Here is a 56887-nt window from a genome sequence, read left to right on the forward strand (position 1 = left end):
ATCTTCACCCTGACCCTTGAGAGGTCATCGGCGCCCCCGGCGGCGACATCCGGCCTGCTGTGCATGGCGATCGTGGGCGGCGCCGTGCTGCCGCTCCTGGCCGGGCGGATCGCCGATGGAGCGGGGGGCGTGCTCAACCCGGCGTTCTTCGTGCCTCTGTGCGCCTATCTCGGCATCACGGTGTTTGCCTTGCTGTGCGCCCGTCACAGCGGAAAAGAGGAAGCGATCGTCAACGCATCGCCGCACTGAGCAGACCGCGCGGCGCCTTGGCGCCTCGGCCCTCATAAGCATGCCCACAAGCCGACATTCATGGCGTCGGTCACGAGCCTGTCGCCGAGGCTTCGACCGGAACGGGCGCAAGGGGGCGGCTGAAGGGGGGGGCGGCCCCCCGCATAAGAAATCTGATTGTTCAGCCGCTTAATGGGGCGATGTGGCGGTGCTGTCAGTCTAACAACAACTTGTCTCCACTATTCCGCCCCCGGTGAGCTCGCCTCGTTTCGCGACGGAGGGGATACTGAGGAGCGTATCGCTCCTCAGGGGTCTTCCACTCGCGAAAGAACGCCAGCGGATCCTGTTCGCCCAAAAAGCTGCGCGCGAGCGCCAGCCGCTCGAGCAGCTCATGCCTGTCAGTCTCGGGGAGGTCCCTTGCCCGCTGCTCCACCCCGACCAGGAACCGCTCGACGCTCATGACATCGGCCCACTGCTTGATGACCCGGCCGAGTTCGGACCGGCTGTCCGCAACGGACTGCTCAACCCGTCGGCGGTCTTCCTCCTGCCGTCGGCGTTCCTCGTCGGCCAACCATTTCTGGTGACGAAGCTGGGCCTGGCGGTCAGCCTCTTCCAGTTTGGCCATGAGGTCGAACGCCGCCGACTCGATCGCCTGGACGATCGTCCTGGTCTGACCGGAGAGCGATGCGGATTTTGTTTCCTGCCACTGTACTGACCAACTCACCCGCCCATAGGTCGAATAGGCGATGATACGCAGTCGGCCGGACGGGAGGTCGCGGGTGGTCGTTCAGGTATGGTCAAGGGCATGGCGACCGCGGGGAGGGAGATAGTCGGTCTCGCGGACATATTTGCCAGCAAGGTATCGCAGCGTGACGGTCTCCGATGTTTCAACAATCGCAAGACCAATGGCTACGGTCCCGACATAGACCACTGTCGGTCCGTATGGGGACCAGAGGCCGCTACGCTCCCAGCAGTCGCGAGGCTTGGAAGCAACCTCGCGCTCGTCGAAATGCCCGCGGCCTAGCCGCGCCTCGGACGGTGCGAGAACGACCCGATGCCCGACAGATTCCAGGCCGTTGAAGAGGTCGTTAGCGAGGTTGAGCGCCTTGTCGAGACAAGCTTTCGAAGCGGTCACGCTTCTTATAGGGGTTGAGGTAGGCGCCGTCATCGACCGGCCGGCCGTTTTCGAAATGGGTACGGGCGCCACGGATCAGGCCGTGAAGCTGACTGCGGGCCACCGGGACGGCCACGCGCCTGCGTCGGGGCGGCGCTTTAGGTTTCGGGGGCGCGACATGGTCGCCGTCTTTGCTCCAGTGCAAGGGATCCCCGGGTTGCGCTGGAGGCAGGGGTGTTTGCGCCGGCGCTTTGCCAACCGCCAGTTTGGCCCAGTATCCTCGCTCGGGGCGCGGAACATTGAGAAGGGTGCAGATTCTGGTCAGATAGCTCCCGGATACGTCGAACTTTTCGGCGATCCGGGTCATCGGCTCCGACCAGACCAGCTGGTAGAGTTCATCGCGAGATACCATTCATCTAGCTCCCGGTTGAAGGGTTGCGGACACCCTCGCGTACCTCGGGGCGTAGCCAGGCGCGTAACATCAATTAAACGCGCCCGGTTCGGCTCCCTTCGTGGAGCGCACCTTATGCGCATTTCGCGAACGCAGGGCGGGGAGAACGCAGGTCGTCAACGACGGCTTCGCGCCAGGAGCGGACTCTGGCTTCGACCCGGAAAGGCGACATTGAGCCGCCCTGAGGCCGCCCGCGACAATGCAAGAGGCCGCAAGGGCCCCGGCGCTTTGCCGGGGCCCTACTCGTCCCTAGAACCTCCAGTTCAGCTGCGCAGCCAGAGCGTTGGCGTTGAGGCCGGAGCCGTACTGACCGGACCAATCGACGGTGAGGCTGAGGCGGTCCTTCAGGTCCAGGTCCAGGCCCAGTTCGGCGATCATGGCGTCCTCGGCCACGGGCAGGCCGCGGACGGTGAAGGCGCCGGCGGGGGTGGGGCTGCCCGCGAAGGCGTGGCGGCCGTCGCCGGCGGTGTCGCCCCAGGCGTGACGCCAGCCCAGGCGGCCGGACAGCACCGCGGTGCGGCCGTCGCCCTGGTCGAAGACGCGGTTCATGCCCAGCCCGATCGTGGCCAGGTTGGCGGCCTGGACCCGGCCCTGAACGGCCAGGGCCGCGTCGCCGCCGGCCTCAGTGAAGGCGTCGGTCTCCGTGCGCACCCGGGCGATGTTGGCGAAGGGCTCCAGCGTGGTCGCGGGGCCCATGTCCACCTGCCATGAGGCTTCCACGAAGGCGTGGGCGGTCTCGGCGTCATAGTCCGCCGTCAGCACCTCCAGGAAGCCGGGGAAGACGGCCAGGCGCTCGGTCTCAACCTCGTGCCAGGTTCCGGACACGGCGCCCTTCAGGCCCAGGGCGCCCCATTGGCCCGAACCGTAGGCCGCCAGGCTGTAGCTGTCGCCCTCGGCCTGACCCGCGCGAGCGCGGCTGTCGTGGTCGTGGGCCGAGGCCCCGCCCGCGACGCCCAAACGCACCGCGCCGAAGCCGGCGTCCGCCCCCATCATCAGACCCGTCGCGCCGTGGGTCACGGAGGCCGCGTTGCCGTCCGTGGCCAGCCGCGTGCGCGAGCCGGTCGCCTGGGCCCAGAAGGCCGCGCCGGTCTCGATGGACCGGGCGTCATCCATGCGCCCGCGCAGGGTTCCGGCCAGCGCCTGGGCCGCCTCGGACTGGGCCGATCGGATCGAGCCGTGCAGCTCGCCCGACAGCATGTCGAAGGCGAAGCGGGCGCCGTCGGCGGTCTGCCCGATCACGGCGTCATACAGCGGATCGCCGGACCGGGTCGCCTCCACCGCCGCGCCGGTCGAACGCTGGTTGAAGGTCTGGCCCACGCCGGGGAACGGAATCTCGTTACGCTCCAGCAGCATCAGGACCGCGTTGGCTTCGTAGTCCAGGGACGCGTCCAGGAAGGCGAAGTCGGTCTCGATGGACTCGAAGGTTCCCGTCACGCCGCCGGCCGCCGTCAGGATGGTGTAGGTGGACTCCGGCCCATAGGCGCCCGGATAACCCACGTGGCGCACCACGCCGCCGTTCAGGGTCGCCGCGCCCCCGACCACAATGCGGTCCGAAGAGTCCGACGTGGGATCCACCTCCACCTCAAAGACCGAACCGGCCTCGAAGGTGACGTCGCCGGTCACGGTGAGCGTGCCGATGGAGTTGCCCGGCGCGATCACAGCCCCGTCGCCCGCCGTCAGCTGCGTCAGGGCGCCAGAGCCGGCCAGTATGGCCCCCTCCATGATCCGCAGTTCGCCGCCCAGGATGCCGTTGAGCACCAGCAAGCCTTCCTGGATTTCGGTTATCCCCTCGAAGTCCCAGGAATTCCCGTTCATCGCCAGACCGCCCGCCCCGGTCTTGGTGAAGGCGCCCGCCCCGCTCAGGCTGCCGTTCCAGGCCGCGTTCTCGTCGGCGTTCAGGCTGAAGGTCGCCCCCGAGGCCACCGCCACATCGCCCGAGAACGCGCCCGCCTGGCCGATCAGTCCGCCGGTCTCGACGGTCCAGTCCATGGCCGCGCCGCCCGTCAGGCTCAGCACGCCCGCGCCGCGCTTGAACGCCTCGCCGTCGCCCGAGATGGCCCCGGCGAACTCGGCATCGGCGCCCTGGTCGAACACCAGCACCGCATCATTGACCACGTCCCCCGCGATGGAGTCCGCATCCCCGATCAGGGTTCCGTCCAGAACGAAAGTCCCGCCGTCATAGCTGTTGGTCCCGGTCAGGATCAGCGTGCCCAGATCGGTCTTCACCAGACCGCCCGAACCGGTCAGGGCCGAGGCGATGGTCGCGGTCATGTCCGCCCCCGCCGCCGTGCCGTCGCCCACGCGGATGACCGTCTCGTCCTCGGTCAGTTCGACGGCGTCGCCGATGAGTTCATAGCCGTCCACGGCGAACTGCATGCCGGTGACGCCGATACCCGTCCCGTCCACGGTCACGGTTCCGCCCGTCCCCATGAACACGGCGAAGGCCGGGTTGTCATAGGCGCCGTTGACCACCCCGTCGGCCCCCGTCCACTCGCGGCCAGTCAGGCTCCACGTCCCGGCTCCGCCCTGGATCGCGCCGTCATCGGCAGCGCCCGGTCCATCCCAGAAGCGCAGCTCCACATCGAAGGTGGAGACCAGGTTCACCTGATTGGCCACCGAGGTCTGGACCAGCAGGTCATCCGCGCTGACCCCCGTCGGGACGGCGCCGATGTCCAGTCCATTGTCGGTCAACACGCCGCCATAGTCGAACAGGCGATAGACCCCGGCGCCGAAGCCGCCCACGTCCGTCACCTCCAGCGACCCGTCCAGGGTCAGGTCCCCCGCCACGTCGAACAGGGCCGACGCGTCATCCGCCGCTCCCAGCGCGACCGAGACATTCGATCCGGCCGACAGCACCAGCGACCCCAGATCCAGCGTCTGGCCCTGCACGCCAACGAGAGACCCGTCACCGATGGCCACCTCGCCGAGAATCGATCCGGTTCCGCGAAGTTCACCACCTGACACCCGGACGTCGCCGCCGAGGACGCCGTCCACCTGCAGCCCGCCGCCAGCGAGCGTCGTCTGGCCCGAGTAGCTTGATGAATCTCCGGTGAGGGTGAGCTCGGCGCCGCCGGTGACAAAGGCGCCCCCGCCCGTCAGGGTCCCGCTCCATCCTCTGTCGGCCGTCAGGTCGAAGCGGAAGGTCGCTCCGTCGCCGATCGACACATCACCTTCGAAGGCCGCCGTCCCCGCGGTCAGGACGCCGCCAGCGACAGACCAGTCTTGAACGTTGGCTCCGGACAGGGTCAAGACACCCGACCCATCCTTGATGAGGAAGCCGGAGCCGGAGACAGCCCCTGTGAAGGTTCCGTCGAAGTCCTGATCGAACGCCAGGACTGCGTCATTCACCACGTCGCCGACGATCGAGCGGGTATCGCCGATGAGGGTTCCCTCCCGCACCTCAAGACCGCCCGTATAGCTGCCCGAGCCCGTCAGGGTGAGTGCGCCGGCGCCTCGCTTGACCAGCAGGCCGGTCCCCGAGATCGCACCGGCGAAGGTTCCGTCGATCGTCTGATCGAAGATCGTCAGGGCGTCGTTGAAGAGGTCGCCACGAATCGAGTCCGCGTCGCCGACAAGGGTCCCGCCGCGAACGAAGGTTCCACCCGTGTAGCTGTTGACGCCGGTCAGGATCAGGGCGCCCAGGTCGGCTTTCACCAGACCGCCCGCTCCGGTCAGGCTGGAGGCGATGGTCGCGGTCACGTCCGCCCCCGCCGCCGTACCGTCACCCACGCGAATGATGGTCTCGGGCTGGCCGAGCTCAATGCCATCACCGGTGAGCTCATAGCCGTCTGCCGCGAACTGCATGCCGGTGACGCCGATGCCCGTCCCGTCCACGGTCACGGTTCCGCCCGCGCCCATAAACACGGCGAAGGCCGGGTTGTCGTAGGCGCCGTTGACCGCCCCGTCGGCCCCCGTCCACTCGCGGCCGGTCAGACTCCAGATTCCGTCGCCGCCGTCGATGGCGTCGTTATCTGTCGGGCCCGATCCATCCCAGAACCGCAGCTCCACATCGAAGGTGGAGACCAGGTTCACCTGGTTGGCCACCGAGGTCTGGAGGAACAGGTCATCCAGATCGACCCCCACCGGTGTCGAGGCGATGTCCAGCCCATTGTCTGTGAGGACCCCGCCGTAGTCGAACAGGCGATAGACCCCGGCGCCGAAGCCGCCGGCGTCGCTCACCTCAAGCTGTCCGTCCAGGGTCAGATTTCCCACCACGTCGAACAGGGCCGCCGAGTCGTCCGCAGCCCCCAGCGCCGCCGTAACCGTCGCCCCTTCGGACAGCACCAGTTCACCCAGGTTGAGGGTGCGCCCCTGAACGCCGGACAACGTCCCGCCGTCTGCAATGGTGGCCGTTCCCAGCACCGAGCCGGAGCCGCCCAGCGAGCCGCCGGTCACCGAGACGTCGCCGCCCAGCACGCCGTCCACCAGCAGGGTCCCGCCGCTCAGCGCCGACATCCCGTTGAAGGTGCTGGAATCGCCGCCAAGTCGCGTCACGCCCGCCAGGTGACGAATTGCGCCGGCGCCGGTGAGGGTCGCCGTGAAGCCATAGTCCGCTTCCTTATGATTGAAGACCAGTTCACCCGCCCCGTCGCCGAACCGCACCTGCCCGGCTTGCAGCACGCCGGCGGCAGCCGCGTCCGACCCGGCGAGGGCGCCGATGGTCAGAGCGCCCCGGGCGCCCGCCGACTCTGCAAGCACCAGTTCGCCGGCGCCGTCGCCCACTGTCAGCCGGCCCCCGTCGGTGAGAATGACGTCGCCACTGGCGTTATCTGCTGCGCCGATGATCAGATAATCACCGAATTCGAGGATCGACCCCTCGCCCGAAACCACCGCTAGGCCCTCGGCGCCCTCATACGTTCCGACCGCCCCGTACAGGGCGCCCACCCGCCCGCCGTTCTCGACGGTCAGGACGCCATCTCCGTAGCCGCCGACGAAAAGGCCGGACGTCACGGTCCAGAGCGAACCCTCGCCGGTCACCATGGCCGCACCCGCGCCGCCGATTTCACTGGCGATCACGGCCGTGCCGGCGTCAACCAGACCGCCGTTTTCGATCGTCAGGCGACCCTCGCCCCCCGCGCCGACAAACAGGGTTCCATCCACGGTCCATGCGGAGTCGGCCCCGCTGACCGTCCCGGCGCCCTCGGCCCCGGCGATCTGTCCAAGCACGGCGCCGGTGCTGTTCAGGCGGGCGGCGTCGGTGACCAGAAGTCGGCCCTCGTCCCCGGTCTGAACACCGACGTGGAGCTCACCGGATTGGGTCAGCCCCTGCGCCAAGGTCAGCCCGCCATGGCGTACCCGCAGGCCGTCCAGCAGATTGTCGCCGGTCAGGATCAGGGACCCCAGATCGGTCTTCGTCAGGTCGCCGAAAGCGGTCAGGTCCAGATCGATACGCGCCGAGATGTCTGCGCCCGCGGCCGTGCCGTCCCCCACGCGGATGACAGGGTCCTCCCCGTCCGCGTCCGTCAGCAGAAGACCGTCACCGTTCAGGACGTAACCATCCGATGCGAACTGCAGGCCGGTGGCGGAGATGTCGCCGTCGCTGCCGTCCACGGTCACAACGCCCGCCGAGCCCATGAACACCGCAAGGCTGGGCACGGGCCGGTTGGCGCCGTTCTGGATGCCGTCCACGTCGGTCCAGTTGTAGCCGGAGAGGCTCCAGACGCCGCCGCCCCCGTCGATGGCGCCGTTGCCGGCATTCTCCGAACCACCGTCCCAGAAGCGCAGATCGTTCAGGCTGACCGCCAGATTCACCTGACCGGCCAGGGCCGTCTGAATGGCCAGGTCGCCGGTCGTATAGCCCGTCGGCGCCATGTCGATGGTCATACCGTTGTTCGTCAGAACGCCGCCATAGTTGAACAACCGGTAGACGCCGACGCCGAAATCATCGCCCTCGGTGACGTTCAGCACGCCGTCGAGGGTCAGATCCCCGATGACGTCGAAAATGGGCTGCGCGGGATCTCGGAACTCCCCCGCACCCCGCAGTGTCACGTCCGTGCGCGCGGACGAACCCAGGAACAGCGATCCCATGGTGAGCGTGCCGCCTGTCGCGCCCGCCAGAACGCCGGTGGTCACGGTGACATCGCCGAGGATGTCGCCTGAACCGCGAAGACGCCCGCCGGAAACCAGCACATCGCCCCCGAGATTGGTCAGGACGGCCAGCTCCCCGCCCTCGACCGTGGTCAGTCCGGCGAAACCGGTATTGTCGCCCACGAGCCAGGTCTGGCCCGCCAGATGCCGGACCTCGCCGACGCCCGAAAGCCCGGTTCCGAAGATGTAGGAAGTGTTGGTGTGATTGAAGATCAGCGACCCGGCTCCGGCGCCGAACACAACGCCTTCTGCCGAAAGATAGCCCGCCTGGGCCGCCTCTTCGCCTTCGAGGGCGCCGATGGCCAGCACGCCGGTGGATCCGGCCTCCAGGCCCACATAAACCGAACCTGATCCATCCATCACGGTCAGGGCGCCGCCTTCGGTCAGCAGTAGGGAGCCGGCGCCCCCATACCCTATGGCCGCCTCCATGGCGGCGAGGCGCGACTCCACCCCGCGAACCACCACCTCCCCGGTCGTTCCAGCGCCGAAGCCGACGCCCAGACCGCCCGCCTGGACCACGCCGCCGTCCTCGACGGTGAGCACGCCACGGCCGCCGTTCTCGACCCCGACTCCGAGATCGAAGATGCTGACCAGCTGCGATCCGGCGCCCGACACGGTCACCTCGGCCACGGACTCCTCACCCCCGGCCATGAAAAGCTGCCTGGTGATCACATTGCCGCCGTCCAGAATGCTCAGGGAGCCGCGCCCTTCGCGCGCCAGCACAAGGCTGTTGTCCACGTTCAGCATCGACCCGGCGCCGGAGACCGTCACCTCGGTGCTGGCCGCCCAGGTCTGGGCGCCTTCGACGAAAGCCGCATCGACCCGGCCGCCGCCGGTGATCTCGATGCTGGATTGGCCGTAAAGCCCTGCGCTCAGCACGCCGAACTCTGCGGACGCGCCGTCGCGAACCGACAGGGTTCCCTCACCAAAGTAGCCCAGCCAAGCGTCCCCCGCCGTCAGTCGGGCGCCGTCAGTCAGCTCGATACGGCCGGCGCCCATGGTTCCGGCGTAGGCTTCATCGACCTCGGCGCCGGACAGGGCGCCGGCGATCTGGATCCGGCCCGAGCCTTCGCCCACGCCGTCGGCGGACAGCACGCGACCCGTGAAGCTCCCGCCGTTGCGGATCACGATCTCGGGCGCGTTCTCTCCCTCGGCGCTGAGGATCGAGCCGCTGCCGGGGGTCATGGGATCGGCGGCCTGACCGTTGGCCCCCTCCAGGATCAGCCGCCCGCCCTGGACGTAGTAGTCGCCCGAGAAGCCGCTGTTGTCGGCGCTGAGAATGGTTTCTCCTGCATAGTGGTTGAGCGTGCCCCGCCCCGTCATCCGGGGGGCGAAGACATAGCCTTCATCGGTATGGTTGAAGTTCAGTGTGCCGACGCCGGCGCCGAAGCTCAGTTCGGCCGCTTCCAGTACGCCCGCCGCCGCGGGCGCGTCCCCGGGCGCGGCGCCGATGTTCAGCACGCCCGTGGCGTTGGCCGAGACGGCCAGCCGGGCCATGCCTGTCCCGTCGCCCACCCGGGCGACGCCGCCATCGGCCAGCGTCAGAACGCCCTCACGCAGATTGCCGATGACCATCTGATCTATGCTGTAAAGGAGCGAACCATCGCCGGTCACCGTCGCGGAGCCTGCTCCGGTGGTGGCGTTGATGTAGATGTCCCGGGCGAGCACCTGTCCGCCGTCGGCGATCATGACGACGCCCTCGCCGAGGCTGCTGCCCACATACAGCTGATCCTGCAGCAGAAGCCGGGAGTTCTCGCCCGTCACGGTGGCTGTGCCCAGAGACCCTGTGCCGCCGATGTAGGCCGCGACGGCTTGAACCTCCCCGCCGTCGGCGACGGTCAGGCTTCCGGCGCCGTCCAGGCCCAGCAGCAACTGGCTGGTGTTGATCCAGCGTGACCCCGGGCCGGTCACCGTCACAGATGCGCCGGTCGTGGCGGCGTGTCCCACAAAGGCGTTGTTGTTCGTCAGAACGCCGCCACCACGCACGATCAGGTTCGCGTCTTCCACATAGAGCTGATCGCTGGATGTCAGATCACCCCCGTCGAATGTGAGGGTTCCCTCACGCACGGTGGTGGCGCCGGACCACAGACTGTCCGCTGTCAGGACCAGTTCTCCTCCGCCCACCTTGACGAAGGGCCGCGCGCCGCCCGCTTCGGAAATCACACCCGACTGGGTCGCGGAACCCGTCAGGACCTGAAACTGCGTGGTGTTGGAGTCGATGACGACCGGGTTGGCGATGTCGACTCCGTCGGCATAGTCCACAACCGACCCGGTCGTCCGAAGCGTCGAGCCGCCCAGCGCCGTATTCGACGCCAGGGTCAGCGTGCCGCCCTCCAGAAGGGTGGAGCCGGTGTAGGTGTTGTCGCCGGACAGAATGGTGCGGCCGGCCAGCAGGCGGATGGTCCCGGCGCCGGTGATGGTCTCGTCCAGCTCGTAGCCGTCATCGGTGTGATTGAGTACGATGGAGCCGCCGCCTGCGCCGAAGCGGATGGCGGATGCGCCGATCGTCCCGGCCGCCGCTGCAGCCTCGCCCTGCGCCCCGCCGATGTTGAGAGCGCCCGTCGAGCCGGCGAGGTCCGCGATCAGGATCTCGTTCGCTTCCAGACGAGCTCCGCCGCTGACGGTCACGGCGCCCGCGCCCTGACGGCCGACGCGGATGTCGCCGGCGCTTTGCCACAGTGATCCGGCGCCGGTCACGGTGACAAATCCCTGCCCCCCGGACAGGTCTCCCAGGTTGGCGTTCAGGTTGCTTACCAGCCCGCCTTCGCTGATAACGACGCTCCCACGACCTCGGTATCCCACGATCAGGTTTTGCGTGTTGGTCCAGTCGGCGCCCGATATGGTGGCGTCGCCGAGGCTGCCCGCCTGAACGCCGAGAGCGCCCGAGAACGACGCCAGAGAGGCGCCGTCCAGCGCCAGCAACTCTCCTTGTCCCAGATTGCCGATCAGCATGCCGTTCGCGATGGTCAGTTCAGAAGCCTCGCCCCGGACAGTCAGGCTTCCGGCGGCGCCACCCACCGCCATGGTCAAGGTCCCTGTCGACACCCTCGCGCCGGATTCCAGGATGACGACGCCATCACCGTCGCTTGTCCCGACATCGAGGAAGCCGCTGGAAAGCACAGCGCCGTTTCTCGCCTGGAGGGCGGCGCCCTGCGGCCCCGAACCGCCCACGATGATGGCCTCGGTGAGGGCCAGGCTGCCGCCATCGAAGGTCAGGGTGCCGCCCAGAGCCCAGGCAAATCCGGTCCAGGTATTGTCGGCTGTAAGAACAAGCTCTCCATCACCAATCTTGTTGAATACCCGCCCGCCGCCTTGGGAAATCACGCCCGAATGGGTGGCCGATCCCGACAGCACCCTGAAGTTGGTGTAGTTCGAATCGAGCGCGACGGCGTTTCCTATGTTCACGCCGTCTGCGTAATCGACCACCGCGGTCCTTGTGCGGAGGGTGGATGCCCCCAGCGCAGAGTCCGACGCCAGGGTCAGCGTGCCGCCTTCCAGCAGGGTCGAGCCGGTATAGGTGTTGTCGCCCGACAGGATCGTACGACCGGCGAGCACGCGGATGGTCCCTGCGCCGCTGATGGTCCGCCCCAGCTCGTAGTCGCTCTCGGTGTGATTCAGAACAATTTCGCCGCCGCCGGTGCCGAATTCGATGGACGACGTGTTGATCGAGCCGGCCGCCACCGCGACGCCTCCGGCGGCCCTTCCGATGTTGAGTGTCCCGCGACCGGAGGCGTACTGCCCCAAGGTGAGGACTTGGGCCTGGGCGACCGCACCCTCGGATATTGTGAGCGTGCCGGACCCATAAATGCCCATCAGCAAGCGATCTGTGGCGACATATCGACTGTCAGCGCCGCTCAAACGGACCGTGCCCTGCGCCCCTGCCGCGCTGCCGGCGCCCAGAGAGCTCGCGGTCACCACGCCGCCGTTGCTGATGTCGAGCGTGCCGACGCCCCGCACGCCGGCCCCGATGGGGAAGAAGCTGTCCCAACGGCTCCCCGGTCCGGTGACGATCACCGCACCGAAACTGCCGACTTCACTGGCGACTCCCCCACCGCCCGTAATGAGCTGCCCGCCGTTGCGGATGGTCAGCGAACCGGTCCCGCTGGCGCCGACAAAAAGGTTGCCATCGATCGTCCAGCGGCTGTCTTCGCCGTCTATCGTCACGTCCCCGAAACTGCCGGCGCGCCTCCCGATCAGCGCAGAGGGGCTGGTCACGACGCCGCCGTTCAGGATCTGAAGCTCTCCGACGCCGTCGCTGCCGATATACATGGGCGCCGCATAGGTCTGCGTGGTCCCGTCCACCACGACCGTGTCGTTGTCGATCACCTGGGCGACCGTCGGGCCGGCGCTCAGAACGCCGGCCGCAGCCAGAGCAAGGACTGAACTTGCCGCGAGCCGAGCGGAACGCGAGTTGCGGATGGCGGCCATGGCAAAGCCTCTGGAAAGACGGTCAATTCCAGCTGCGGTAACACCCGGTGGCGAAAAGGTGTCAGACGCTCCGTCCGGCGAATTGACCCTGCGTCCAGATCGGCGATAGTTAACCGAAAGGGCGTTCAGTGGCGTTGGAGTGTCGATGGACCGGCTGCCTTACATTCGGTTCTCGACCGATGATTTCGAGCCAGGCGATCGGCTGGATGCGTGGCGCGAGGCCATGGCGCCCATGTTCGAAACCCGGCGCCCAGACGAAGCGCCCGGCTTCCGCGGCGCCGCCTTCACCTATTTGATGGGGCCACTGGCCCTCGGCGGCACCGAGGTGGACGCCCTGGCCTATGAGCGCACGGCCGCGCGCATCCGGTCCGACTATATTGACCACTATCTGGTGCGGCTGGACTATCAGCCCGACCGACCCCAGGGCGTTCTGCGCGTCATTGACCTGGGCCAGGCGGTCAGCCTGCCGCCCGCCCCCATGTATTGCCTGTGTGTTTTCGTGCCGCGCGATGTGATGGACGCGGCCCTTCCAGGGGCGGAGTCCCTGCACGGGCTCGAGATTGACGGCCCGCGTGGCCGCATGCTCGCCGACTACATGCGCTCGCTGACGCGCAACGCGCCCGGTCTGGCGATCACGGACGGGCCGGCCATGGCGGACTCCACCCTGGCCATGATGGCCGCCTGCCTCGGACCCTCCCGCGACGCGGACGCCCGCGCCCGCAGCGTTCTGGACGCCACCCTGATCGGGCAGGCCCGCCGCCATGTGGACAGCCGCCTCACGGATCCGGCGCTGGACGCCGACAGCCTGTGCCGCGCCCTGTCGATTTCCCGCACCAAGCTTTACGCCCTGTTCCAGCCGTTGGGCGGTGTGGCCCGCTATATCCAGCAGCGTCGCCTGAAGCGCATCTACGCCCTGTTGACCGGTCCGACTGAACGTCGCCGCATCGGCGACATCGCCTTCGAGCACGGCTTCTCCGACGAGGCCGTGTTTGCCCGGGCCTTCAAGCGCGAATTCGGAAAGACGGCCAGAGAAGTCCGCGCGGCAGGCGGCGTGTCGGCGCCGGACCCAGGTGACGCGCCTGACACCAACCTCTCGCCACCCCAGCGCATGATGCTCTGGGGCGCCTGGATGTCGGATCTGGGCTAGTCCGTCTATCCAAGCAGTCTCGAGAGCAGACGCTACGAACTTCGGCTATGAGCCCAGGGTGCTGTCAGTCTAACGCTAACATGTCTCCACTCGACGGGCCGCCCGGCCTGAGCAGGGCAGGGGACAGATGCGGCCACTCTCTTTCAAACGGCACCGGTTTCCGGCGGATGTCATCCGGCATGCGGTGTGGCTGTATTTCCGGTTCACGCTCAGCTTCCGGGATGTCGAGGAGATGCTGGCCCAGCGTGGCATCGACGTCAGCTATGAGACCATCCGCTGCTGGACGATCAAGTTCGGACCGCAGATCGCCCGGAACCTGAAGCGCAATCGACCGGCGCCGTCGCCGCGGTGGCACCTCGACGAGGTGGTCTGCAACATCGGCGGCAAGCGGATGTATCTCTGGCGCGCCGTCGACGATGAGGGCGAGGTGCTCGACGTCGTGGTGCAGCAGCGCCGGGATCACGACGCCGCGCTGACACTGATGAAGCGTCTGCTGCGCAACCAGCCGGTCGAGCCCGAGACCATCGTCACCGATGGCCTGGCGTCCTACGGGTCCGCGCTGCGGGAGCTGAAGCTGGCTCACCTGCACCGACCTGGCCGGCTGCGAGAGAACAACAGGGCGGAGAACTCGCACCTGCCGATCCGAAGACGGGAGCGGAAGATGCAGCTCTTCAAGAGCCAGGCCTCAGCCCAGCGTTTCCTCACCACTCATGCCGGCGTCTACAACACCTTCTACACCCAACAACACCTGATCAGCCGACCGACGCTTCGCCGCTTTCGCGCCAATGCGGATGCCGCATGGGTGGCAGCCACTGCCTGAGGCGGGGGCCGTAGCAGGGCAAGTTGCGTGCGGTGTCGGTTAAGCTGACAGAGCGCTCGGGGCCTATAGAGGGGCTGATTTGGCTATGTTCAGGGAAGGACAGACGGCCGCATTGTCTCCGAGGACGTGCAAGGCCCGGAAATGACGGAGGGATTTCGCGAGGATCAGCGAAGCGTCAAATAGCGTAGGAATGAATGGCGGAGAGGGGGGGATTCGAACCCCCGGTACCCGTAAAGGCACGCCGCATTTCGAGTGCGGTACATTCAACCACTCTGCCACCTCTCCGCAAAAGAAGTCGCCTGCCCCGTCAGGGGGTGGTCGTGCGAGGCGGGATACCTAATCGGCCCGGGCGTTTCCCGCAAGCGTTCCTTTGCGATTATCGCTGGCCCGGCAGGGACAGGCCGGTGACGCCGCCGCCAGAGGCTTCCGCGCCCCGATAGCGATACAGTTCCGCCGGCCGGCCGCCGGTTCCGCTGGTCAGCCGACCGGTGGGCTCGACCAGGCCGGTGCGCTCCACCCCGCGTCGGAAATTCTGCTTGTGCAGGGACAGGCCCGACACCGCCTCGGCGGCGGCCTGAAGCTGGGACAGGGTGAACATGTCGGGCGTCAGGTCGAACAGCACCGGCCGGTATTTCATCTTGCTGCGCAGCCGGGCCAGGGCGGTGGCCAGGATGCGGCGATGGTCCGACACCATGGCTCGGCCGGGCAGGGCGGCGGGCGGGTGGTCGTGGTCTCGCGCGGCCTCCGGGGCCAACCCCGCCTCGTAGAGCAGCTCATAGCGCTCCAGAACCTGCTGCTCGTTCCAGCGGGCGCCGGGTTTGAGGGCGAACAGGCGGGCGATGCGGGCCTCGCGCGCGGCGGTATCCTCACGCGCCGCCCATTGCGCCAGCGCAGGGGCCAGCACCCGATCGATCACGGCGGGCCGGCCGCCGCGCCAGTCCTCCCATGGAAAGAAATCCAGCACCGGCGTCCAGGCGGCGCCCGGTCCCGCCACCGCGCTGGCGTCATGGGTCAGGGCCAGATACCCCACCGACACCACCCGCCGCGCGCCCACGCCCATCTCCGCGCGCGGTGATTCCCGGCCGGCGTCCCCGAAGGTGTAGAGCTGCTCCACATAGCCCAGCGGAAAGGTGGTCTGTTCGGCGACGAAATCACGCAGGGCCAGTTCGAAGGTGCGGTGACGTTCCGGCTCGAACGGGCCGAACGGCAGGCCCGCCCCGTCGCCGTCGCCGGTGGTCAGGACCACCGCCTCGCCGTCGCGCAGGGCGAACACCACCACCGACAGTCCGATCAGCACGCCCTGGTCCTGAACGGCTCCGGTCATGGTCACTCCGTATGCCAGGCGTCGGCGGCGGGCAGGACCCCCATGGCCCCGGCCAGCAGTCGATAGCGCTCCAGATACCGCGCCTGGGCCTGACCTGCGGGCAGGGGATGGATCACCAGATCGTAGTCGGCAGGCGGGGCGCCGAACAGCCGCAGGGACTCCTTGCGATCGAACCCGGCCAGCTGCGTGGCCTCGAAAAAGGCGCAGGCCGTGTCCGCCTTCTTGATCAGCTTCTTGATCGCGACCGGCGACTTGGGCGGCAGGCCGAAGCGCAGGTGAATGGCGCTTTCCAGCCGCGCCTCGAATTCCTTGTAGTTGAAGCCCAGGGCCGATTTGAACGGCGAGATCATGTCGCCGATGACGTATTCCGAGGCGTCATGCAGCAGGGCCGCCAGCCGCCATTTCGGGGCGATGTCCGGCTGGATGTGGGCGACGATCTCTTCCACCACCACGCTGTGCTGGGCCACCGAGAAGGCGTGCTCGCCGATGGTCTGGCCGTTCCAGCGCGCCACCCGCGCCAGGCCGTGGGCGATGTCCTCGATCTCGATGTCGAAGGGCGACGGGTCCAGCAGGTCCAGCCGCCGTCCTGACAGCATCCGCTGCCAGGCGCGAGGCGCTTTTTCCGTCTTGCTGTTTCGCGCCTGGGCCAAGGTCGATCCGTCCAATGAAGGCCCCGGACGTGGCGCATTCGGCCGCCGCGATCAAGAGCAGCGGCCCGCTATTCCCCGACGTTCAGGGAGACCAGCGATTTGGCGGCGTCGAAGATCTCGTCCTCATGACGGTCCTTGCTGCGCACCACGGCGACCACCACCGGGCCGCCTTCGGGTCCGCGCGCCTCATAGCCCACCAGCCGCCAGCCCAGATCCGAGCCGCGCTCGTCCACCAGGATGTAGGTGGCCCGAACCCCCTCCGAGGTGTCGCGGGTGCGGATTTCCGCCGCCTCTTCGTGGGCGCGGATGCGCACGGCTTCGGAGTCCGTGCGGATATCCACGTGATCGCCGGTTTCGTCGCTGCGGATGTTGAAGCCGCCGATGCGCACGCTGGACTGGCCGCCGTCGGTGTCGATGCTGATGCCGGGGATGCGCACGGTGGCGTTCTCGCCCTCGGCCTCGATGGTCACGCCGGGGACCTGAACCGCCACGCTGTCGCCGCTCTCGGCCGAGGCTGAAGCTGACGCAGACGCGTTCGCGCCCGCATCGGCCGCGGCTGTGGCGTTTGCGCCGCCCACCCGCTCCATGGCCGACGGCAGGATCGCCTGCACCTCGGCTTCCAGCGCGTCCAGAGCCGCCAGACCTTCGCCGTTCAGCGTCACCAGCCTCAGCGTCACCTGCGACCCGCGCGGCCCGGTGTATTCGCACGATTGTCCATCGGCGGCAGGGCCGCCCCGACGGGTCAGCACCTCATGGGTCTGGGGGCACTGCAGGGTGTCCACCACCCGCAGCGGTCCGCCCGTGCTCGAGGATTCCGACCCGGATTCCCGCGAGATGCGGATCGGCGGCTCGGAATCGCAGGCGGCGACCAGGGCCGCCAGACAGATCGTCATGAGTACAGCGCGCATGTATCGCTCCTCTTCAGAACCCATTGTGCGCGTGGGACCGGCGGACGCCAGTGAAATCGCGGTAATCGGCCCTGACGCGGCCCGATTCCGGAGACATTTCCGGCGGTTGTCAGCCGCCGGGCCGCCCCGCCTCGCGCCGCTGGAGGAACGCCAGCCGTTCGAACAGATGCACGTCCTGCTCGTTCTTCAGCAAGGCGCCGTGCAGCGGTGGGATCAGCCGCTTGGGATCCCGTTCCGCCAGCGTCTCCGGCGTCACGTCGTCCGCCATCAGCAGCTTCAGCCAGTCCAGCAGTTCCGACGTTGACGGCTTCTTCTTCAGGCCCGGCGTCTCGCGGATCTGGTAGAAGGTCTTCAGCGCCTCCGAGACCAGACGCGGCTTCAGGCCCGGATAGTGCACCTCGACGATGGCCTTCATGGTCTCTTCGTCAGGGAAGCGAATGTAGTGGAAGAAACACCGGCGCAGGAAGGCGTCCGGCAGCTCCTTCTCGTTGTTCGAGGTGATGATCACCACCGGCCGCACCTCGGCCCGGACGGTCTCGTCCGTCTCGTGGACGTAGAACTCCATGCGGTCCAGCTCCTGCAACAGGTCGTTGGGGAACTCGATGTCCGCCTTGTCGATCTCGTCGATCAGCAGCACGGGCCGCTGCGGCGCCGTGAACGCCTCCCACAGCTTGCCGCGCTTCAGATAGTTGCGCACGTCATGGACGCGCTCCTCGCCCAGCTGGCTGTCACGCAGGCGGGACACGGCGTCGTATTCGTACAGACCCTGGTGGGCCTTGGTGGTGGATTTGATGTGCCAGGTGATCAGGGGCGCGCCCAGCGCCTCGGCCAGCTCATAGGCCAGCACCGTCTTGCCGGTGCCGGGTTCGCCCTTGATCAGCAACGGCCGCTCCAGGGTCACGGCCGCGTTGACCGCCACCTTCAGGTCGTCGGTCGCAATATAGCTTTCGGTGCCCTGGAACCGATCCATTCATCCACTCCGTCCACGAGAGACCCGAGTGGGTAGCGGATCAGGACGCACCTGAACAGGGTTCACACGTCTCCTCCCCGCCTGCGGGGAGGGGGACCGCGCGGGCGACTCGGCCCGCGTGGTGGAGGGGGCGGCTCGGTGTTCGCAGACTGACTCCCCGATCGTTTCCGCCGGCGATGCCCCCTCCGTCACGGCGCGTATTCGCGCCGCGCCACCTCCCCATCTCAAGGGATGGGGAGGAGAATTCAGGTCAGGGTTCAGGTGATGCGCTTGGGCGTCGCCGGGTCGCTGGCGGGGAAGGTCTCCTCGACCGCTTCGTCCACCAGTTCTTCCTGATGGTCCTTGGCCTTGCCGCTGTCCTTCACCTGATCGGGCTTGCCTTCGTCCGGCGTGATCTTGCGGGAATAGGGGGCGTTGACGTCGTCGTCGCGGGTCTTGTCGTTCATCGGGCTTGTTCCTGCGTTTCTTCGTCCGGGCCGTAACCCAGAGAGTCGATATCATCATCGTCCAGGCGGCGCGCTTCCCAGTGGGCGGCGGAGCCCTGGGCGCCCTTGACGTTGCGCATCAGGCCCGAGGGCACCTGTTCGATCTCGTCGGCGCCGTATTCGCCGTCGCTTTCGGCGTCCAGTTCGTTGACCGGCTGCTCGCCGCCGTCCGTGCGGGCGTCGGCGCGCGGATCGACCCCGTCCAGCGCCTGCGCGTCCTCCAGGTCCATGTCATCCTCTTCGGCGTCCCCCTCTTCCTGGGTGACGTCCAGAACGTCCATCTCCTCGAGGGTGACGTCGCCATCGCCCTCGTCGTCCAGATGGGTTTCGTCGAAGGTTTCGGACTGGTCCTGTTCGTCGGGCTCTTCCGGGCGATCCGCCATGGTTTCAACTCCCTTTGTCTGGGGGTGAAACGTGCGCCGATCAGGCGGCGTTCCGGTGTTCCGAAGATATTCGCGCCAGTTCGGCGGCCATGGCCGCCATCACCCCATCCCAGCGCCCGAACGACCCCGCCGCCCATCCCCGCATGCGCGGATAGAAGGGATAGGTGTCGCCCGTGCCCAGCAGGTGCCAGTCATCCGGCGCCTGGATCATCCAGGTGTTCGCCCCCACCGCCGCGGCGATGTTGGTCCCGGCGATGCCCGGCCCGATCACCAGATCCAGCGCCACGGACAGCGCCGCCACGTCTTCGAGGTCATCCTTCAGATCGATGGGCGGGGTCCAGATGTTCAGGCCTTCCGCCTCCGCCTGGGCCAGTTCGGCGGCGGTGTCCCCGCACTGCAGATTGACCATGACGCAGCCGGGCGTGGTCAGGACCGGCCGCCACTGATCAAACGGCGAGAAATAGCGCGACCGCACGCCTTTCAGCACCAGACTCTTCCAGTGCAGTCCCACCTTGAACCCGTCGCCCAGCGCCGCCAGCTCGCTCCGCCAGCGCGCCACGCGCTCGGGATCGGGCGTCATGTAGCCCTGGTGGTCGGGAAAGGCCTCCAGCGTCGGACGGAACGGCGCCATCAGACTGGCCATGGGCAGCCAGCCGTCCACCGCCGCGTGGTCCTGCATGAACGGCGCAAAGCGGATCAGCCGCCCCGCTTTCCGTACCGCCTGATGCGCCCCGACCACCGCGTCGGGGAAGCTGCGCTGGAAGATGGAGACCAGCCGCGCCTCCACCGCGATGTACACCTGACCTTGCGGCCCCACGGCGCGGATCAGGTCCGGGATCATGTTGGCGAAAATGAACTCGTCGGCGATGCCCTGTTCGCCCACCACCAGGATGCGCTTGCCCTCCAGCGGCTGGTCCGGGGTCCAGCGCGGCCCGTCGGCCAGCACGGCGATGGCCTCGGGCATGACGGGGTCCAGCCGGACCTCATAGGCTTCGAACCCCTCCTTCAACCGTCCCGATCCCATCAAGGTCAGGGCTCGCGCCATGGTCATCATGGCGGTCTCGTACCCCGGCGCCGCGTGGGGCAGGGCCGCCTCGATGTCCTCCAAGGCGCCTTCGAAGTCGCCCAGCGGCTGTCGCGCGTTGCCCCGGTTGTAGCGCGCCTTGGCGAAGCCGGGCTCCAGCCGCAGCGCCTCGTCATAGAAGGTCAGGGCCGTGGCCATGTCCCCCTGGTCGCCCAGAACCGTGCCCAGGGTGTTCCACATCAGGGCGCTGTCCGGCGCCGTCTGCAGCCGGGCGCGCAGCACCTCGATGGCCTGCTCGTAGCGGTTCTGGTCCCGCAGCACGCAGGCCAGGTTGTTGTTGGCCTCGATATGGTCCGGGTCCGCCGCCAGATAGTGCAGCAGCAGCTTCTCGGCGATCTCCAGATAGCCCAGCCGCTGGGCCAGCCGGGCCAGATCCTGGGCCACCGTCGTGTCCTTCGGCAACAACTTCAGCGCCGCCTCATAGGCGTTCAGCGCCTGGACCAGATCGCCGGACTTCTCCCGCGCGATCGCCAGGATGTGCCAGGCCACGCCGTTCTGACTGTCGGCTTCCAGCGCTTTCAGGGCCTTGCGGCTCGCGTTCTGATAATCGTGGGCCCGCAGATCGGCCACCGCCGCCTTGAGCTGGGCCAAGACCGCGCGCGCCTGTTTCTTGGCCTTGCCGCCGTCCTTCGCCAGGGCCCGCGACAGGCGGCCCACGGCCTCGGGGGATGCGGCGTCGCCGGCGGCGGCGTCGGCGGCGCGGCCCAGGCCGGGCAGGGCGGTCGGCGGCTCGAAGGCGATGGTCAAGGCGGCTCACTCCAGACGCGGGATTCCCTTCATGCTGCCGCTGGAAACACAAGGGATGGTTAACCACGTTTGTTTAATCAGCGTCAGGCGAGCCTCGAATAGGTCTGGGGTGCGGGAGGGCTGTCATGCCGCTGAAACTGTCGCTCAAGCCGGGCGAGAAATTCGTTCTCAACGGAGCCGTCGTCCAGAACGGCGACCGCCGGGGCGTGCTGCTGCTCCAGAACAAGGCCTCCGTCCTGCGCGAAAAGGACATCATGCAGGCCGACGAGGTCACCAGCCCCGCCCGCCGCATCTATTTCCCGGTCATGATGATGTACCTGGACGAGTCCTCGGCGGACAAATTCTACGATGAATTCGCCATGCGCCTGTCCGAGTTCATGGGCGCGACCCGCAATCCGGACATCATGGCCGACTGCGTGGCGGCCTCCCGCCACGTCATGGCCCGCGAATATTACAAGGCCCTGATGGCCGCCCGTAAATTGGTTGATTACGAAGAGTCGAGGATCGGCAATGTCGCTTCAGGCCTACAAGACAGCGACCGCTAGGGCGGAAAACCCGCGCGAGGCGGAATACCGGCTGTTCGGTCAGGTGACGCGCGCGCTGATGGAAGCGTCGCGCGCCGATCCGACGGACATCAAGACCCGCATCGACGCCCTGGACTGGAACCGGCGCCTGTGGTCGACCCTGGCCACCGACTGCGCGAACCCCGACAACAGCCTGCCGGCCCCCCTCAAGGCCCAGCTCATCTCCATCAGCCTGTTCGTCAGTCGCCATTCCTCCGCCGTCATGCGCCGGGAAGAGGACTTCGAGCCGCTGATCGACATCAACAAGATGATCATGCAGGGCCTTGGCGCCGCCCCCGGCGCCCAGGCGGCCTAGGCGGCCTGATTCAACCCTTCTCCCTCCCCGTTCGGGGAGGGCGGCCGGCGCCTGCGCTCATGCAGCGAAGGCGCCGCGCGCCGAGCGTACCGCGCAAGGAAGGCGACGGCCGGGTGGGGCGGGCTCGGCGACGCAGCAGCCACCCCCCTTTCCGCTCATCCCGGCGAAGGCCGGGATCCAGATCATAAGGCGAGATTTCGGGTCGGTTGCGCGGCGAATTCTGGCCGTTTTCGGCTGCCGGTGATCTTGCATCTGGATCCCTGCCTTCGCCGGGATGAGCGGAAATTAGGGGACAGACCACGCCCAAATCCCCGCAGTTCCGCCTCCCAATCCCTCGCCCCACAACGGCTCGCGAAAAATCTCCCCCCCCGTTCCCGACCGCATTCCCACCCCCCGTATCCTCAAGCCATCCCGTCGCACGGGAAGGGCGCTCGGCCGGCGACCTTGCTGCGACGGGCTGTGATCGAGCGGGATCAGCGGCGGGGCGGATTACTCGCCGGGTCCAGGATGCGGAGCGCTGTCCGCACCTGCCCGTCCGGGGCCTAAACACCGGCTAGCGCCTAAGACGCGTGCCTACCGCGGGCTTCAGAAAAACGATCGCGCGGGGCGTCTGCCTTCGTCGAAACGGTACTTCTATTGCCCTACACCGGGCGAACGGCCCGGCGCCCCGCTCCCTTCCCACACCCCGCACCAACGGGCGCTTCGGCCTGTCCGCAATCGGCAAAACCTTCCCTCATGCCCGGCAGAAATCGCGCGTTCCGGCGGGGCGGCGCCATCAATCCCTTCATAATCAAACCCCTGACCTCGGCGCGATCCTTGCGGGAGCGTGCGCGGGCCAGAAGCGGCCCGGCGGCCAGAAGGCCGTTTTCACTCCCCGACCAGAATGGAAGGACCGCCGACATGAACTCGGTGAACGTCAACGTGGGCGCGATGATCGCGCTCCAGAACCTGAACAAGACCAACCAGGATCTGGCCACCACCCAGAACCGCATCAACACCGGGTTGAAAGTCGCGTCCGCCAAGGACAATGGCTCCATCTGGGCCATCGCCCAGGGGCAGCGCGCCGAGCTCGGAGCCCTGAATGCGGTTTCTCAATCGCTGGATCGCGGCACGTCCGCGGTCGACGTGGCCATGGCCGCGGGCGAGACGGTGTCGGATCTCCTGGTGCAGATGAAGGAGAAGGCCCTCGCGGCGACCGACGAGACCCTGACCAGCTCCTCACGCGAAGCGCTCGCCGAGGACTTCCAGGCCCTGCGCGACCAGATTTCCAGCGTGGTCGCCAACGCCGAGTTCAACGGGGTCAACCTGCTGGACACCGGCGCCACCGGCTTCGAGGCCCTCGCGGACGCCAGCGGCGCGCAGCGGCTCACCGTGGCCGCCGAAGTGATGGCGCTGGGCGGGACCATCGTATCGGTCGGCGCCAGTCAGAGCATCACCACCCTGTCCGACGCCTCTGCGGCGCTGGGCGACGTGGACGACTCCATCGCCGCCGTGTCCGCCGCCCTGGCGCGGATGGGCACGAAATCCAAGGCGCTGGAGACGCACACGACCTTCGTCGGCAAGCTCCAGGACGCTCTGGAGGCCGGTGTGGGCAATCTGGTGGACGCGGACCTGGCGAAGGAAAGCGCAAGGCTCCAGGCGCTGCAGACCAAGCAGCAGCTGGGCGTTCAGGCGCTGGGCATCGCCAATCAGGCGCCGCAGATGCTTCTGGGCCTGTTCCAGTAGTCTGTGTTCAGGATCAGGCGCCGGACGTGCGGAAACCCCGCCGTCCGGCGTCTCCCTTCAGGGGCTCAGCGGATGGTCGAGGGATCGCACTGGCTGATATCGCCGGCCTGGCAGGCCTCCACCCGCCGGCGCCACGCGGCCAGGTTCGCCTCATGCTCCTGCTGGCGGCGCAGCACCTCGGCCTCATAGGCCGCCTGCTCGGCCAGACGCTCTTGCTCCAGCCGTTCCAGCCACGCCTGATGGTCGCGCAGGCTTTGTTCGTATTCCGCCTGGGCCGCAGCGTTGGATTGTCGCACGGACTGGTTATAGGCCTCCACCCCCGCGTTCAGACGCTCGGTTTCCTCCACCTCGGGATCATAGGCGGGCTTCTCGACCGGGGCGTTCACCTGGACCGGCGTGGGCTCCGCCGGGCGAGGGGTAGGGGTCTGGTTCCGCTCCTCGGCCGGCCGGGGATTGGCGAACAGATCGTCCACCGCATCCTGGGCGGCGACGGGAACGGCGACGGCCATGGTCATGGCGGCCAGCAGGGAAAGGCGAAGCATGACGTGTCTTCCTTGACCTCGGCGCCGGACGTGTTCCGGCGGTTCTTCGCCACAACGAGCATGACCGCCCAACCGTTGCAATAAGGCGCGGTCCCCGGCCGGGGTGTGCAAGCCATATCGCCTCTGCTAGTTGCGCCGTCTACGGAACAATCTGACCAGGCGGCGCCGGTGGCGAAGACCCTCGACAAGGATCTCAAGAAGCTCGGCCGTCTGGAGACGGCGACCGCCGACCTGGCCCGTTCGCTGGCCTTCCCGGGGGTCGCCCTGATCTTCCTGCTGGCCGTGGCCCTGTTCGCCCTGCGCATCGCCGGTGTCGGCGATCTGGCCATCTATGTGGTCTTCGGCACGGTCGTCGCCGGCTACATGGCCCTGAATATCGGCGCCAACGATGTGGCCAACAACATGGCCCCGGCTGTGGGATCAAAGGCCCTCAGCCTGACCGCCGCCCTGATCATCGCCGCCGTGTGCGAGGTCGCTGGCGCCCTGCTGGCCGGGGGCGAGGTGGTCAACACCATCTCCAAGGGCATCATCACCCCGTCGCCCGAGCTGGACGCCCAGAGCCTGATCCTGCTGATGACCTCGGCCCTGCTGGCGGGGGCCCTGTGGCTGAACCTCGCCACCATCCTGGGCGCGCCGGTCTCCACCACCCATTCCATCGTCGGCGCGGTGCTGGGCGCCGGCCTGGCGGCCTTTGGCATGTCGGCGGTGGCGTGGCCGGTCATGGGCGGCATCGCGGCCAGCTGGGTCATTTCGCCAGTCATGGGCGGGATCATCGCCGCCGCCCTGCTGGCCTTCATCAAATGGCGCATCCTGTTCAAGCAGGACCGCGTCGCCGCCGCCCGCCGCTGGGTGCCCGTGCTGGTGGGCCTGATGGCCGGGGTGTTCACCCTTTACATGTTCTCCAAGGGGCTCAGCCGTATCTGGTCGCCCTCGGCGCCGGTGGTGCTGATCGGCGGCGCCGCCATGGCCTTCATCGGCTGGGCGGCCTCACGCCCGTGGGTGCTGCGCAAGTCCGAGGGGATGGAGAACGCCAAGAAACAGGTGGCGACGCTGTTCATCCCGCCCCTGATTCTGGCCGCCGCCCTGCTGTCCTTCGCCCACGGCGCCAACGATGTGGCGAATGCGGTGGGGCCGCTGGCCGCCATCGTGGCGGCGGCCCAGTCGGGCTCGGCCGAGACAGGGGCGGTGACCTTGCCGTTCTGGGTGCTGATGGTGGGCGGCCTGGGCATCTCGCTGGGTCTGGCCCTGTTCGGCCCGCGCCTGATCCGCACCGTGGGCGAGAAGATCACCAAGATGGACCCCATGCGCGCCTTCTGCGTCGCCCTCGCGGCCGGGGCCACGGTGCTGGTGGCCTCGGTCATGGGCCTGCCGGTGTCCTCCACCCACATCGCCATCGGCGGGATCTTCGGCGTCGGCCTGCTCCGCGAGGTCATGACCAACCGCGGTATGCGCCGCAGGAACGGCCAACCCACGCCCGACGTCATCGCCGTCACCCCCGAAGAAGCCGTCAAGGCCGAGACCAAGCGCCAGAAGCGCATGCTTGTGCGCCGCCAGCACCTGTGGGGCATCGCCGCCGCCTGGGTCATCACCGTGCCTGTGGTCGCCGCCCTGTCGGCGGTGATCTATCTGGTCCTGACCCGCTTCCTCGGCTGACGCCGCCGTTTGGGCGGCTTGACCGGTTCAGCGTCCCCTGCGGGCTGGGTGAGGTCGGCGTGCAGCCGGTCCAGCACCGCCATCAGCTCCGGATTATCGATCAGCTTTCGCGCCTGCCGATGGGTGGCCCAGTGGCGGCGCCGACTCCGGCGCTCCGGCCAGTCGGACGCCTGATCCTCGACCTTGAGGGGATACAGATCCACCGCGATCATGCGGCTGGCGTGGCGCTCCACCTTTTCGGTGCGATAGGCGCCCACGGCGATCTTGCCGATCTCGCCCCGTACGCCCGCTTCCTCCCAGGCTTCCTTGGCGGCCGAGCGCGCCGGGGTCATGTCCGGCTCCACCGCGCCCTTGGGAAAAATCCAGCGCCCGGTGCGGCGCGAGGTGATCAGCAGATAGGTCGGTTCGTCGCCCGCCCAGGCATAGGGAATTGCGCCGCTCTGCACCGTGGCGGGGCGCCCTCCGTGGGGCAGGGATCGTCTGCGGCGTGGCCCGAGGGCCCGCATAATGCGGCGCAACATGCAGCCACCTTAGCGGGCTGGATTGAGTCGGGGGAAAGGAAGTTCGCGATGGTACCGCCCTCCCGGATCGAACGGGAGACCTCCAGAGCCACAATCTGGCGCTCTAACCAACTGAGCTAGGGCGGCGCGCATCGCGAAGGCCCGGTGTCTAGCCGCACCGGGCCTCGCAATCAAGCAGGGAAGGGCACTACCATCCGCGGCTGGAGATATACTGTTCCAGTTGGGCGATGCGGGTCTGGTCCGACGGGTGGGTCGAGGCGAACTCGGGGGTCGATCCCTGCCGCTGCTGGGCCATGATGCGCCACAGGTCCAGAGCTTCGCGCGGCTCATATCCGGCGGCGGCCATGTAATCCACGCCCAAGCGGTCCGCCTCCAGCTCATGGTTGCGGGAGAAGGGCAGCAGGACGCCCAGCTGGGCTCCGATGCCGCCGAAGGCGCCGATGGCCTGGCCATAATCCCCGGCGACCCCTTGGGCCACCTGCAGGCCCGTGGCCGTCAGCGCCGTCTGGGAATAGCGCTCGGCGGCGTGACGGGCGACCACGTGACCCACTTCATGCCCGATGATGGCGGCCAGCTGGTCGTCGTTCTCGACCAGATTCAGCAGGCCCGTCGTCACCCCGATCTTGCCGTTCGGCAGGGTGAAGGCGTTGGGCGTCTCGTCCTGGAAGACGGCGTAGTCCCAGCGCAGGCGGCTGTTCAGGTTCGCCGCGGTGATGATCCGGCCGCCGACAGTGCGCACCCGCTGGTTCTGCGCGGCGTTGTTAGTGGGGTTCATCTCCCGCATGGCCTGGCTCCAGGCCTGATCGGCGGACTGCTGCAGGGCCGCGTCATCGACGATCAACAGTTGATTGCGTCCCAGGGTCTCATTGTAGGCGCAGGCGGCCAGGGCGGCGCTCAAGGCCGTGGCGGTCAGAAGGGCGGCGGCGGTCTTGCGGATCATCATGGGGCTCCCTCAGCGGTGTGCGGGCTTAACGCTCAAGCTGGCCTTTTTGCTCCCGATGCGGAAGCCACAAAGAAAAACGCCCCGGAGTTTCCTCCGGGGCGTCGTTCATTCGATTGAGCCGTATCAGCCCAGCTGCCAGCGGATCGGGATCCGGACCCGGGCGCCGCCGACGGGCTGGCCGTCGCGGGTCTGGGGCCGCATCTGGAACCGCGAGGCCAGCTGCAGGGTGGCTCGGCCGAAGCCGGCGCCCGCCGGGCTCTCGCTGACGACGCTGCAGTTCGCCAGGCGCCCGTTGGCCTGCACCACGCACTCGATGGTGGCGGTGCCTTCTGTGCCGTCCGACTGGGCGCGGCTCGGGTAGAACCGGGCCAGGTCGTTGCCGTCGGGACGACGAATCCAGTCGGGATTCGTGATGACCGACGGAGCCGGCGGCGCCGGAGGCGCCGGAGGCGGCGGCGGACCGGGGACGATCACGGGCGGACCCGTGTATTCCTGACGGTCTTCCTTCTTCGTCGCCTCGACCGGCAGGGTCACCGGGGGAGGCGGCGCATCCGCGATCGGCAGCGGCTCACGAACCTGCAGCTTGGGCGGCGGGGGCGTGTCCGGCGGCGGCGGCGGCGGCGGCGGCGGCGGAGGGGGTTCCACGATGGGGTCGATGATCTCGACCTCAATCGCTTCGTCCGAGTAGGAGACCTCCTTCAGGACGAACTTCTGATTATAGATCCACCAGGCGCCAACCACGTGGACGAGGACCGAGATCCCGATACCCACCATGACGCCGGTCGACATTTTCTTCCGGCGAGGCGGGTCCAGGAGCGGGTCGCGACGATGTTCTTCAGTCATGATCTGCGACCGTGATCCTTACGTAGCGTTGTCTTCGCCGACGAGGGCGACACTGTAGAAACCATTGTCCTGCAGGGTGTTCATGAGCTGCATGAAGTCACCGTAGCGGGTGGTCGTGTCGGCGCGGATGAAAATCCGCTCCTCTTCGGGGTTTCGCGTGCCGATCAGGCGGCGCAGGTCCTCGCCAAGGGTGGCCAGGGAGGTGCGACCATCACCGATGTAAACGTCGGTGTCGCTTTGAAGCGAGATGTAGATCGGCTTCGGCGGGTTTTCTTGCGGCGGAGCCACAGCGGTCGGAAGTTCGATCTCCACCGACACGGTGGCGAGCGGAGCCGCCACCATGAAGATGATGAGCAGAACAAGCATAACGTCCACAAAGGGCGTGACGTTGATTTCGCTGTTCTGCTCGATCTGATACTTACCGCCGCCTCCACCTCCGATTTTGGCGGCCATCTAGCTTACGCTCCCTTGTCGAGTTGACGCGAGATCGTGTTCAGCAGCTCGGCGTTGAAGCCGTCCGAACGGACGCCGTAGGCCGAAATCCGGGTGTTGAAGTAGTTGTAGAAGATAACCGCCGGAATAGCCGCGAACAGACCCAGACCGGTAGCCAGCAGGGCCTCGGCGATGCCGGGCGCCACGACGGCCAGGTTGGTGGTGTTGGTGTTCGCGATGCCGATGAACGAGTTCATGATCCCGTAAACCGTACCGAACAGACCGATGAACGGGCCGTTGGAGCCGGTCGACGCCAGGAACTGCTGGCCGCCCGACAGGCGCTTGGCCAGACCGGACTGGACAGCGGCGACCGCAGTGGCGGCGCGGCCCAGGGTGGAGTCACGGTACTCACCCGAAACAGCCAGACCGGCGGCGCGGGACGCCTCGACTTCTTCGGTGGCGGCGGCGGCCATGTCGGCCAGCGGGTTCCCCTCGAAGTCCTCGGAGGTCGACACGCGGCGGATGTCCGCGACGGTGCGAGCGCTGCGGAAAGCTTCCAGGTAGCGGTCCGTCTGACGGTTCAGGCTGCCGAACTCGATCAGCTTGATGACCAGCAGGGTCCAGGAGAACACCGAGGCCAGAACCAGACCGATCATCACCGCCTTAACGACGGGGTCGGAGTCCATGAACATGCGGGCCACGGTCAGCTGACCGTGGGATTCGCCGCCCACTTGTTCCGGATCGTCGGCGGTGGCGTCGGGAGCCGGGGTCTCGGCCGGGGTTTCCGCAGCCGTCGCCTCGGGATCAGCCGAAGCTTCGGCCGCCGGGGTTTCAGCGGGAGCCGGGGCCGCGTCCTGCGCGAAAGCCGGCGAGCTCACCATGAGGGCGGCGGCGCCGGCCAGGGCGAGGAGGAGGTTTTTCTTTTTGCTATCGAGCATAGTTCGCCAGTTCCTGCTTGGTCTGACTCGTTGGACCTAAAGAGACGATCGCCGGGTGGCGGCGCCCCTCACTGAAATTACGCCGAAGGCCGAACGTGATCCGGCCGCCGGAAACGTTTCCTGTCGCCGTTCGGTTGCCGAAACAGCCGAAAGACATTGTCGAATGGCCAGGAGAGGAGGCCTTTCGAATAACGACACTCGCCGGTTAAGGTGAGCGGTCACGTTGTCTTGGCGAACCGTCCGGGGGGCGTCAAGTGCGTGATCACGCTTTTCAACCGGCGGGGGAGCGCGGAGAGACCTTCCGCAACGTCTTTTCATCCTGCCGTCATAAGAGCGTCATCCGTTTCGACAGAAGCGGTGGTTGGGGAGGAAAATTGCCCATATGCGAGATTGAGGGCAAGTCGATACCCCTGTTACACTCCGTAACAGGCATGAGCTTTCACCAACCGCTGTCGAGACGGAATCTCCCATCGCGCGACCTGAGCATCAGCATCAGGTTCGGTTGCGAAAATATGGCGCAAACGGGGTGGGAGGAATCTCCCGGGTCCTGAGAAAACATAACAGCGCAATATGAGCCGCCGCGTGGGTAACCGGTGGCGCCTGCGATTCGTGATGTCGTGAAAGAGTGGTGCCTGGGGGCGGATTCGAACCACCGACACGCGGATTTTCAATCCGCTGCTCTACCAACTGAGCTACCCAGGCCCGGGTCCAGCGACGGCTCAGGCCGTCGGGAGCGGGGTCTATAAGCGAGGCCGATCAGCCTGTCCAGCGTCAGGCCTCATCCTCGTCGTTCGATCCGCCAATTTCATCCGCAGGCGGGCCGGGAACAGCGTACCGACCGGTGAACCAGCGGCCCAGATCGATGTCGGCACAGCGCTTGGAGCAGAACGGTCGGTACTTCGGATCGGATTCGGCGTGGCGGCAGATGGGGCAGGCGGCGCGGGTCATTCAATCATCACTCTGGTCAGGGGCAGGCTGTCGTCCGCCAGCACATGGGCGCGCGGGCCCAGACGCGCTACCAGCGGCGCGGCGGCTTTCGCGACATCACCATGGCAGCGCACCGTGATGCGGGCGCTGGCGGTGTCGATCAGCAGGCCGTGGTTGAGCTTCCGCGCCGCTTCACAGGCAATGGCCTCCATGCCCGTATGAATAAGCTCTTCAAGAGGTGTGAACCGCCACGGCAAGACCAGTTGCAGCACGCCGAAACGGTTGACCGGGCCGTAGGCGATGGTGGGGTCAGCGCCGAAAGCCGTTCGCGCCGCTGCGGTGATCTTCGCTCCGTCGTGACCGGCGCCCAGCAGATCGACGGCCACGAGGCCGCCCCAGCGGCGCAGGCCGATCAGGCGTGCGGCGATCCGCAGTCCTTCCTGATTGGCCCGTTGGCGGTCTCTGGCGTTCAGGCATTTGCCGGACACGGCTGACTGGTCGATATCGACGGTGATCATGGCCCGGGTGCGTTCGACCGCCACGTCGGGACCGCCGCCGGGCATGGCCGGCGTTTCGGCCTCCTCAATCGCGGCCCACCCGGCCTCGATAGCCGCCTTGCCGGTGATCGGTGAAAGGCCGGGCGCCAGGCGCTCCAGCCACTCGGCGACGCCGGGCCCTGGGCGGATCAGGCGCGCCTCGCCCTCGGCGAGGCCGAGCATCTTCAGCGTCGCCCCCTTGGCCTCCCGGGGTTCGGCGACGACCTCCACCTCGACCTTCTGGCCGACATGCACGCCGGCGTCCCGCTTCAGGGGCAGGAAACCTTCGGCGGCGCCCAGGTCCAGGAAGGCGCCGCTCAGGCCGGGCTCGACACGTGTCACCCGACCGACGGACACCGCGCCGAGGCGAAGGGCCGGATCGTCAGCCTCGCGCTCAATCAGGATGTGTTCGAAGCCCTGCTCGCCCTCGATGATCCCGCGCGTTTCGCCGGGGCTGTCGTCTATATAGGCTTCGCGGTCGCCGCTCACGGTCGGGCCGGACGCCAGCCGGCGCCGCGCAGGAGTTGGACCGTTTCATAAAGCGGCAGGCCCATCACCGCCGGGTGGCTGCCGACGATGCGGCGGACGAAGGCGCCCGCCGGGCCCTGGATGGCATAGCCGCCCGCCTTGCCGCGCCAGTCGCCGGTGGCGATGTATTCGGCGATTTCGTCGTCGGAGAGCGGCTTCAGGGATACGCGGGTCTCGACCACGCGCACGGCTGTGTCCCGACCCGGCGCCTTGAGGGCCACGCCGGTGAAGACCCGGTGATTACGGCCGGACAGGAGGGTGAAGAAGCGCCGGGCCTCGGCTTCGTCGGCGGGCTTTTCCAGCAGGCGGCGGCTGACCGCGACCACGGTGTCGGCGGCGAGGACGAGGGCTTCGGGCTCGCGCTCGGCGACCGTTTCGGCCTTGGTGCGGGCGAGACGCTCAGCCAGGCGCGGCGGCGTCTCGCCTTTCAGGGGCGTTTCGTCGATGTCGGCGGGAACGATGCGGTCGGGCGCGATCCCGACCTGCGCCAGCAGTTCGATGCGGCGCGGGCTGGCCGAGGCCAGCACGAGAGGCGGAGAGGCCACGCGGCCGCCCGCCTTACTTGAAGCGATAGGTGATGCGACCCTTGGTCAGGTCGTACGGGGTCATCTCAACCAGCACCTTGTCGCCGGCCAGCACCCTGATGCGGTTCTTGCGCATCTTGCCGGCGGTGTGGGCGATGATCTCGTGGTCATTCTCCAGCTTCACGCGGAAGGTTGCGTTGGGCAGCAGTTCAATGACGACGCCCGGAAACTCGAGCAGCTCTTCCTTCGACATGCAGTCTCTCTCGCCCTCGGGAAACGGTAACGGCCGCGCCGGGCGTGGGCGCGGCTCGAAAATGGACGCGGCCTAATGCACCAAAACGGGCCGGGCGTCGAGTTCTGACGGCAAATAGGGTGGGATCAGCCCCGCCGCCACAGGGCGCAGACCAGGGTGAACAGGCGACGAGCGGTTTCGTGATCCACCTCGACCTTGCCCTCCAGCCGCGCCTTCATGGCCTCGGCGCCCTCGTTGTGCAGGCCGCGCCGGCCCATGTCGACGGACTCGATCTGGCTGGCCGAGGAGCCGCGCAGCGCTTCGTAATAGCTGTCGCAGATCATCAGATAGTCGCGGATCACGGTCTTGAGCGGGGTCAGGGACAGCAGATGCCCCTTGTGAAAGCCGGGGCCGGTGATCTCCATGGCCAGCCGGCTGTCCTGCAGGGACAGCTTGAGCTGATACGGGCCGCCGTCGGCGCCGACGGGGTTGAAGCTGTTCTGCTCCACCAGGTCGAAGATGGCGACGCGCCGGGCGTGCTCGATCTCGGCGGTGGCCGAGGGCAGGGAGGCTTCGTCCAGATCGACGGCGGACAGGCGATGGGGGCCGCTCACGCCGGGTCTTCCTCATGGCGGGGCGCCCGCTTGGCGCGCCAGCGTTCGGAGATGTCGGCCAGAACGGCGTTCATGCACTCCACGTCCACGCGCAGGTCGCCGCCGCCGGCGAACATCATGACCACGCGGCCGCCCGGCGCCTCGCCCGGCAGGAAGTCCATGGCCAGCAGCTCCAGCGGGATTTCGGGCGCGCGGGGCATGTCGCGGCTCTTGACCGCCATGACGTCGCCGAACTGAAGGGCCGCCTGCACCCGCGTGCCCCCGCATTCCCAGCAGAACCGGCGCAGGGTGATGGTCAGGCGCCGGGCCGCGCTCTCCCACAGGATGTCGGCCGGCGTCAGGATGGCGTCCTGCAGCGCGGCCGAGATGATCAGCAGATCCTCGTGATCCTCGGCCAGCAGGCGCAGCGGGGGCAGGGGCGAACCCTTGCCCTCATCCGCCTTGTCCTCGTTCAGGTCCGCATCGACGGCGGTGATCTCAGTGTCCATCCTCATCGCCTTTCAGACGCCGCACATCGGCGCCGCAGGCCCCCAGCTTCTCCTCGAGCCGCTCGAAGCCGCGATCCAGATGATAGACGCGGCCGATGGTGGTTTCACCCTCCGCCGCCAGTCCGGCGATCACGAGGCTGACCGAGGCGCGCAGGTCGGTGGCCATAACCTCGGCGCCGTGCAGGGCCTCGACGCCCCGCACATGAGCCTCGCCGCCGTGCACCGAGACATCGGCGCCCAGGCGCATCAGCTCTGGCACATGCATGAAGCGGTTCTCGAAGATGGTCTCCGAAATCACGCTCTCGCCTTCGGCCAGGGTCATCAGGGCCATGAACTGAGCCTGCAGGTCGGTGGCGAACCCGGGATAGACCTCGGTGGTCACATTGACCGGCTGGAGGCGTCCTCCGTCCCTGCGGATGCGCAGGCCGTCCTGCGTCTCGTCCACCGTGACGCCCGCCTCGCGCAGCTTCAAGGTCAGGGCGGTCAGCAGCGCAGGCCGCATTTTCGTAAGCGTTACGTCCCCGCCGGTCATGGCGGCGGCGGTCGCATAGGTGCCCGCCTCGATGCGGTCGGGAATGACGCTCCAGTCGGCGCCCTTCAGGGAGCCGACGCCGGTGATGGTCAGGGTGTGGGTGTCGATGCCCTCCACCTTCGCGCCCATGGCGTTCAGGCAGTGGGCCAGGTCGCCGATCTCCGGCTCGCGCGCCGCATTGTTCAGCACCGTCGTCCCTTGCGCCAGCACGGCGGCCAGCAGGGCGTGCTCGGTGGCGCCCACGGAGATAAAGGGGAAAGTGATCTCGGCGCCGCGCAGCCCCTTGGGCGCCTGGGCCGAGACATAGCCCTCCTCAAGCTCGATGGCGGCGCCCAGGGCGGTCAGGGCCTGAAGGTGCAGATCCACCGGCCGCGCGCCGATGGTGCAGCCGCCGGGCAGGCTGACCCGCGCATGGCCGGTGCGGGCCAGCAGCGGGCCCAGCACATTGAAAGAGGCGCGCATCTGGCGGACCAGTTCATAGGGCGCGAAGGTCGAGGTGATCTCGGCGGCGTGCAGCACGGTTTCGCCGCCGTCGGGGCCCTCCTGCTCGATGACGCTGACGCCCAGGCCGCGCAGCAGCTCGCCCAGGAACCGGGTGTCGGCCAGGCGCGGCATGTTGGTCAGGCGCAGCGGCTGGTCGGTCAGCAGCGATGCGGCCATCAGCTTGATGGCGGAGTTCTTGGCGCCGCTGATCGGAATGGCTCCGTTCAGCCTGGCGCCGCCGGTGATGGCGATGCGGTCCATGGAATCTCTGTCGAGGCTCCGCCCGGCGCGGGCGAAGCGGGGGCGGTATCTAGCCTGTCTCGCGCGCCGGTTGAAAGGGGCGAGGACGGACTGTCACGTCTCTTGATCGGGATCGCCCGAAGCCTCAGGCGCCTTGCGGCGGCGGAGATTCGTCCGAAGGGCTGCGGCCAGACGCGCCGCCCGGTCCGCCTTCGCCTTTTCAGCGGGCGTCGGGGTCTTTTGCGGCGGCGTGTCGGGCGGGGTTTTCACAGCGGGATAAAGGCCGGATGCAGGAATGCGATCAAGAGGCGTTTTGGCCTTTGCATCGGGCGAACGTATTGGCTATACGGCCGCTTCCTCAGATTTCGCCGCCGTAGCTCAGTGGTAGAGCGCATCCTTGGTAAGGCTGAGGTCGTGGGTTCGATTCCCCCCGGCGGCACCATCTGAAGCAAAAGGCCCGGACGAAAGTCCGGGCCTTTTTGCGTTCACCATTCCTTATCGTCCGGAATGGCGGTGACGCCCCGGGTGCGCAGGGCGCGGCTGGTGCGGACGTCGGCGTCATAGACGTCCCAGGGGTCGGGCGCGCCGATGTAGGAGCCGGTACGCAGGCCGTAGCCGTCATAGCGCGGGTCGTAATACGGGCTGTAGCCGTAGCCATAAGGGTTATAGCCGCCGAACTGACCCTCGCTCTCGCTGTAGTGCAGGCTGACCATGCCGCTTTCGCCAACGGGGATCGACACGCTGGCGCCGAAGGCCCGGTAGCCGTGCGACCCGATCTCTGCGCTGACCTGGCCGCGCATGCGCCGCTCGGGCTCGAAAGGCGCGTCATAGTCGAAGGGCCCGTCGCCCATATCTACGGGTGCGGCGGCGGGCGAGGCGCCGATCCAGGCGGCGATCTGCTCGTCGGCGGTCATGTCGCGCGGGGCCGTGATGGACGGCGCGACCGTCTCCTCGGCGGCGGGTGTGGAGAGCACATGCCCCGTGTCGGCGCGGGCCGTAGCCACGGGCTGGTCCGACAGGGCCAGAACGGCGAGAGCGGTCAGGATCATGGCGATACTCCTAGACCGCCCAAGCTGATGGCCGAATGCGGCGGGGGCGTGTCATTCGGGCAGATGGTCGCCGCGGCCCAGCGGATCGGGCAGGGCCTCGCCCTCGGGCGTGAAGCTCAATGCCGCCGAGTTGATGCAGTAGCGGTCGCCGGTGGGCGGCGGGCCGTCCGGGAAAACGTGGCCCTGATGGCTGTCGCAGCGGGCGCAGCGGGTCTCGACCCGCACCATGCCGTATGACGTGTCGGTGATCGCGCGCACGTGGTCCGGATCATAGGGCGTGTTGAAGCTGGGCCAGCCGGTGCCGCTTTCGAACTTGGTCTTCGTCTGGAACAGGGGCAGGCCGCACAGGCGGCAGCAGAACACGCCGGCCCGCTTCTCCTCCAGCAGGGTTCCGCAGAACGGCGCCTCGGTGCCGTGGTTCAGCAGAACACGCCGCTCCTCGTCGTTGAGATCGTGTTCGAGGATGGCCAGTTGCGTGGCGCTGGGCGGGGTCAGGTCGAAGCCTGAGGCGGAGCGGGCGGATGTCGAGGCGGCCTGGGTCATGATCTGGAAATAGGAAACGCCGGGCGGGGTTCCAGTCCCGCCCGGCGTTTGATTGGTCCGCAAGCGTGAAGGATCAGGCGCCGAACAGGCCCGCGACCCAGGCGCGCACCGCGGCCTCGTCGGTGGGATCGCCGCTGTAGGCCAGGCCCTGATCCGGTGCGTGCGGCTCGTTGGAGGCGCGCTCGCGGTTGATCCAGGCCTTGTGGCCATAAACCACGCGGCCGAAGGTGGAGGGCAGGGCGGTGATGGTCGGCTCGATGAACAGGGTGTCCGCGCTGGTGGTCTGGCCCGCCAGACGCACGTTCGGCAGGTCCTTCAGCACGTCAACCGCATCCAGGCAGCCGCCCGAGCAGCCGCCGTCGATCAGAACCACCACATTGCCGCGCACCGGATTGGCGCCGGTTTCGATTTCGCCGGGCGAGGGCACGGGGCGGGTGAAGGTCTGCTGACCGGCCTGTATGGCCTGGTCAAAGGCCGCGACCACGGCCTGGGTCTCATCGATGGTGGCCTGATTGTTGGCCACAAAGGCGGGATCGGCCTGCATGCGCGCCAGGGCCTGGGCGAACCATTCCCGGTTGGCCGGGGTGGCGCGATAGCTAATCTGGGCGTCCGTGGGTTGGGCCGCGCCGATAATTTCCGGCTCCCAGATGCGGGCCGCCGTGCGCAGCACATAGCTGGCGGCCGAGGCGGAGATGCCGTCGGCGCCGCGCAGGTCGATCACCACGCCGGGCGCCCCGCGGATGGCGGACTGCTGGGCGTCCACCTGGGCCAGGAAGGCGGCCCAGTCGGCGTCGTCGGCCAGGGTGTGGATGTTCACCCACGCCAGGTCGCCGACCATCTCGACCGCCAGCGGAACCGACGGCGGCACATAGGCGGACGCGCGGTAGGCGGCCTCACGATCCTCAGGCGCGGCGAAGTCAGTGACGATGTCCACGTTGCGGCGACGGCGGCCGTCCATGAAGCGGCACTCGGACGGCATGCCGCCGGCCATGGGGTTGCCCCGGTCCCAGAACAGGTAAGGCGCCGTCTCGATGCGGTCGGCTTCAAGGTTCAGATCGCCTTCCCAGCGGTCCAGACGCTGGCGCGCGAATTCCTCGGCCGGGGTTCCATCACAGGAGTCCAGCACCCAGCCCACCTGGGGCACATTGCGGCGCACGCCTTCCTTGACCCAGGTGACCACATAGGCGCCGTCGCGCCAGGCGGTGGTGAAGTTGGCCCAGGCCACGCCGTCCCAGGGCTCGCGCCCCGCCCACGTCGGGCCGAGGCTGATGTTGGCGTCCCGGAAGCCATAGCCGTAACCGCGCAGCAGATAGGCATAGGCGTTGGGCGAGTTGACCCGGCCCAGATTGCCCTGGGCCTCAGCATAGCCTTCGTCCAGCCAGGTGCGGAACTGGGCGCTGGAGGGTGCATCGATGACAGCGGCCGGATGGTTCGCGGCCAGCGCTTCGCGGGCGGCGGTCAGGTCCTGTTCGGCGGCGGCGCGCCAGTCCTGGGCGCCGGCCACGCCGGCCGATGCGGCCAGGGCCAGGACGGAAGCTGCAGTGGCGAGGAGGGTTTTCACGGCAGGGTCTCCGGATCGGTTCATGTACAGATGGCGGGTGTTAAACCCTATCAGCCCAGCTTCGCCAACCCCGCAGCGCTCGGCGCGGGCGTTTACACAGGCGGACGCGGGCCGTAAGCGACAGACGGCAAGCGGCGACAGACCGCGTCAGGGAAATCAGCAAGGCTCATGTTCTCGAAGATCCTCATCGCCAACCGGGGCGAGATCGCCGTCCGCATCATCAAGACCTGCCGCCGCATGGGCATCGCCACGGTGCAGGTCTACTCGGAGGCCGACGCCGGTTCGCTGGCGGTGGAGATGGCGGACGAGGCTGTCCTGATCGGCCCGGCGCCGGCCAACCAGTCCTATCTGCTGGCGGACAGGATCGTGGACGCGGTGCGCCAGACCGGCGCCGAGGCGGTCCACCCCGGTTTCGGCTTCCTGAGCGAGAACGCCGGCTTCGCCCGGCGGCTGCGGGACGAGGGGATCGCCTTCATCGGTCCAAACCCCGAGGCCATTGAGGCCATGGGTGACAAGATCAGCTCCAAGAAGCTGGCCGCCGAGGCGGGCGTCTCCACCGTACCGGGCCACATGGGTCTGATCGAGACGCCGGAAGATGCGGTGAAGATCGCGGGCGAGATCGGCTATCCGATCATGATCAAGGCCTCGGCCGGGGGCGGGGGCAAGGGTATCCGCGTGGCCCACTCCGACGCCGACATGGCCGAGGGCTTCGCCGCCGTGAAGGCCGAGGCGAAGAACGCCTTCGGTGACGACCGGGTGTTCCTCGAGAAATTCATCATCGACCCGCGCCACATCGAAATTCAGGTGCTGGGCGACAAGCATGGGAACGTCATCCATCTGTTCGAGCGGGAATGCTCGATCCAGCGTCGTAACCAGAAGGTCATTGAGGAGGCCCCGTCGCCCCTGCTGGACGACGCCACCCGCGCGGCCATGGGTGCCCAGGCCGTCGCCCTGGCCAAGGCGGTGAACTACGACTCCGCCGGGACGGTGGAGTTCGTGGCCGGACAGGACAAGAGCTTCTATTTTCTCGAAATGAACACCCGCCTGCAGGTGGAGCATCCGGTGACGGAGCTGATCACCGGGGTCGATCTGGTGGAACAGATGATCCGCTCAGCCTGGGGCGAAAAGCTCAATCTCACCCAGAAGGATCTGAAGATCGACGGCTGGGCCATCGAAAGCCGCATCTATGCGGAAGATCCCTATCGCGGCTTCCTGCCCTCCATCGGGCGACTGGTGCGCTATGACCAGCCCGCCGAGGGCGAGCAGGACGGCTATACGGTGCGCAACGACTCCGGCGTCCGCGAGGGCGACGAGATCAGCATGTTCTACGACCCCATGATCGCCAAGCTGTGCGCCTGGGCGCCGACTCGCGAGGGCGCCATCGACGGGATGGGCCGGGCGCTGGAGGACACCCATCTGGAAGGCGTCGGCCACAACGTCCCCTTCCTGGCGGCGGTGATGGAGCAGGACCGGTTCCGCTCGGGCGTCCTGTCCACCAGCTACATCAAGGACGAGTTTCCCGACGGCTTCCACGGCCTGCCGGTCGCGGACTTTGGACGCGACGTGATGATCGCGGCGGCCGCCGCCATGAACGAGATCCTCGCTGAACAGTCCGGCGACCCCTCGGACCGGTTCGAATGGGCCGTCCTGATCGGCGGTGACCGTCAGGGGATCATGGTGGGCTATGACGATGACGAGAGCCTGGTCATCGATCTGGACGGGGATCACACCCTGACCCTGACCGACATCGACTGGCGACCGGGTCTGCCGCAATTCAGGGCGGTGCTGGCCAACGGCGCCGCAGAGGGCCGGCCCTTCACCGCCGAGGTGAAGCGCGCGCCGGACGGCTTCGACGTCCGCTGGCGGGCCTCCAGGGCGCGGGTGCGGGTGCTGGCGCCCCACATCGCCGACCTCTACGCGCGGCTGCCGGAGAAGGAAGCGGCCGACACCTCCAAGCTGATCCAGTCGCCCATGCCGGGGCTGGTGGTCTCCATCAATGTGAAGCCGGGGCAGGCGGTCCAGTCCGGCGAGGCCGTGGCCGTGATCGAGGCCATGAAGATGCAGAACATCCTGCGCGCCGAGCACGACGGCACGGTCAAGACCGTCAGCGCCGCCGCGGGCGACAGCGTGGCGGCCGACGACGTGCTGGTGGAATTCGAATAGGTTTGCCGGCCGCCTTCCGTCGGCTAGGCTGGCCTTCCAGTTGCCGGGGAGGGGCGAATGGATATTTTTTCCTTCAAAGGACGGGCGAACCGTCTTGAGTTCTGGCTGATCTGCTTCGGTCTGACGGTCGTGCTGATGCTGCTCAGCATGTTCGCGGGCATGATCCTCAGCGCCGTGCTGTCAGGGCTGTCTGAAGAAACCAGAGGTTTGGCCCAGCTGACCTTCGGCCTGGTCATCACCGTGCTGTTCCTTTGGCCCATCCTCGCCGTCGGCGTGCGACGGGCGCATGATCGCGGCGCCAGCGGCAAGTGGTTCGTGCTTTTCTACATTTCGTCCGTGGTTCTCAATCTGTGGTCCGTCGGCATGGACATGCGGGGCGTCGCCCTTGAATCTGCGGAATCGACAGTGGTCGCCCTGCTGGGACTGGTGTTCTTCGTCTTGTGGCTGTTCTTCCTGGTCACGCTCGGGTTCCTGCCGGGTCGGCGCGAGCCAAACGCCTACGGCCCGCCGACGAACGCCAAGATCGATAACTATCGCGCACCGGCGGGATGACGCGGACCGACGGACCATCCAAAGCGCCTTTTACGGCAGCACTGTTCTTGTCTCCGAAGGGGCGGATCGACCGGCGGCCGTTCATCGTCGGGGTGATCGTGCTGGTCGCGGTGCTGGCGCTGTTCCAGTGGTTGGCCGTGGGCGAGTGGTGGCACGTGCCCGTGGGCTGGGTCTTCTATCCCGCGTGGGTCTATGCGGCGGTCTGCGTACTGGCCAAGCGACTTCATGACCGGGGGCGCAGCGGCTGGTGGGCGGCGGCGATTCTGATCGGGTTCAACTTCACCTGGCCGTATCCGGACAGCCTGATCGGCGCGGCGGGCCTTTTGATCGTGCTGTGGGCCACGATCGAGCTGGGCTGGATGAAGGGCGAGGACGGGGCGAACCGCCACGGCCCCCCTCTCAACGTCTGAAATCAGCCGACCAGACCCATGGCGGCCGGCGTCAGCGCCAGGCTGATGAGGATCAGCGCCGCGCTGGGGTAGGCGGCGGGACCCAGGCTGCGCCACAGCCAGGGCGCAAGTCCCGACCGCGCCGTCTCAACCTCGGCCCGGCGCATGCGCAGGGTGTAGATCATTACGCCTGTCACCGACAGGCCGGTCAGAACCACGCCGAAGGCGAACCAGATCAGCTTGGTGAGCAGGCCGCCGAATGTGCCGAAATGCAGCGGATCGGCCATTTCGGAGATGCGCTGATGGACGTTCAGGTTCTCGCCGCGCGTGACCATCAGGACCGCGCCGTCGCGGGGATCGATGGACACGGCGTTGGAGCGCTCCCGCACCAGGATCGCACGGGCCTGACCCTCGATGATGAGGCCGCGCCCTTCATCACCCGGAAAGCGGAGGTTCCTGATGCGAAGCTCGGGATCGGCGGAGCGGGCGCGGGCGACCAGGGCGTCGAGCGCCGCACCGGTGGGCTGGGACGGGCCGGTGATGACCTCCGGGCGGGGGTGTCGCGGCGCCTGCCCGCCGCCCCATTCCACCAGATACCAGAGGCTGGTGGCGATGATGATCACCAGAAACCAGACGGACCACAGGCCGGCGAAACGATGCAGGTCGCCGGTGAAGCGGCGGCCTTCGCCCCTGCGTCCCGCGCGCCACTGAGGCAGGCGGAAGAAACCGCGCCAGAACTTCTTGTAGGCGACCAGTCCGGTGATCATCGACACCAGCAGCACCAGCGCCATGGAGCAGACGATGGGCACGCCCCATTTCACCGGCATCATCAGGTGACGGTGCGTGAATCGCAGAAAGCGGTGCGCGTTGAACCAGGCCGAAACACCCTGAACCTGTGCGGTCCAGGGGTTCACATAGACGATAGCACGCTCGCCGCCCGGCCGCCTGATGACCGCCGAGGCCGCGAACCAGGGGTCGATCGGCCGCGACAGGAACTCGATCCGCGCATCCGGCGTCGCCGTCTCGACCGCAGCCGCCCAGTCGCCCCACGACGCCTGGGCCCCGCCCTGGGGCATGACGCGAACCGCCGGGTCGATCAGCCAGTCGATCTCGTGGGCGACCGTGGCCAGGGTTCCGGTGAGCAGGACGAAGGTCATGAACAGGGCCAGCTTCAGCCCCAGCCAGTGGTGAACCCACCACCAGAGAGAGCGGCCCTTCTTCTGACCGGGCGCGGTCACCACCGGGCGCGCAGCTCCAGGAAGGCCGAGCGAGGCTGGCCGGGGAAGTGGCCGGTGCGCTCGATGAAGCCGGAGGCGGCGTAGGTCTCGTCGAACAGATTGTCGATGCGGACCAGCGCTTCGTACCGATCCCCGAACCGCTTGATGATCGACGCGTCGAAGATGGTGTAGGCCTGAACCGTCTGGCCATCCAGGCTGAGGCGCTCGCCGACGTATTCCGCGCCGAATGCCGTGGACAGGCCGATGCCGTCAAAGTCGTAACGCGTCCACAGACCCGCCGCGTGTTCGGGCGCGTTGGCGAAGCGATCGCCCACGGCGTTGGACAGGGACTGGCCCGGCACGGTCGCGGTGATGCGGGCGTCATTGTAGGCGTAGTTGGCCGTCAGCACCCAGTTGGGGGTCAGATCGACCGCGCCTTCGATCTCGAAGCCCTGGGACGTGACCTCGCCGATGGGGGCCAGATCGTCGGTCCCGTCATTGTCCGGGTCCAGCCCGGTGTTCTGCAGCAGGTTCTGACGCTTGATCTCATAGATGGCGGCGCCGAACTGCACCCGCCCGTTCATCAGGTCGCCCTTGATGCCCGCCTCGATCTGCTCGCCGGTCATGGGGTCAAACGGACCGCCGGCCAGCGGGCTCTGGCTGCCGATGCCCTGGGGTTCGAAGCCTTCGGACCAGCTGACATACAGCGACAGGTCCGGACGTGGCCGATAGATGGCGCCGGCCCGGTAGGTCACGGCGTCCGCCTCGAAGCTGGAGCCGTTGCGATTGTTCACGTCCTCGAAGCGGTCGTAGCGCAGGCCGCCGACCAGGCTGAACCGTTCGGTCAGACGCAGATGGTCCTGAAGGTAGACGCCCCACTGACGACTCTCGCTGTCGCCCAGCGACGGTGTGACGGCGTCCAGATCGTAGTCCGCTCCCGATGTCTCGCCGTAGACCGGGTCGACCAGATCCAGACCCGGAACCTCGCCGCCCATGGCCTGGGACCGCACGATGCGCGACATGGATTGCGCCTCCTCGCGCGTCCAGTCGCCGCCCAGCAGGAAGCGGTGATCCATGCCGAACAGCTGAGCCTCGTGCGTCAGATTGAAGTTCACGGACAGGCTTTCCCCGTCGCGGGCCTGATCTCGGAACTCACGATCCGAAAAGTCGAACGCCCCGTCGTTGTCCGTGTCGCGCAGGCCGCGAGGCTCGTGATACTGCTGCACCTCATTGGCCTGGCCCCAGCGCACGCCGGCGTCCAGTCGCGTGGCGAGGCCCGCGTCCCAGAACAGACGGCCCTGAATGACGTCGGCCTCGAGATCCAGATAGTCGGTGGGCTCGTTGTGATTCCAGTCGATGGAGGTCAGGAAGTTTCCGTCGTCGTCCGCGGGGACGCCGCGCAAACGGTTGCCGTCCAGGTTCTGGACATAGTGAGTCGCCTGCAGCACCAGCTCCAGCGACTCCACCGGGCGGAAACCGAGCCCTGCGTCGATGATGTTGATCTCGGAATCCGTGTTGAAACGGATCGGCCCTTCATATTCATGGTAGGCGCCGGCCCGGGCGGTGACGCGCCCGTCGGCTGTGACGGGGCCTGTGACCTCCACCGAGGCGCCGCGCCGCTCATTGTCGCCGATGACGGCGGTGGCCTCGGCCCCGAAGACGTCAGAGGGGCGCTTGGTCACATAGTTGATCAGACCGCCGGGCGAGCCGGGGCCGTACAGCATTCCGGCGGGTCCCTTCAGAACCTCGACCCGCTCGATGTTGAACAGCTGCGGCACCGAAAAGCCGATGAACGGGTTTCCCCGCATGCCGTCATAGAAGACTTCGTCCTGCCGGAAGCCCCGGAAGGTCACGCCCGAATAGCTGAAGGTCGTGACGCCGGCGACGTTCCGATAGAGGTCGGTCACATCGCGGGCGCCCTGGTCGGAGGCCAGGTCCGCATTGATGACCGTCAGGGCCTGGGGCACGTCCAGCGGGTCGTCGGCGCCGCGTGCGACGGTGGTGACCGGATTGCGATACAGGCGCTGGGCCCGTCCGGTGACCACCACTTCATCCACTTGAGTGGCTCCCGCCGCGTCCTGGGCCAGGGTGGGCGAGGAGAGGGCCGAACCGGCCAGCAGGGCGGCCAGGAGCGAGCGGGACATGCGAACAGCCTTTGAGAATGAAAATCACCCGCGCTGCTAGCAAGGCTGATAATCATTATCAATAGAGATGTTCGGCGCGGCCTCGTTTTCCGTTCAGGGCGTGTCGCGAGGCGGCAGTTCAGAGGCCGCGCGGATCAACTGAACGAACTCCGCGCGCTCGCCGTACGGGTCTTCGCCCCGGGCGCCCTGGGCCAGGTCGAGAATGTCGTCCCAACCGTAGTCGGCGTTCATCCACGGATCGCGGCGCAGACGCTGGCCGAAAGCGGCCACGGCCAGGGCCCAGCGGGTGTTTTCCAGCGCGCGGGTCGACGGGGGGCCGGACACCGGCGTCTGCATCAGGACCGAGTCATCCTCGCCCGGCAGCTTGTAGCGCACCTGGACGAAGGCCAGTTCGTCCGACGTGGCGGGGGGCGCCGGGCGCGTATCATAGCGGCGCTCGCCCATCTGGGTGGGGCCGCCGACAGGCGTGATCTCGTAAAGGGCCGTGACCGAGGCGCCGGAGCCGACCTCGCCCGCATCCACCGCGTCATTGTTGAAATCGGCCTCGTCCAGCAGGCGGGTCTCGTAGCCGATCAGCCGCCATTCGGCGACGTGGGCCGGGTTGAACTCCACCTGGATCTTCACATCGTCGGCGATGGGGAAGGCGCCCCGGTCGAAGGCCGGGCCGAACAGGCGACGCGCCTCGTTCAGGCTGTCCACATAGGCGGCCACGCCGTTGCCGGACTGGGCGATGACCTGCATCCGCTCGTCCTGATAGTTGCCCCGGCCGAAGCCATAGACCGACAGATAGATGCCGCTCTCGCGCTGGAGGGCCACATACTCCTCGATGGAGCGGTTGTCGGTGACACCCACGTTGAAGTCGCCGTCGGTGAACATGAGGATGCGGTTCACGCGGTCGTCGGCGTAGTTCACTCGCGCCTGGTCATAGGCGTTGGTCATGCCGGTGGCCCCGGCGGTGCCGCCGGAGGCGCGCAGGCTCTCCACCGCACAGCGGATACGCAGCTTGTCCGTGCCGGGGGTAGGCTGCAGCGTCGTGCCGGCGCCCTCGGCGTAATAGGTGACGGCGATGGTGTCCTGCGGCCGCATGCGGTCGATGATCAGGTTCATGGCCCGCTGGGCCAGCTCGAGCTTGTCCTCGCTGCCCATGGAGCCGGACACATCCACCAGGAAAGTCAGGTTCAGCGGGCGGCGCTGATCTTCGGGCAGCTCATAGCCCTGAAAGCCCACGTGGACGATCCGGCGGCCATCGGCCCAGGGCGAATCCACCACGGCGGTGGTGACCGCGAAAGGCTCCTCGGCGCTGTCCGGCCGGGCGTAGTCGTACTCGAAATAGTTGATCATCTCCTCGACCCGCACGGCGTCGGCCGGGGGCGACATGCCGTCGTCGATGAAGCGGCGGACATTGGCGTAGCTGGCCGTGTCAACGTCGATGGAGAAGGTGGAGACCGCCTCGTCCATGGTCCGGCGCACCGCATTGGGCGTGGCTTCCGGATAGGATTCCGGCGATCCGGCGATGACAGGTCCAGGTGCGATACGAGAGCCCGAAACGATGACTGAGGGCGCCTCGTAAACGGCGGTCGTCTGGGGCTGCGGGGCCGGCTGGCCAGGCTGCACCGGAGGCGGCGGGGGCGGCGGAGGTGGCGGGGGAGGGGGCGGAGGCGGCGCGGGCGGCGGCGGCGCGCCGGAATGAGAGAACGAGCTCATCTCTCGCTGGACCATGGGCTGGGGGAACCGCTGATAGACGTTCACCGGCTCCTTGTAGATTTCAAAGCCCAGGGCCGCGCAGGCCGCGCGGGTCGGTGCGCCGTCGCCGGGCGCATAAGCCGATCCGCCTGATTGCGATTGCGCCCCCACCGGAGTGACCAGACCCAGACAAGCGGTCATGCAGACCCCCGCCCTCAGTTTCCTTGAACCCAACATCGACAGCTCCCGACTGACCCCTGTGATCTCCATGAGGCCAGCCAAGATTGGTCGAAACTGTGGCGAAATATCCAGATGGAATCTGATTGGGGCGCCGACGACGCCCTTCGTGGTTGCAGCGCATCATGCCTATATGGGCCGGGACGACGGCAGATCGGGGTGAAGAGCATGGCGGACGCGGCAACGGGGATGGAACTGGGCCATGCGGTGGTCCTGCTGGGTGCGGCGGTGGTGGCGGCGCCGCTGTTCCGCAAGCTGGGGCTGGGCTCGGTGCTGGGATATCTGGCGGCCGGGCTGCTGATCGGGCCGTTCGGCCTGGGCCTGTTCGACGACCCAATGACGATCCTGCACGTGGCCGAGCTCGGCGTGGTGATGCTGTTGTTCATTATCGGTCTTGAGATGCGGCCGTCCCGGTTATGGAGTCTGAGGCGAGAGATTTTCGGCCTCGGCGCGGCGCAGGTGGCGGCCTGCGCCCTGTTGCTGACGGGGGTCGGCATAGCGTTCGGCTTTCCGCCCGCCGTGGCTCTGATCGGCGCCTGCGGCTTCGTGCTGTCGTCCACCGCCGTCATCATGCAGATGCTGGACGAGCGGGGCGAGCGGATGGAGCCGCAGGGACAGAGGGCGGTCTCGATCCTGCTGCTGGAGGATCTGGCCATCGTGCCGCTGCTTGCGCTGGTGGTCTTCATGGGCGCGGCCATGGGCACCGATTCCGGCGAGGCGACGCGACCGCTGTGGCAGGCGGTGCTGATCGGGCTTCTGGCCATCGCGGCCCTGGTGGGAGCGGGGCGCTACCTCCTGAACCCGCTGTTCCGCATCCTGGCCAACAGTGGCGCGCGCGAGGTGATGACCGCCGCGGCCCTGCTGGTGGTGCTGGGCGCCGCCCTGTTCATGCAGGTGGGCGGGCTATCCATGGCCATGGGCGCATTCCTCGCCGGGGTGCTGCTGTCGGACTCCACCTTCCGCCATCAACTGGAGGCGGACATCGAGCCGTTCCGGGGCATCCTGCTGGGCCTGTTCTTCCTCAGCGTCGGCATGGCGCTGGACCTGGCTGTGGTGGCGTCGGACTGGCCCCTGATCGCGGGGGCGGTGGTCGCCTTCATGGCCGTGAAAGGGCTCGCGATCTACGCCGTGGCGCGGGTGTTCAAGGCCAGGCACCGCGAGGCGCTGGAGCGGGCGGCCCTGTTCGCTCAAGGGGGCGAGTTCGCCTTCGTGCTGTATGCCGCCGCCCTGACGGCCGGGGTATTCGACGGACGCACCAGCGCGGTCATGACGGCGGTGGTGATCCTGTCCATGGCCCTGACGCCGGTGGTCACCCTGATCATCACCCGGTTCTTTCTGCCGGAAGAGAAGGCCCTGTCGCCCGATGGCGCGGACGGCGTGGACCGCGCCGACGACCTGCACGGTCGGGTGCTGATCATCGGCTTCGGCCGCTTCGCCCAGGTGGTCAGCCAGCCGCTGCTGGCCCGCGACGTGGATGTGTCGATCATCGAGAACGACGTGGAGATGATTCAGGCGGCGGGCAATTTCGGCTTCAAGGTCTATTACGGCGACGGGGCGCGGCTGGACGTGCTGCATGCGTCCGGGGCGGGGACCGCCGAGGCGGTTCTGGTTTGCGTGGACAAGCCCGATGTGGCTGATCACATCGTCGAGCTGGTGAAGGCGGAGTTCCCCCTGACGCGCCTGTATGTGCGCGCCTTTGATCGCGGGCATTCGCTGCGGCTGGTCAAGGCGGGCGTGGACTACGAGCTGCGCGAGACGTTCGAGTCCGCCCTGAAATTCGGCGGACAGGTGCTGGCCGACATGGGGCTGGACGACCGGGATGTTGAGGAAACGCTGGACGATGTGCGCCGCCGCGACGAACAGAGGTTCGAGGCTCAGATCGCGGGCGGGCTGACGGCGGGCCGGTCGCTGATGCGGGGCAACATGGCCACGCCCCAGCCGGCGCCCTATGTGCCGCCCAAGAGGGAAGCCAGGCCGCTCAGCGACGCGACGGCGGATGTGCTCGAGGACGAGGACGCCTGATCCACAAAGAAAAACGGCGCTCCCGAAGGAGCGCCGTTCGTTCCGATCAGGACGTGATCGTGATTACTGGCCGGCCCGGGCGGCGGCCAGGCCCACGCGGGCCTGCAGGTGCTGGTCCTGACCGATGGCGCCGGAGATCTCGTTGAAGCGCTCCAGCGTCAGGCCCGAGGACTCGATGGCCGAGGCCATCTGGGCCTGCTGCTCGGCGGTCGGGGCAGCACCGTTAAGCGATTGGGCGATCGGCTGCACGGCCGTCATGGCGGCGGCGAACTGACCGGCCTCGGTGTCGCTCACGCCCGCGCCGACAGAACCGGCCGGGGACGGCGTGGTCGAGGCCACGCCGATACGGGCTTGCAGAACCGGGTCGGTCGAGACGGCCTGCGAGATGGCGTTGAAACGATCAATTTCCAGGCCCGAGGCCTCGACGGCGGCGGCCATTTCAGCCTGCTGCTCCGGGGTCGGCTGGCCGCCCTGAACCTGCTGGGCGACCGTTTGCATGCGCGTCATGGCGCCGGCGAAGGCGGCCAGTTCGGCGTCGGTGGGCTCGCCGGTCGCGGCGGGAGCGGCCATTTCAGCCTGGGCTTCGGCCCCGGCCTGCATTTCGGCTTCCTGGGCCATGGCGGAGCCGGCGAAAAGGGCGGCGGTGGAGACGGCGGCGATAAGCTTGAGACGCATGGATTGTCCTTCGAATTGTCCACTCGGTCCGATGAGAACCGTCACACGCGAACAAAGGTTCACGACTTCCCGTGCGAATGTGGAAATGAATCAATGGGAAGGTGGGAGAAGCAAAGGATACCCCGCTCCGAGCGCCCCATGCAACTAAGGCGGCAATCGGGCTCTGACGGCGTGAAAACGGCCACGTTTCCCGTTATGTAGGCCTCTTCCGCACACGAGCGCCCCAGGATCGCCCCAACAAAGTGACGCTTCCCGCCCACCGTTTTTCCGTCGCGCCGATGATGGACTGGACCGACCGGCACTGCCGCGCGCTGCACCGGGTGCTGAGCCGCCATGCCCTGCTCTATACGGAAATGGTCACGGCGCCGGCGGTGATCCATGGCGACCGGGAGCGCCTGTTGGGGTTTGACCCGGTCGAGCATCCGGTGGCCCTGCAACTGGGCGGGTCCGAGCCGGAACAGCTGGCCGAAGCGGCGCGGATCGGTCAGGCGTTCGGCTATGACGAGATCAATCTGAACGTGGGCTGCCCATCGGACAGGGTGCAGTCGGGCCGTTTCGGGGCGTGCCTGATGCGCGAGCCGCAGCTGGTCGCCGACTGCATGGCGGCGATCCGCGAAGCGGTGACAATTCCGGCCACGGTGAAGTGCCGCATCGGCGTGGACGATCAGGACCCGGTTGAAAGCCTGTTCGCCACGGTGGACGCTTCGGCCGCCGCGGGGGTCACCACCTTCATCGTCCATGCGCGCAAGGCCTGGCTGAAGGGTCTGTCGCCCAAGGAGAACCGCGATGTGCCGCCGCTCGACTACGCTCTGGTGCGGCGCCTGAAGCGTGAGCGGCCGCACCTGACGATCATCATCAACGGCGGCGTCCCCGATCTGGACGCGGCCGAGGCCCATCTGGCGCAGGACGAGCACGGCGTCGCGCTGGACGGCGTCATGCTGGGCCGCGCGGCCTATCACGAGCCGGCACTGCTGGGAGAGGTGGACCGGCGGCTGTTCGGCGCGGATACGCCAGACGTGGATCCGTTCGAGGCCATTGTGCGATACCGGCCCTATATGGCCGCCCGGCTGGAGGCGGGGGTGCACCTGCCCGCCATGACGCGGCATATGCTGGGCTTGATGCACGGGCGGCCGGGCGCGCGGGCGTTCCGCCGCATCCTGACCGTGGAGTCGATCCGCCCCGACGCAGGGCTCGAGGTTGTGGATCAGGCCGTGGAGGCTGTGCGCGAGGCCGAAGCGAAGCGAGACGCCCGCGCGGATCAGGCCGCGTGAACGGCCTGCCGGTCGGCGACCTGCTGTTGATGGCGGCGGCGCTGGCGGGGGCCGGGGCTGTCGCGGGGGTGATCGGCGGGCTGTTCGGCGTGGGCGGCGGGACGGTTCTGGTGCCCGCCCTGTTCTACGCGTTTTCGGTGCTGGGCGTGGGCGGTGAGAGCAATCTGCACGTGGCCATCGGCACCTCCCTGCTGACCATCGTCGCCACCTCATGGAAATCGCTGGCCACCCACCGGGCGCACGGGGCGGTGGACGAGACGGTGCTGCGCACCTGGACGCCGTGGGTGGCGTTCGGGGGGATGGTCGGCGCCGCCATCGCTGGGGTGACCTCCATGGAGGGCCTGGCCATCGTTTACGGCGCCTGTCTGCTGCTGGTGTCGGCGCAGATGGGCCTGCTGCCCGAACGCTTTACTCTCAGGGCGGACCTTCCCACCGGCTGGGGGCGGCGCGGCGCAGGCACGCTGATCGGCGGACTCTCCGCCATGATGGGCGTGGGGGGCGGCAGCCTTGGCGGCATGGCCATGGTGCTGTGCGGACGGCCCATTCATCAGGCGGTGGCCACGGCCTCTGGCTTCGGCCTGGCCATCGGCGCGGCGGCGGCGCTTGGGTTCGCGGTGTTCGGATGGGGGGCCGAGGGCAGGCCGCCGCTGTCGCTGGGCTATGTGAACCTGCCGGCCGCCGCGATCATGGGGCTGCTGACCGCCCTGACCGCGCCATACGGGGCGCGGCTGGCGCACCGGCTGGACCGCCGCGTTCTGAAAAAGGCCTTCGCGGTCTATCTGCTGATCACGGCTGTCGCGGTGGTGGTGAAGGCTCAATGATGCCGATGTAGGCGTCGGGCTGGAACAACTGCTCGGCGGTTGCGGTGGTGTAGGCGGCCAGGGGGCCGGCCAGAACGGTGGCGGCGGCCAGCAGGATCAGGAACCCCGCCGCCGCGCCCATGGCCGCCGCGCCGCCGTGGACCTGACCGGCGTGGCAGTCGCCGTCCACCGACGCGCTTTTCCAGAAGATCTGGCTGCCGGCGCGGGCGAAGCCGAGGATGCCGATGACCGTGGTGATCAGGATGATTGCCCAGATCCAGTAGCCGCCCGGCGCGTCACGCACCCCGTCAAGGATCAGCAGTTTACCGATGAAGCCGGACAGGGGCGGCAGGCCCACCATGGCGATGGCGGCGAGGAAGAACAGGCCCGACAGCTTCTCAACATCCTGAAAGCGCGGGCCCACATTGACGGCGTCGCCGTATTCGCCCCGGCGCACGGCGATCAGATCCACGATCAGGAACAGGGCCGCGGCCGCCAGGGTGGAGTGGACGGTGTAGTAGAGCGCCGCCGACATGGCGTCCGGCTGGAACACCGCCACGGCGGACAGCAGGGTGCCCATGGACCCCACCACGGCGAAGGCGGCCAGATCGCGCAGTCCCTTCGCCGCCAGCACGCCGAAGAAGCCCAGCGCAATGGTGATCAGGGCGGCGGGCAGCATCCAGTCGGCGGGCGCCCATGCGGAGGCCTGGGCGTCGTCGCCGAAGATCAGGGTGGTGACGCGGATGATGGAGTAGGCGCCCACCTTGGTCATGATGGCGAACAGGGCCGCCACAGCGCCGGAGGTGGAGGCGTAGGTGCGCGGCAGCCAGAAGTGCAGCGGCACCAGCGCCGCCTTGAGCGCGAAGACGGCGATCAGCAGCAGGCTCGCGGCTTTGATCAGCGCCTGATCCCCCTCGGGCGCGGCGGCGACACGCAAGGCCATGTCGGCCATGTTGAGGGTGCCGGTGACGCCATACAGCATGCCCACCGCCACCAGAAACAGGGTCGAGCCCGCCAGATTGACGATGACGTACTGCACCCCCGCCTTGAGCCGCGCGGCGCCCTGGCCGTGCAGCATCAGGCCGTAGGAGGCGATCAGCAGCACCTCGAAGAAGACGAACAGGTTGAACAGGTCGCCGGTCAGGAAGGCGCCGTTCAGGCCCAGCAGCTGGAACTGGAACAGGGGGTGGAAATGCCAGCCCTTGCGGTCCAGCCCCGTGGCGATGGCGTAGATCATCACGCCCATGGCCACCACGGCGGTGAGCAGCAGCATCATGGCCGACAAACGGTCCAGCACCAGCACGATGCCGAACGGCGCGGACCAGTCGCCCAGCGCATAGCTCTCGACCGCGCCTGTCGCGGCATGGCCGGTCAGGACCACGCCCATGACCAGCAGGGCGGCGCAGACGCCGAGGCTGGCGACTCGCGACAGCGTCAGGCGATGGCGCATGACCAGCAGGATCAAGGCGGCGGCCATGGCCGGCAGGATGACGGGCGCGATGACCCAGGGGGCCAGGGCGGAATCGGTCATGGGCGCGGCTCCTGCTCTTCAGGCGCCGCATCGGGCAGGCCGTCCACCTGGTCGGTGCCGGTCTCCAGATAGGTGCGCAAGGCCAGGATCACCACGAAGGCGGTCATGCCGAAGGCGATGACGATGGCTGTCAGGACCAGGGCCTGGGGCAGGGGGTCGGTGTAGGCGCTTACGCCCTTCTCGTAGATGGGGGGCTGGTCCACCACCACGCGGCCCATGGCGAACAGGAACACGTTGATGGCGTAGGACAGGAACGCCAGACCCAGCACCACCGGGAAGGTGCGGCGGCGCAGCAGCAGATAGATGCCCGCCGCCGTCATGACGCCGATGGCGGTGGCGATGAGGAACTCCAGGCTCATGGCTTGGCCTCCGTGGACGGTTCACGGGAGGGATTGATGTCCATGGCGTGTTCCGACGTCTCCAGCTTCTCGGCGCGCTGGGCCACGCGGGACAGCTGGGCGAGGGCCAGCATGACAGCGCCCACCACGGTCAGGGCCACGCCGATGTCGAACAGCATGGCCGTGGCCAGCTCGAACTCGCCCACCACCGGCAGGGAGAAATAGTCGAAGGCGCTGGTCAGGAACGGCGCGCCGAACAGCAGCGAGCCCAGACCGGTCAGGCCCGCGATCAGCACGCCCCAGCCGATCAGGTTGTGGTGGTCGGCGCGCAGGCGGGCGTCGGCCCAGCCCCAGCCCGAGGCCATGAACTGCATCAGCAGAGCCACCGAGAACACCAGTCCGGCGATGAAACCGCCGCCGGGCTCGTTATGGCCGCGCAGGAAAATGTACAGCCCGGCCATCAGCGCAAGCGGCAGCAGCAGGCGGGTGGCCACCACCAGCATCATGGGGTGGCGCTCAGGCGAGCGGATCAGATCAGGTGTCCAGTTGGCCAGACGGCGGCCCGCCTCGCCCCGATCGGCGGTGTCCAGCAGGGCGAAGATGGCCAGGGCGGCGATGCCCAGTACGATGATCTCGCCAAAGGTGTCGAAGCCCCGGAAGTCCACCAGAATGACATTGACCACGTTGGTCCCGCCGCCGCCGGAATAGCTGTTCTCCCAGTGGAAGCGGGAGATGGACTGCATGCCGTCGCGGGTCATGACCGCCCAGGCCGCAGCGCCCACGCCGAGGCCGCCGGTGATGGCCAGCACCCCGTCGCGCAGCTTGCGGGGGATCGAGCTTTCGGCGGGCGACGTCTTGGGCAGCAGGTTCAGGGCCAGCAGCATCAGCAGGATCGTCACCACCTCTACCGAAATCTGGGTCAGGGCCAGGTCCGGCGCGGACAGGAAGACGAAGGTCAGCGCGACGATGGAGCCCACAACACTGATGAAGATCAGGGACAGGAACCGCGCCCGATGGGCGACCACCACGGCGCCGGTGGCGGCGATCAGGACGGCCCATGCGATCAGGGCCACCGGGGAGGCGCCGATCACCTCGCGCGTGCCCTCGCTGTGATCGGCGGTGAAGAATCCGGCCAGGCCCACGACGACGGCGGTCCCCACGAAGAAGGCCAGATAGCGCTGCAGGGACTCATTGTGGACTTTCAGAGTCAGGCGGCGGCAGGCGGCGGCCAGGGCCGCGACGAAGGCGTCGAACATGGCCTTGGCCTCGGGCACGCCGACCCGGGTCCAGAGAACCTCCAGATTGCGGTGACGCCACAACAGCAGGGCGCCCACGGCCACGGCGATGATGCTCATGAACAGGGCCGGAGTGACGCCGTGCCACAGGCTGAGGGAATAATAGGGCAGGTCCGCCCCGATCACGGCGCCGGCCACAGCCGCCACGATGGGTCCGGCGATCAGGGCGGGCAGAAGGCCGATCAGGACCACCAGCGTCGTCAGCGCGGCGGGCGGCCCCCACAGGCCGATGCCGGGATCGTGGGGCTTCTTCGGATAGTCGTCCCGCTTCGGTCCGAAATAGACGTGCAGGGTGTATCGCAGCGAATAGGCCACCGACAGGGTTGCGCCCAAGGTCGCCAGCACCGGGAACACCCACGGCTGGCCCAGCCAGACGGTGTGAGAAGCTTCCTCCAGCATCATCTCCTTGGAGATGAAGCCGTTCAGCGGCGGGATGCCGGCCATGGACAGGCCCGCGATCAGGGCCAGGGTCCCGGCGATGGGCATGAGGCTGAACAGGCCGCCCAGACGCTTGATGTCGCGGGTTCCGGCCTCGTGATCCACGATGCCCGCGTTCATGAACAGGGCGGCCTTGAAGGTGGCGTGGTTGATGATGTGGAACACGCCCACCACCGCCGCGATGGGGGTGCCCAGGCCGAACAGCATGGTCAGGAAACCCAGATGGCTGACCGTGGAATAGGCCAGCAGGCCCTTCAGGTCGTCCTTGAACAGGGCGATGCAGGCGGCGACCACCATGGTGACGAGGCCGGTGGTGGCCACGATCAGGAACCAGGCGTCGGTACCCGCCAGAACGGGCCACAGGCGGGCCAGCATGAACACGCCGGCCTTCACCATGGTGGCCGAGTGCAGATAGGCGCTGACCGGCGTGGGCGCGGCCATGGCGTGGGGCAGCCAGAAGTGGAACGGGAACTGGGCCGACTTGGTGAAGCATCCGCCCAGAATCAGCAGCAGGGCGGGCAGATAAAGCGGCGACGCCTGGATCACCTCGCGGTTCTCAAGGATCACGGTGAGGTCGTGGGACCCGGCGATATTGCCCAGGATCAACAGCCCGCCGATCAGGCTGAGCCCGCCCGCGCCGGTTATGGTTAGGGCCATGCGCGCGCCCTGACGGCCCTCGGGCAGATGCCGCCAGAAGCCGATCAGCAGGAAGGACGACAGGCTGGTCAGCTCCCAGAAGATCAGCAGAAGCAGAATGTTGTCCGACAGCACGATGCCCAGCATCGCGCCCTGGAACAGCAGCAGATAGGTGAAGAACCGCCCCATGGGGTCGGCCTTGGAAAGATAGAACCGGGCGTAGATGATGATCAGCAGGCCGATGCCCAGGATCATCCCGGCGAACATCAGCCCCAGCGGATCGAGGAAGAAATTGGCGTTCAGCCCCAGCGACGGAATCCAGTCGATGCGCGCCTGAATCACCTCGCCCGCCATGACCGCCGGGGCCATGGTCGCCAGGATGATGATGGCGCTGAGCGTCACCAGTCCGGCCGCCAGGGCGCACGCGTCGCGGCCCGCCCGGATGGCCAGGGCGGGCGCCAGGGCGCCGATCAGCGGCAGGACGGCCAGGAAGGCAAGCAGCAAGGCGGCTCCTCGGAATCAGCCCGGAACAAGGATCACCCATTTCCGAAGAGGTTTTGCTAGCGGCTAAAAGCCCCGGTTAGAAGACCTGAGTGTCCGATTTCGGCGCCGGGCGCCCGGCTCGCGCGCGATATAAATAAAGAGGGGTCCCGATGTCGAAAGTCGCCGTCCTGTTCGTTTGTCTCGGCAACATCTGTCGCTCGCCCCTGGCCGAGGCGGCGTTCCGGCAGGAGGCCGAGCGGCGGGGGCTGGCTGTCGCGGTCGATTCGGCGGGCACGGGCGACTGGCATCAGGGGCATGCGCCGGACCACCGTGCCCAGGCCGTGGCGCGGCGGAACGGCGTCGACATCGGCGGCTATCGGGCGCGGCAGGTGAGGGCGGAGGACTTCGACCGCTTCACCCACATCGTGGCCATGGACCCGGACAATCTGGCTGATTTGGAACGTCTGAGGCCGCCGGGCGCGCGGGCCGACCTGAGCCTGATGCTGGAGCACGCGGGGCGAGCAGGGGAGCCGGTTGAGGATCCCTACTACGGCGGCGACGATGGTTTTGACGTGACCTGGGCCGACGTGAGCGCCGCGGCGCGCGGTTTGGCGCAGGCCCTGAACGACGGCGCCGCTTGACTCCGAAGGGTTCCGCGCACAGGGAAGAGTGGCTCTCGCGGGAGAGATCGAGGTCCTGATTCCGGGCCTCGGAGCCGAAGGCGCAACCGCCCCGGAAACGCTCAGGCAAAAGGACCGCGACGGCTCAGGAACGCTGGAAAGCAGCCTTCGGGCTCGCCGACGGAGCAAGCATCGGATCAGATCCGGAGCGGAATCTCTCAGGCTTCAGGACAGCGGGGGCGCGTGACGGGCGAAGCTTCGCCCGGTGCGCCGCCGACCCACCCCAGCCGGAGCGTGCCCATGAGCGACCAGACCCTGAAGACCACGCCCCTTAACGCCGCGCACAGGGCGCTGGGCGCGCGCATGGTCCCGTTCGCGGGCTACGACATGCCGGTCCAGTACGAGGGCGTGCTGGCCGAGCACCGCTGGACCCGCGAGCACGCGGGTCTGTTCGACGTGTCCCACATGGGCCAGGCCAAGCTGACCGGCGCCGACGCCGTGGCGCAGTTCGAGCGCTTCGTGCCCGGCGACTACGGGATCCTGAAAGCGGGCCGCCAGAAATACTCCCTGCTGCTGAACGACAAGGGCGGGATCATGGACGACCTGATGGCGGGCAAGCCCGACCACGACGGGCTGTTCATCGTGGTCAACGCCGCCTGCAAGGACGCCGACTTCGCCCACATCGAGGCGGGGCTGGAAGGCGACGCGAAGCTGACCCGGCTGGACCGCGCCCTGCTCGCCATCCAGGGCCCCGAGGCCGCCGAGGTGATGGCGGCGCACGAGCCGGTGCTGGCGGAGTTCGGATTCATGGATTCGGCGCGGCTTATGCTGTTC

Annotated in this window: 47 protein-coding genes, 4 tRNA genes, 1 pseudogene and 1 riboswitch (1 of these 53 cut by a window edge); of the genes and pseudogenes, 16 read left to right on the forward strand and 36 right to left on the reverse strand. The window is 67.7% G+C overall.

The features are described 5' to 3' along the window. Positions 1–249, forward strand: a pseudogene (locus ACI8U3_RS07850) (glucose/galactose MFS transporter); the annotation flags it as partial. Positions 250–442: 193 nt separating this feature from the next. Here ACI8U3_RS07850 and ACI8U3_RS07855 read toward each other — a convergent pair. From ACI8U3_RS07855 to ACI8U3_RS07865, 3 genes are all read right to left on the reverse strand, one after another. Next, complete coding sequence (locus ACI8U3_RS07855; RefSeq protein ID WP_415014318.1) at positions 443–952, reverse strand: hypothetical protein; 510 nt, start codon at positions 950–952, stop codon at positions 443–445. A gap of 364 nt (positions 953–1316) precedes the next feature. Then, complete coding sequence (locus ACI8U3_RS07860) at positions 1317–1754, reverse strand: hypothetical protein (RefSeq protein ID WP_415014319.1); 438 nt, start codon at positions 1752–1754, stop codon at positions 1317–1319. A gap of 288 nt (positions 1755–2042) precedes the next feature. Continuing rightward, the gene (locus ACI8U3_RS07865; RefSeq protein ID WP_415014320.1) at positions 2043–12308 is read right to left on the reverse strand and encodes an autotransporter-associated beta strand repeat-containing protein; all 10266 of its coding nucleotides are present in this window, start codon (positions 12306–12308) and stop codon (positions 2043–2045) included. Positions 12309–12453: 145 nt separating this feature from the next. Here ACI8U3_RS07865 and ACI8U3_RS07870 point away from each other — a divergent pair, with 145 nt between their 5' ends. Next, complete coding sequence (locus tag ACI8U3_RS07870; protein ID WP_415014321.1) at positions 12454–13455, forward strand: helix-turn-helix domain-containing protein; 1002 nt, start codon at positions 12454–12456, stop codon at positions 13453–13455. Between the two features lie 127 nt (positions 13456–13582). Then, positions 13583–14275, forward strand: a complete 693-nt coding sequence (locus tag ACI8U3_RS07875) for an IS6 family transposase (RefSeq protein WP_415014322.1) — start codon at positions 13583–13585, stop codon at positions 14273–14275. A gap of 195 nt (positions 14276–14470) precedes the next feature. On the opposite strand, the gene ACI8U3_RS07880 is transcribed toward ACI8U3_RS07875, so the two are convergent. The 8 genes from ACI8U3_RS07880 to ACI8U3_RS07915 form a co-directional block, all read right to left on the reverse strand. Continuing rightward, positions 14471–14560: transfer RNA gene (locus ACI8U3_RS07880), tRNA-Ser, on the reverse strand. Between the two features lie 91 nt (positions 14561–14651). Continuing rightward, positions 14652–15599, reverse strand: coding sequence for an NUDIX hydrolase (locus ACI8U3_RS07885; protein WP_415014323.1), 948 nt, complete (start codon positions 15597–15599; stop codon positions 14652–14654). 2 nt (positions 15600–15601) lie between these two features. Further along, complete coding sequence (locus ACI8U3_RS07890; RefSeq protein ID WP_415014530.1) at positions 15602–16195, reverse strand: YfbR-like 5'-deoxynucleotidase; 594 nt, start codon at positions 16193–16195, stop codon at positions 15602–15604. Between the two features lie 122 nt (positions 16196–16317). Beyond that, positions 16318–17157: a methyltransferase type 11 gene (locus ACI8U3_RS07895; RefSeq protein ID WP_415014324.1), complete on the reverse strand. Its 840-nt coding sequence runs from the start codon at positions 17155–17157 to the stop codon at positions 16318–16320. Positions 17158–17266: 109 nt separating this feature from the next. Then, positions 17267–18127 carry an AAA family ATPase gene (locus ACI8U3_RS07900; protein ID WP_415014325.1) on the reverse strand — a complete coding sequence of 287 codons (861 nt, stop codon included), beginning with the start codon at positions 18125–18127 and terminating at the stop codon, positions 17267–17269. A gap of 257 nt (positions 18128–18384) precedes the next feature. After that, a complete protein-coding gene (locus tag ACI8U3_RS07905; protein WP_415014326.1) occupies positions 18385–18573 on the reverse strand; it encodes a hypothetical protein in 189 nt (62 codons plus the stop codon). Further along, positions 18570–18995, reverse strand: coding sequence for a hypothetical protein (locus ACI8U3_RS07910; protein ID WP_415014327.1), 426 nt, complete (start codon positions 18993–18995; stop codon positions 18570–18572). Before ACI8U3_RS07910 ends, ACI8U3_RS07905 begins: the two co-directional genes overlap by 4 nt. Positions 18996–19035: 40 nt before the next feature. After that, positions 19036–20826 (reverse strand): tetratricopeptide repeat protein, encoded by a 1791-nt coding sequence (locus tag ACI8U3_RS07915; RefSeq protein WP_415014328.1) that lies wholly within the window; start codon positions 20824–20826, stop codon positions 19036–19038. Positions 20827–20951: 125 nt separating this feature from the next. Here ACI8U3_RS07915 and flbT point away from each other — a divergent pair, with 125 nt between their 5' ends. From flbT to ACI8U3_RS07930, 3 genes are all read left to right on the forward strand, one after another. After that, entirely contained in the window at positions 20952–21371 is a 420-nt protein-coding gene (gene flbT, locus ACI8U3_RS07920; protein ID WP_415014329.1) for a flagellar biosynthesis repressor FlbT, read from the forward strand. Continuing rightward, on the forward strand, positions 21337–21705 hold the full coding sequence (flaF, locus tag ACI8U3_RS07925) for a flagellar biosynthesis regulator FlaF (protein WP_415014330.1): 369 nt from the start codon (positions 21337–21339) through the stop codon (positions 21703–21705). The genes flbT and flaF overlap by 35 nt, the downstream gene beginning before the upstream one ends. A gap of 900 nt (positions 21706–22605) precedes the next feature. Next, positions 22606–23430, forward strand: coding sequence for a flagellin (locus ACI8U3_RS07930; protein WP_415014331.1), 825 nt, complete (start codon positions 22606–22608; stop codon positions 23428–23430). 65 nt (positions 23431–23495) lie between these two features. Here ACI8U3_RS07930 and ACI8U3_RS07935 read toward each other — a convergent pair whose 3' ends face one another. After that, complete coding sequence (locus ACI8U3_RS07935) at positions 23496–23972, reverse strand: hypothetical protein (RefSeq protein ID WP_415014332.1); 477 nt, start codon at positions 23970–23972, stop codon at positions 23496–23498. Between the two features lie 168 nt (positions 23973–24140). On the opposite strand from ACI8U3_RS07935, the gene ACI8U3_RS07940 reads away from it, so the two are divergent. Next, entirely contained in the window at positions 24141–25625 is a 1485-nt protein-coding gene (locus tag ACI8U3_RS07940; RefSeq protein ID WP_415014333.1) for an inorganic phosphate transporter, read from the forward strand. Here the strand turns inward: ACI8U3_RS07940 and ACI8U3_RS07945 are convergent. From ACI8U3_RS07945 to murA, 14 genes are all read right to left on the reverse strand, one after another. Then, on the reverse strand, positions 25595–26146 hold the full coding sequence (locus ACI8U3_RS07945; RefSeq protein ID WP_415014334.1) for an NUDIX hydrolase: 552 nt from the start codon (positions 26144–26146) through the stop codon (positions 25595–25597). The genes ACI8U3_RS07940 and ACI8U3_RS07945 overlap by 31 nt on opposite strands. Before the next feature lie 49 nt (positions 26147–26195). Continuing rightward, positions 26196–26272, reverse strand: a tRNA-His gene (locus ACI8U3_RS07950). A 61-nt stretch (positions 26273–26333) separates the two neighbouring features. Next, on the reverse strand, positions 26334–27086 hold the full coding sequence (locus ACI8U3_RS07955; protein ID WP_415014335.1) for a M48 family metallopeptidase: 753 nt from the start codon (positions 27084–27086) through the stop codon (positions 26334–26336). Positions 27087–27212: 126 nt separating this feature from the next. Further along, positions 27213–27878 (reverse strand): energy transducer TonB, encoded by a 666-nt coding sequence (locus ACI8U3_RS07960; RefSeq protein ID WP_415014336.1) that lies wholly within the window; start codon positions 27876–27878, stop codon positions 27213–27215. Positions 27879–27950: 72 nt separating this feature from the next. After that, positions 27951–28385 carry a biopolymer transporter ExbD gene (locus tag ACI8U3_RS07965; RefSeq protein ID WP_415014337.1) on the reverse strand — a complete coding sequence of 145 codons (435 nt, stop codon included), beginning with the start codon at positions 28383–28385 and terminating at the stop codon, positions 27951–27953. A gap of 5 nt (positions 28386–28390) precedes the next feature. After that, positions 28391–29302 (reverse strand): MotA/TolQ/ExbB proton channel family protein, encoded by a 912-nt coding sequence (locus ACI8U3_RS07970; protein ID WP_415014338.1) that lies wholly within the window; start codon positions 29300–29302, stop codon positions 28391–28393. A 626-nt stretch (positions 29303–29928) separates the two neighbouring features. Beyond that, a tRNA-Phe gene (locus tag ACI8U3_RS07975) sits at positions 29929–30004 on the reverse strand. A 69-nt stretch (positions 30005–30073) separates the two neighbouring features. After that, positions 30074–30250 (reverse strand): DNA gyrase inhibitor YacG, encoded by a 177-nt coding sequence (locus tag ACI8U3_RS07980; protein WP_415014339.1) that lies wholly within the window; start codon positions 30248–30250, stop codon positions 30074–30076. Beyond that, on the reverse strand, positions 30247–31254 hold the full coding sequence (locus tag ACI8U3_RS07985; protein ID WP_415014340.1) for an RNA-binding protein: 1008 nt from the start codon (positions 31252–31254) through the stop codon (positions 30247–30249). Before ACI8U3_RS07985 ends, ACI8U3_RS07980 begins: the two co-directional genes overlap by 4 nt. Further along, a complete protein-coding gene (locus ACI8U3_RS07990) occupies positions 31251–31838 on the reverse strand; it encodes a Maf family protein (protein WP_415014341.1) in 588 nt (195 codons plus the stop codon). Before ACI8U3_RS07990 ends, ACI8U3_RS07985 begins: the two co-directional genes overlap by 4 nt. Before the next feature lie 13 nt (positions 31839–31851). Then, the gene (infA, locus tag ACI8U3_RS07995) at positions 31852–32070 is read right to left on the reverse strand and encodes a translation initiation factor IF-1 (protein ID WP_415014342.1); all 219 of its coding nucleotides are present in this window, start codon (positions 32068–32070) and stop codon (positions 31852–31854) included. A gap of 125 nt (positions 32071–32195) precedes the next feature. Beyond that, positions 32196–32663, reverse strand: coding sequence for a UPF0262 family protein (locus ACI8U3_RS08000; RefSeq protein WP_415014343.1), 468 nt, complete (start codon positions 32661–32663; stop codon positions 32196–32198). After that, complete coding sequence (locus ACI8U3_RS08005; protein ID WP_415014344.1) at positions 32660–33151, reverse strand: DUF2948 family protein; 492 nt, start codon at positions 33149–33151, stop codon at positions 32660–32662. Before ACI8U3_RS08005 ends, ACI8U3_RS08000 begins: the two co-directional genes overlap by 4 nt. Further along, positions 33141–34427: a UDP-N-acetylglucosamine 1-carboxyvinyltransferase gene (murA, locus tag ACI8U3_RS08010; RefSeq protein ID WP_415014345.1), complete on the reverse strand. Its 1287-nt coding sequence runs from the start codon at positions 34425–34427 to the stop codon at positions 33141–33143. Before murA ends, ACI8U3_RS08005 begins: the two co-directional genes overlap by 11 nt. A gap of 346 nt (positions 34428–34773) precedes the next feature. On the opposite strand from murA, the gene ACI8U3_RS08015 reads away from it, so the two are divergent. Then, positions 34774–34848: transfer RNA gene (locus ACI8U3_RS08015), tRNA-Thr, on the forward strand. 43 nt (positions 34849–34891) lie between these two features. Here ACI8U3_RS08015 and ACI8U3_RS08020 read toward each other — a convergent pair. The 3 genes from ACI8U3_RS08020 to ACI8U3_RS08030 form a co-directional block, all read right to left on the reverse strand. Then, positions 34892–35455 carry a hypothetical protein gene (locus ACI8U3_RS08020; RefSeq protein ID WP_415014346.1) on the reverse strand — a complete coding sequence of 188 codons (564 nt, stop codon included), beginning with the start codon at positions 35453–35455 and terminating at the stop codon, positions 34892–34894. Between the two features lie 51 nt (positions 35456–35506). After that, complete coding sequence (msrB, locus tag ACI8U3_RS08025; protein WP_415014531.1) at positions 35507–35998, reverse strand: peptide-methionine (R)-S-oxide reductase MsrB; 492 nt, start codon at positions 35996–35998, stop codon at positions 35507–35509. Positions 35999–36071: 73 nt separating this feature from the next. Continuing rightward, positions 36072–37559, reverse strand: a complete 1488-nt coding sequence (locus ACI8U3_RS08030) for a hypothetical protein (protein WP_415014347.1) — start codon at positions 37557–37559, stop codon at positions 36072–36074. 168 nt (positions 37560–37727) lie between these two features. On the opposite strand from ACI8U3_RS08030, the gene ACI8U3_RS08035 reads away from it, so the two are divergent. Genes ACI8U3_RS08035 through ACI8U3_RS08045 form a run of 3 tightly spaced genes read left to right on the forward strand, consistent with a single transcriptional unit; the run spans position 37728 to position 40684 of the window. Further along, positions 37728–39722 (forward strand): acetyl-CoA carboxylase biotin carboxylase subunit, encoded by a 1995-nt coding sequence (locus ACI8U3_RS08035; RefSeq protein ID WP_415014348.1) that lies wholly within the window; start codon positions 37728–37730, stop codon positions 39720–39722. A gap of 57 nt (positions 39723–39779) precedes the next feature. Next, entirely contained in the window at positions 39780–40274 is a 495-nt protein-coding gene (locus ACI8U3_RS08040) for a DUF805 domain-containing protein (RefSeq protein ID WP_415014349.1), read from the forward strand. Between the two features lie 47 nt (positions 40275–40321). Further along, positions 40322–40684 (forward strand): DUF805 domain-containing protein, encoded by a 363-nt coding sequence (locus tag ACI8U3_RS08045; protein ID WP_415014350.1) that lies wholly within the window; start codon positions 40322–40324, stop codon positions 40682–40684. Positions 40685–40686: 2 nt separating this feature from the next. Here the strand turns inward: ACI8U3_RS08045 and ACI8U3_RS08050 are convergent, their stop codons facing one another. The 3 genes from ACI8U3_RS08050 to ACI8U3_RS08060 all read right to left on the reverse strand — a co-directional run bounded on the left by ACI8U3_RS08050 (position 40687) and on the right by ACI8U3_RS08060 (position 45908). Next, the gene (locus ACI8U3_RS08050) at positions 40687–41901 is read right to left on the reverse strand and encodes a PepSY-associated TM helix domain-containing protein (protein WP_415014351.1); all 1215 of its coding nucleotides are present in this window, start codon (positions 41899–41901) and stop codon (positions 40687–40689) included. Then, entirely contained in the window at positions 41898–44024 is a 2127-nt protein-coding gene (locus ACI8U3_RS08055) for a TonB-dependent siderophore receptor (protein ID WP_415014352.1), read from the reverse strand. The genes ACI8U3_RS08050 and ACI8U3_RS08055 overlap by 4 nt, the downstream gene beginning before the upstream one ends. Positions 44025–44117: 93 nt before the next feature. After that, entirely contained in the window at positions 44118–45908 is a 1791-nt protein-coding gene (locus ACI8U3_RS08060) for a vWA domain-containing protein (protein WP_415014353.1), read from the reverse strand. A gap of 204 nt (positions 45909–46112) precedes the next feature. Here ACI8U3_RS08060 and ACI8U3_RS08065 point away from each other — a divergent pair, with 204 nt between their 5' ends. After that, positions 46113–47966 carry a monovalent cation:proton antiporter-2 (CPA2) family protein gene (locus tag ACI8U3_RS08065; protein ID WP_415014354.1) on the forward strand — a complete coding sequence of 618 codons (1854 nt, stop codon included), beginning with the start codon at positions 46113–46115 and terminating at the stop codon, positions 47964–47966. A gap of 63 nt (positions 47967–48029) precedes the next feature. Here the strand turns inward: ACI8U3_RS08065 and ACI8U3_RS08070 are convergent, their stop codons facing one another. Next, entirely contained in the window at positions 48030–48641 is a 612-nt protein-coding gene (locus ACI8U3_RS08070) for a DUF4168 domain-containing protein (RefSeq protein ID WP_415014355.1), read from the reverse strand. 242 nt (positions 48642–48883) lie between these two features. Between ACI8U3_RS08070 and dusA the strand changes: the two genes are divergently transcribed. After that, complete coding sequence (gene dusA, locus ACI8U3_RS08075; protein ID WP_415014356.1) at positions 48884–49912, forward strand: tRNA dihydrouridine(20/20a) synthase DusA; 1029 nt, start codon at positions 48884–48886, stop codon at positions 49910–49912. Then, on the forward strand, positions 49909–50733 hold the full coding sequence (locus tag ACI8U3_RS08080) for a sulfite exporter TauE/SafE family protein (protein WP_415014357.1): 825 nt from the start codon (positions 49909–49911) through the stop codon (positions 50731–50733). Before dusA ends, ACI8U3_RS08080 begins: the two co-directional genes overlap by 4 nt. On the opposite strand, the gene ACI8U3_RS08085 is transcribed toward ACI8U3_RS08080, so the two are convergent. The 3 genes from ACI8U3_RS08085 to ACI8U3_RS08095 are packed head-to-tail and all read right to left on the reverse strand — an operon-like array spanning position 50699 to position 55454. Next, a complete protein-coding gene (locus ACI8U3_RS08085; RefSeq protein ID WP_415014358.1) occupies positions 50699–52243 on the reverse strand; it encodes a monovalent cation/H+ antiporter subunit D in 1545 nt (514 codons plus the stop codon). The two genes, ACI8U3_RS08080 and ACI8U3_RS08085, sit on opposite strands and share 35 nt — an antisense overlap. Further along, entirely contained in the window at positions 52240–52596 is a 357-nt protein-coding gene (locus ACI8U3_RS08090) for a Na+/H+ antiporter subunit C (RefSeq protein ID WP_415014532.1), read from the reverse strand. The genes ACI8U3_RS08085 and ACI8U3_RS08090 overlap by 4 nt, the downstream gene beginning before the upstream one ends. Positions 52597–52598: 2 nt before the next feature. Then, a complete protein-coding gene (locus tag ACI8U3_RS08095; RefSeq protein WP_415014359.1) occupies positions 52599–55454 on the reverse strand; it encodes a monovalent cation/H+ antiporter subunit A in 2856 nt (951 codons plus the stop codon). Between the two features lie 149 nt (positions 55455–55603). Between ACI8U3_RS08095 and ACI8U3_RS08100 the strand changes: the two genes are divergently transcribed. Both ACI8U3_RS08100 and gcvT read left to right on the forward strand, forming a co-directional pair. Next, a complete protein-coding gene (locus tag ACI8U3_RS08100) occupies positions 55604–56074 on the forward strand; it encodes a low molecular weight protein-tyrosine-phosphatase (protein WP_415014360.1) in 471 nt (156 codons plus the stop codon). Positions 56075–56102: 28 nt separating this feature from the next. Next, positions 56103–56201, forward strand: a riboswitch (glycine riboswitch). A gap of 152 nt (positions 56202–56353) precedes the next feature. Continuing rightward, positions 56354–56887, forward strand: the 5' portion of a protein-coding gene (gene gcvT / locus ACI8U3_RS08105) for a glycine cleavage system aminomethyltransferase GcvT (protein WP_415014361.1). The gene runs 579 nt beyond the window's last position; the window shows 534 of its 1113 coding nt (coding positions 1–534); the start codon lies at positions 56354–56356; its stop codon lies off the right edge, out of view.

Origin of the sequence: Brevundimonas sp. (assembly GCF_047617075.1) — a bacterium.
Lineage (GTDB): Bacteria > Pseudomonadota > Alphaproteobacteria > Caulobacterales > Caulobacteraceae > Brevundimonas.

What these genes read in the sequence shown, in the direction of transcription:
- ACI8U3_RS07860 (WP_415014319.1), bottom strand. Translation starts at nt 1,754, where the DNA reads ATGGTATCTCGCGATGAACTCTACCAGCTGGTCTGGTCGGAGCCGATG.
- ACI8U3_RS07865 (WP_415014320.1), bottom strand. Translation starts at nt 12,308, where the DNA reads ATGGCCGCCATCCGCAACTCGCGTTCCGCTCGGCTCGCGGCAAGTTCA.
- ACI8U3_RS07870 (WP_415014321.1), top strand. Translation starts at nt 12,454, where the DNA reads ATGGACCGGCTGCCTTACATTCGGTTCTCGACCGATGATTTCGAGCCA.
- ACI8U3_RS07875 (WP_415014322.1), top strand. Translation starts at nt 13,583, where the DNA reads ATGCGGCCACTCTCTTTCAAACGGCACCGGTTTCCGGCGGATGTCATC.
- ACI8U3_RS07885 (WP_415014323.1), bottom strand. Translation starts at nt 15,599, where the DNA reads ATGACCGGAGCCGTTCAGGACCAGGGCGTGCTGATCGGACTGTCGGTG.
- ACI8U3_RS07890 (WP_415014530.1), bottom strand. Translation starts at nt 16,195, where the DNA reads ATGCTGTCAGGACGGCGGCTGGACCTGCTGGACCCGTCGCCCTTCGAC.
- ACI8U3_RS07895 (WP_415014324.1), bottom strand. Translation starts at nt 17,157, where the DNA reads ATGCGCGCTGTACTCATGACGATCTGTCTGGCGGCCCTGGTCGCCGCC.
- ACI8U3_RS07900 (WP_415014325.1), bottom strand. Translation starts at nt 18,127, where the DNA reads ATGGATCGGTTCCAGGGCACCGAAAGCTATATTGCGACCGACGACCTG.
- ACI8U3_RS07905 (WP_415014326.1), bottom strand. Translation starts at nt 18,573, where the DNA reads ATGAACGACAAGACCCGCGACGACGACGTCAACGCCCCCTATTCCCGC.
- ACI8U3_RS07910 (WP_415014327.1), bottom strand. Translation starts at nt 18,995, where the DNA reads ATGGCGGATCGCCCGGAAGAGCCCGACGAACAGGACCAGTCCGAAACC.
- flbT (WP_415014329.1), top strand. Translation starts at nt 20,952, where the DNA reads ATGCCGCTGAAACTGTCGCTCAAGCCGGGCGAGAAATTCGTTCTCAAC.
- flaF (WP_415014330.1), top strand. Translation starts at nt 21,337, where the DNA reads ATGTCGCTTCAGGCCTACAAGACAGCGACCGCTAGGGCGGAAAACCCG.
- ACI8U3_RS07930 (WP_415014331.1), top strand. Translation starts at nt 22,606, where the DNA reads ATGAACTCGGTGAACGTCAACGTGGGCGCGATGATCGCGCTCCAGAAC.
- ACI8U3_RS07935 (WP_415014332.1), bottom strand. Translation starts at nt 23,972, where the DNA reads ATGCTTCGCCTTTCCCTGCTGGCCGCCATGACCATGGCCGTCGCCGTT.
- ACI8U3_RS07945 (WP_415014334.1), bottom strand. Translation starts at nt 26,146, where the DNA reads ATGTTGCGCCGCATTATGCGGGCCCTCGGGCCACGCCGCAGACGATCC.
- ACI8U3_RS07955 (WP_415014335.1), bottom strand. Translation starts at nt 27,086, where the DNA reads ATGATCCGCAAGACCGCCGCCGCCCTTCTGACCGCCACGGCCTTGAGC.
- ACI8U3_RS07960 (WP_415014336.1), bottom strand. Translation starts at nt 27,878, where the DNA reads ATGTCGACCGGCGTCATGGTGGGTATCGGGATCTCGGTCCTCGTCCAC.
- ACI8U3_RS07965 (WP_415014337.1), bottom strand. Translation starts at nt 28,385, where the DNA reads ATGGCCGCCAAAATCGGAGGTGGAGGCGGCGGTAAGTATCAGATCGAG.
- ACI8U3_RS07970 (WP_415014338.1), bottom strand. Translation starts at nt 29,302, where the DNA reads ATGCTCGATAGCAAAAAGAAAAACCTCCTCCTCGCCCTGGCCGGCGCC.
- ACI8U3_RS07980 (WP_415014339.1), bottom strand. Translation starts at nt 30,250, where the DNA reads ATGACCCGCGCCGCCTGCCCCATCTGCCGCCACGCCGAATCCGATCCG.
- infA (WP_415014342.1), bottom strand. Translation starts at nt 32,070, where the DNA reads ATGTCGAAGGAAGAGCTGCTCGAGTTTCCGGGCGTCGTCATTGAACTG.
- ACI8U3_RS08005 (WP_415014344.1), bottom strand. Translation starts at nt 33,151, where the DNA reads ATGGACACTGAGATCACCGCCGTCGATGCGGACCTGAACGAGGACAAG.
- murA (WP_415014345.1), bottom strand. Translation starts at nt 34,427, where the DNA reads ATGGACCGCATCGCCATCACCGGCGGCGCCAGGCTGAACGGAGCCATT.
- ACI8U3_RS08020 (WP_415014346.1), bottom strand. Translation starts at nt 35,455, where the DNA reads ATGATCCTGACCGCTCTCGCCGTTCTGGCCCTGTCGGACCAGCCCGTG.
- msrB (WP_415014531.1), bottom strand. Translation starts at nt 35,998, where the DNA reads ATGACCCAGGCCGCCTCGACATCCGCCCGCTCCGCCTCAGGCTTCGAC.
- ACI8U3_RS08035 (WP_415014348.1), top strand. Translation starts at nt 37,728, where the DNA reads ATGTTCTCGAAGATCCTCATCGCCAACCGGGGCGAGATCGCCGTCCGC.
- ACI8U3_RS08040 (WP_415014349.1), top strand. Translation starts at nt 39,780, where the DNA reads ATGGATATTTTTTCCTTCAAAGGACGGGCGAACCGTCTTGAGTTCTGG.
- ACI8U3_RS08055 (WP_415014352.1), bottom strand. Translation starts at nt 44,024, where the DNA reads ATGTCCCGCTCGCTCCTGGCCGCCCTGCTGGCCGGTTCGGCCCTCTCC.
- ACI8U3_RS08060 (WP_415014353.1), bottom strand. Translation starts at nt 45,908, where the DNA reads ATGACCGCTTGTCTGGGTCTGGTCACTCCGGTGGGGGCGCAATCGCAA.
- ACI8U3_RS08065 (WP_415014354.1), top strand. Translation starts at nt 46,113, where the DNA reads ATGGCGGACGCGGCAACGGGGATGGAACTGGGCCATGCGGTGGTCCTG.
- ACI8U3_RS08070 (WP_415014355.1), bottom strand. Translation starts at nt 48,641, where the DNA reads ATGCGTCTCAAGCTTATCGCCGCCGTCTCCACCGCCGCCCTTTTCGCC.
- ACI8U3_RS08085 (WP_415014358.1), bottom strand. Translation starts at nt 52,243, where the DNA reads ATGACCGATTCCGCCCTGGCCCCCTGGGTCATCGCGCCCGTCATCCTG.
- ACI8U3_RS08100 (WP_415014360.1), top strand. Translation starts at nt 55,604, where the DNA reads ATGTCGAAAGTCGCCGTCCTGTTCGTTTGTCTCGGCAACATCTGTCGC.